The 54,893-nt window shown below is 64.7% G+C and carries 57 protein-coding genes, 1 tRNA gene and 1 pseudogene (2 of these 59 running past the window's edge); 25 read left to right on the top strand and 34 right to left on the bottom strand.

What is annotated here, in order from left to right:
• The 4 genes in view from ACA097_RS05875 to ACA097_RS05890 are tightly spaced (at most 28 nt apart) and all read left to right on the top strand, a layout consistent with a single transcriptional unit that may run on beyond the window.
• A protein-coding gene (locus ACA097_RS05875; protein WP_371369091.1) for an OprD family porin crosses the window boundary here: on the top strand, window positions 1-924 show its 3' portion. Its footprint begins 357 nt before the window's first position; 924 of the gene's 1,281 nt are visible here — the last part of the coding sequence; the start codon falls outside the window, past its left edge; its stop codon occupies window positions 922-924.
• Between the two features lie 28 nt (window positions 925-952).
• Window positions 953-1,933: a tripartite tricarboxylate transporter substrate binding protein gene (locus ACA097_RS05880; protein ID WP_043250201.1), complete on the top strand. Its 981-nt coding sequence runs from the start codon at window positions 953-955 to the stop codon at window positions 1,931-1,933.
• A 17-nt stretch (window positions 1,934-1,950) separates the two neighbouring features.
• On the top strand, window positions 1,951-2,418 hold the full coding sequence (locus tag ACA097_RS05885; RefSeq protein ID WP_371369093.1) for a tripartite tricarboxylate transporter TctB family protein: 468 nt from the start codon (window positions 1,951-1,953) through the stop codon (window positions 2,416-2,418).
• A gap of 10 nt (window positions 2,419-2,428) precedes the next feature.
• Window positions 2,429-3,946, top strand: a complete 1,518-nt coding sequence (locus ACA097_RS05890) for a tripartite tricarboxylate transporter permease (RefSeq protein WP_371369095.1) — start codon at window positions 2,429-2,431, stop codon at window positions 3,944-3,946.
• Window positions 3,947-4,102: 156 nt separating this feature from the next.
• Here the strand turns inward: ACA097_RS05890 and nadA are convergent, their stop codons facing one another.
• Window positions 4,103-5,161 (bottom strand): quinolinate synthase NadA, encoded by a 1,059-nt coding sequence (nadA, locus tag ACA097_RS05895; RefSeq protein WP_371369097.1) that lies wholly within the window; start codon window positions 5,159-5,161, stop codon window positions 4,103-4,105.
• A 266-nt stretch (window positions 5,162-5,427) separates the two neighbouring features.
• On the opposite strand from nadA, the gene ACA097_RS05900 reads away from it, so the two are divergent.
• Window positions 5,428-5,733 carry a hypothetical protein gene (locus ACA097_RS05900; RefSeq protein WP_043250191.1) on the top strand — a complete coding sequence of 102 codons (306 nt, stop codon included), beginning with the start codon at window positions 5,428-5,430 and terminating at the stop codon, window positions 5,731-5,733.
• A gap of 25 nt (window positions 5,734-5,758) precedes the next feature.
• On the opposite strand, the gene ACA097_RS05905 is transcribed toward ACA097_RS05900, so the two are convergent.
• The 16 genes from ACA097_RS05905 to ACA097_RS05980 all read right to left on the bottom strand — a co-directional run bounded on the left by ACA097_RS05905 (window position 5,759) and on the right by ACA097_RS05980 (window position 18,082).
• A tRNA-Lys gene (locus ACA097_RS05905) sits at window positions 5,759-5,834 on the bottom strand.
• Between the two features lie 59 nt (window positions 5,835-5,893).
• The gene (gene queC / locus ACA097_RS05910; RefSeq protein WP_371369099.1) at window positions 5,894-6,568 is read right to left on the bottom strand and encodes a 7-cyano-7-deazaguanine synthase QueC; all 675 of its coding nucleotides are present in this window, start codon (window positions 6,566-6,568) and stop codon (window positions 5,894-5,896) included.
• Between the two features lie 24 nt (window positions 6,569-6,592).
• Window positions 6,593-7,240: a 7-carboxy-7-deazaguanine synthase QueE gene (gene queE, locus ACA097_RS05915; protein WP_160286099.1), complete on the bottom strand. Its 648-nt coding sequence runs from the start codon at window positions 7,238-7,240 to the stop codon at window positions 6,593-6,595.
• Between the two features lie 199 nt (window positions 7,241-7,439).
• Window positions 7,440-8,279, bottom strand: a complete 840-nt coding sequence (gene ybgF / locus ACA097_RS05920; protein WP_371369101.1) for a tol-pal system protein YbgF — start codon at window positions 8,277-8,279, stop codon at window positions 7,440-7,442.
• Window positions 8,280-8,285: 6 nt separating this feature from the next.
• Entirely contained in the window at window positions 8,286-8,789 is a 504-nt protein-coding gene (gene pal, locus ACA097_RS05925) for a peptidoglycan-associated lipoprotein Pal (RefSeq protein WP_371369103.1), read from the bottom strand.
• A 52-nt stretch (window positions 8,790-8,841) separates the two neighbouring features.
• Window positions 8,842-10,143, bottom strand: a complete 1,302-nt coding sequence (tolB, locus tag ACA097_RS05930; protein WP_043250181.1) for a Tol-Pal system beta propeller repeat protein TolB — start codon at window positions 10,141-10,143, stop codon at window positions 8,842-8,844.
• Window positions 10,140-11,192: a cell envelope integrity protein TolA gene (gene tolA / locus ACA097_RS05935; RefSeq protein ID WP_167333388.1), complete on the bottom strand. Its 1,053-nt coding sequence runs from the start codon at window positions 11,190-11,192 to the stop codon at window positions 10,140-10,142. The genes tolB and tolA overlap by 4 nt, the downstream gene beginning before the upstream one ends.
• Complete coding sequence (tolR, locus tag ACA097_RS05940) at window positions 11,186-11,650, bottom strand: protein TolR (protein ID WP_043250177.1); 465 nt, start codon at window positions 11,648-11,650, stop codon at window positions 11,186-11,188. Before tolR ends, tolA begins: the two co-directional genes overlap by 7 nt.
• 20 nt (window positions 11,651-11,670) lie before the next feature.
• Window positions 11,671-12,366 (bottom strand): protein TolQ, encoded by a 696-nt coding sequence (gene tolQ, locus ACA097_RS05945; protein WP_043250175.1) that lies wholly within the window; start codon window positions 12,364-12,366, stop codon window positions 11,671-11,673.
• 1 nt (window position 12,367) lies between these two features.
• Entirely contained in the window at window positions 12,368-12,814 is a 447-nt protein-coding gene (gene ybgC, locus ACA097_RS05950; RefSeq protein WP_043250172.1) for a tol-pal system-associated acyl-CoA thioesterase, read from the bottom strand.
• 52 nt (window positions 12,815-12,866) lie between these two features.
• A complete protein-coding gene (ruvB, locus tag ACA097_RS05955) occupies window positions 12,867-13,928 on the bottom strand; it encodes a Holliday junction branch migration DNA helicase RuvB (protein ID WP_371369107.1) in 1,062 nt (353 codons plus the stop codon).
• 10 nt (window positions 13,929-13,938) lie between these two features.
• A complete protein-coding gene (gene ruvA, locus ACA097_RS05960) occupies window positions 13,939-14,544 on the bottom strand; it encodes a Holliday junction branch migration protein RuvA (protein ID WP_043250168.1) in 606 nt (201 codons plus the stop codon).
• Between the two features lie 26 nt (window positions 14,545-14,570).
• Window positions 14,571-15,095, bottom strand: coding sequence for a crossover junction endodeoxyribonuclease RuvC (gene ruvC / locus ACA097_RS05965; protein ID WP_043250166.1), 525 nt, complete (start codon window positions 15,093-15,095; stop codon window positions 14,571-14,573).
• Between the two features lie 84 nt (window positions 15,096-15,179).
• Complete coding sequence (locus ACA097_RS05970; protein WP_043250164.1) at window positions 15,180-15,926, bottom strand: YebC/PmpR family DNA-binding transcriptional regulator; 747 nt, start codon at window positions 15,924-15,926, stop codon at window positions 15,180-15,182.
• Between the two features lie 67 nt (window positions 15,927-15,993).
• Window positions 15,994-17,772, bottom strand: coding sequence for an aspartate--tRNA ligase (aspS, locus tag ACA097_RS05975; protein ID WP_156957999.1), 1,779 nt, complete (start codon window positions 17,770-17,772; stop codon window positions 15,994-15,996).
• A 43-nt stretch (window positions 17,773-17,815) separates the two neighbouring features.
• On the bottom strand, window positions 17,816-18,082 hold the full coding sequence (locus ACA097_RS05980) for an FmdB family zinc ribbon protein (RefSeq protein WP_160286096.1): 267 nt from the start codon (window positions 18,080-18,082) through the stop codon (window positions 17,816-17,818).
• Between the two features lie 477 nt (window positions 18,083-18,559).
• Between ACA097_RS05980 and ACA097_RS05985 the strand changes: the two are divergent.
• Both ACA097_RS05985 and ACA097_RS05990 read left to right on the top strand, forming a co-directional pair.
• Window positions 18,560-18,865 (top strand): annotated as a pseudogene (locus tag ACA097_RS05985) (cold shock domain-containing protein membrane protein); the annotation flags it as partial.
• Window positions 18,866-18,883: 18 nt separating this feature from the next.
• Window positions 18,884-19,150 carry a cold-shock protein gene (locus tag ACA097_RS05990; RefSeq protein ID WP_371370486.1) on the top strand — a complete coding sequence of 89 codons (267 nt, stop codon included), beginning with the start codon at window positions 18,884-18,886 and terminating at the stop codon, window positions 19,148-19,150.
• Between the two features lie 47 nt (window positions 19,151-19,197).
• Here the strand turns inward: ACA097_RS05990 and ACA097_RS05995 are convergent, their stop codons facing one another.
• The gene (locus ACA097_RS05995; protein WP_371369110.1) at window positions 19,198-19,404 is read right to left on the bottom strand and encodes a SlyX family protein; all 207 of its coding nucleotides are present in this window, start codon (window positions 19,402-19,404) and stop codon (window positions 19,198-19,200) included.
• Between the two features lie 3 nt (window positions 19,405-19,407).
• Complete coding sequence (locus ACA097_RS06000; RefSeq protein WP_043250156.1) at window positions 19,408-19,833, bottom strand: HIT domain-containing protein; 426 nt, start codon at window positions 19,831-19,833, stop codon at window positions 19,408-19,410.
• A gap of 718 nt (window positions 19,834-20,551) precedes the next feature.
• Here ACA097_RS06000 and ACA097_RS06005 point away from each other — a divergent pair.
• The 3 genes from ACA097_RS06005 to ACA097_RS06015 all read left to right on the top strand — a co-directional run bounded on the left by ACA097_RS06005 (window position 20,552) and on the right by ACA097_RS06015 (window position 24,795).
• On the top strand, window positions 20,552-21,895 hold the full coding sequence (locus ACA097_RS06005) for an OprD family porin (protein ID WP_371369112.1): 1,344 nt from the start codon (window positions 20,552-20,554) through the stop codon (window positions 21,893-21,895).
• Window positions 21,896-22,114: 219 nt separating this feature from the next.
• Window positions 22,115-23,830, top strand: a complete 1,716-nt coding sequence (locus ACA097_RS06010) for a proline--tRNA ligase (protein ID WP_043250153.1) — start codon at window positions 22,115-22,117, stop codon at window positions 23,828-23,830.
• Window positions 23,831-23,838: 8 nt separating this feature from the next.
• Window positions 23,839-24,795: a hypothetical protein gene (locus tag ACA097_RS06015; RefSeq protein WP_371369115.1), complete on the top strand. Its 957-nt coding sequence runs from the start codon at window positions 23,839-23,841 to the stop codon at window positions 24,793-24,795.
• 34 nt (window positions 24,796-24,829) lie between these two features.
• Here ACA097_RS06015 and ACA097_RS06020 read toward each other — a convergent pair whose 3' ends face one another.
• Window positions 24,830-25,105 carry an acylphosphatase gene (locus ACA097_RS06020; RefSeq protein WP_160286094.1) on the bottom strand — a complete coding sequence of 92 codons (276 nt, stop codon included), beginning with the start codon at window positions 25,103-25,105 and terminating at the stop codon, window positions 24,830-24,832.
• Window positions 25,105-25,575, bottom strand: a complete 471-nt coding sequence (locus ACA097_RS06025; RefSeq protein WP_043250146.1) for a TlpA disulfide reductase family protein — start codon at window positions 25,573-25,575, stop codon at window positions 25,105-25,107. The genes ACA097_RS06020 and ACA097_RS06025 overlap by 1 nt, the downstream gene beginning before the upstream one ends.
• 30 nt (window positions 25,576-25,605) lie before the next feature.
• Between ACA097_RS06025 and ACA097_RS06030 the strand changes: the two genes are divergently transcribed.
• Together ACA097_RS06030 and ACA097_RS06035 are read left to right on the top strand one after the other, a co-directional pair.
• Window positions 25,606-27,012 carry a PilZ domain-containing protein gene (locus ACA097_RS06030; RefSeq protein ID WP_160286093.1) on the top strand — a complete coding sequence of 469 codons (1,407 nt, stop codon included), beginning with the start codon at window positions 25,606-25,608 and terminating at the stop codon, window positions 27,010-27,012.
• Between the two features lie 158 nt (window positions 27,013-27,170).
• Entirely contained in the window at window positions 27,171-27,575 is a 405-nt protein-coding gene (locus tag ACA097_RS06035) for a hypothetical protein (protein WP_043250141.1), read from the top strand.
• Window positions 27,576-27,578: 3 nt separating this feature from the next.
• Here the strand turns inward: ACA097_RS06035 and ACA097_RS06040 are convergent, their stop codons facing one another.
• Together ACA097_RS06040 and ACA097_RS06045 are read right to left on the bottom strand one after the other, a co-directional pair.
• Entirely contained in the window at window positions 27,579-27,776 is a 198-nt protein-coding gene (locus tag ACA097_RS06040; protein WP_043250139.1) for a hypothetical protein, read from the bottom strand.
• 160 nt (window positions 27,777-27,936) lie between these two features.
• On the bottom strand, window positions 27,937-29,166 hold the full coding sequence (locus ACA097_RS06045) for a YihY family inner membrane protein (protein ID WP_043250137.1): 1,230 nt from the start codon (window positions 29,164-29,166) through the stop codon (window positions 27,937-27,939).
• 105 nt (window positions 29,167-29,271) lie between these two features.
• On the opposite strand from ACA097_RS06045, the gene arsC reads away from it, so the two are divergent.
• Genes arsC through ACA097_RS06060 form a run of 3 tightly spaced genes read left to right on the top strand, consistent with a single transcriptional unit; the run spans window position 29,272 to window position 30,638 of the window.
• The gene (gene arsC, locus ACA097_RS06050) at window positions 29,272-29,625 is read left to right on the top strand and encodes an arsenate reductase (glutaredoxin) (RefSeq protein ID WP_043250135.1); all 354 of its coding nucleotides are present in this window, start codon (window positions 29,272-29,274) and stop codon (window positions 29,623-29,625) included.
• Window positions 29,622-30,218 (top strand): NAD(P)H:quinone oxidoreductase, encoded by a 597-nt coding sequence (gene wrbA, locus ACA097_RS06055; protein ID WP_371369119.1) that lies wholly within the window; start codon window positions 29,622-29,624, stop codon window positions 30,216-30,218. The genes arsC and wrbA overlap by 4 nt, the downstream gene beginning before the upstream one ends.
• Entirely contained in the window at window positions 30,219-30,638 is a 420-nt protein-coding gene (locus ACA097_RS06060) for a DUF2069 domain-containing protein (protein ID WP_043250130.1), read from the top strand.
• Window positions 30,639-30,674: 36 nt separating this feature from the next.
• Here ACA097_RS06060 and hda read toward each other — a convergent pair whose 3' ends face one another.
• Together hda and ACA097_RS06070 are read right to left on the bottom strand one after the other, a co-directional pair.
• Window positions 30,675-31,382: a DnaA regulatory inactivator Hda gene (gene hda / locus ACA097_RS06065; protein ID WP_043250127.1), complete on the bottom strand. Its 708-nt coding sequence runs from the start codon at window positions 31,380-31,382 to the stop codon at window positions 30,675-30,677.
• 148 nt (window positions 31,383-31,530) lie between these two features.
• Entirely contained in the window at window positions 31,531-32,580 is a 1,050-nt protein-coding gene (locus ACA097_RS06070; RefSeq protein ID WP_371369122.1) for a DUF2066 domain-containing protein, read from the bottom strand.
• Between the two features lie 216 nt (window positions 32,581-32,796).
• On the opposite strand from ACA097_RS06070, the gene purM reads away from it, so the two are divergent.
• The 5 genes from purM (at window position 32,797) to ACA097_RS06095 (ending at window position 38,147) form a co-directional block, all read left to right on the top strand.
• Entirely contained in the window at window positions 32,797-33,858 is a 1,062-nt protein-coding gene (purM, locus tag ACA097_RS06075; protein WP_371369124.1) for a phosphoribosylformylglycinamidine cyclo-ligase, read from the top strand.
• The gene (purN, locus tag ACA097_RS06080) at window positions 33,858-34,508 is read left to right on the top strand and encodes a phosphoribosylglycinamide formyltransferase (protein ID WP_371369126.1); all 651 of its coding nucleotides are present in this window, start codon (window positions 33,858-33,860) and stop codon (window positions 34,506-34,508) included. The genes purM and purN overlap by 1 nt, the downstream gene beginning before the upstream one ends.
• 10 nt (window positions 34,509-34,518) lie before the next feature.
• Complete coding sequence (locus ACA097_RS06085; RefSeq protein WP_043250121.1) at window positions 34,519-35,235, top strand: DUF3108 domain-containing protein; 717 nt, start codon at window positions 34,519-34,521, stop codon at window positions 35,233-35,235.
• A 109-nt stretch (window positions 35,236-35,344) separates the two neighbouring features.
• Window positions 35,345-36,766, top strand: coding sequence for an IS1182 family transposase (locus ACA097_RS06090; RefSeq protein ID WP_371366310.1), 1,422 nt, complete (start codon window positions 35,345-35,347; stop codon window positions 36,764-36,766).
• A 158-nt stretch (window positions 36,767-36,924) separates the two neighbouring features.
• Window positions 36,925-38,147 (top strand): IS3 family transposase gene (locus ACA097_RS06095; protein ID WP_160285487.1). Its coding sequence is split into 2 segments (ribosomal slippage): window positions 36,925-37,276 and window positions 37,276-38,147, totalling 1,224 coding nucleotides; the frame shifts between segments, so codons are not numbered across the junction.
• 53 nt (window positions 38,148-38,200) lie between these two features.
• Here the strand turns inward: ACA097_RS06095 and ACA097_RS06100 are convergent.
• Window positions 38,201-38,740, bottom strand: coding sequence for a DUF2058 domain-containing protein (locus ACA097_RS06100; RefSeq protein ID WP_043250119.1), 540 nt, complete (start codon window positions 38,738-38,740; stop codon window positions 38,201-38,203).
• A 162-nt stretch (window positions 38,741-38,902) separates the two neighbouring features.
• On the opposite strand from ACA097_RS06100, the gene ACA097_RS06105 reads away from it, so the two are divergent.
• Window positions 38,903-39,835, top strand: a complete 933-nt coding sequence (locus ACA097_RS06105; RefSeq protein WP_371369129.1) for an aspartyl/asparaginyl beta-hydroxylase domain-containing protein — start codon at window positions 38,903-38,905, stop codon at window positions 39,833-39,835.
• A gap of 109 nt (window positions 39,836-39,944) precedes the next feature.
• Here ACA097_RS06105 and mazG read toward each other — a convergent pair whose 3' ends face one another.
• From mazG to ACA097_RS06135, 6 genes are all read right to left on the bottom strand, one after another.
• Complete coding sequence (mazG, locus tag ACA097_RS06110; RefSeq protein ID WP_043250113.1) at window positions 39,945-40,778, bottom strand: nucleoside triphosphate pyrophosphohydrolase; 834 nt, start codon at window positions 40,776-40,778, stop codon at window positions 39,945-39,947.
• The gene (gene relA, locus ACA097_RS06115) at window positions 40,771-43,029 is read right to left on the bottom strand and encodes a GTP diphosphokinase (RefSeq protein WP_043250111.1); all 2,259 of its coding nucleotides are present in this window, start codon (window positions 43,027-43,029) and stop codon (window positions 40,771-40,773) included. Before relA ends, mazG begins: the two co-directional genes overlap by 8 nt.
• Before the next feature lie 90 nt (window positions 43,030-43,119).
• Complete coding sequence (gene rlmD / locus ACA097_RS06120) at window positions 43,120-44,484, bottom strand: 23S rRNA (uracil(1939)-C(5))-methyltransferase RlmD (RefSeq protein WP_371369131.1); 1,365 nt, start codon at window positions 44,482-44,484, stop codon at window positions 43,120-43,122.
• A 2-nt stretch (window positions 44,485-44,486) separates the two neighbouring features.
• Window positions 44,487-45,386 (bottom strand): cysteine synthase CysM, encoded by a 900-nt coding sequence (gene cysM, locus ACA097_RS06125; RefSeq protein WP_043250106.1) that lies wholly within the window; start codon window positions 45,384-45,386, stop codon window positions 44,487-44,489.
• 219 nt (window positions 45,387-45,605) lie between these two features.
• A complete protein-coding gene (locus tag ACA097_RS06130) occupies window positions 45,606-46,958 on the bottom strand; it encodes a histidine kinase sensor domain-containing protein (protein ID WP_371369133.1) in 1,353 nt (450 codons plus the stop codon).
• 6 nt (window positions 46,959-46,964) lie between these two features.
• A complete protein-coding gene (locus tag ACA097_RS06135) occupies window positions 46,965-47,672 on the bottom strand; it encodes a response regulator transcription factor (RefSeq protein WP_043250102.1) in 708 nt (235 codons plus the stop codon).
• A gap of 145 nt (window positions 47,673-47,817) precedes the next feature.
• Between ACA097_RS06135 and ACA097_RS06140 the strand changes: the two genes are divergently transcribed.
• The 4 genes from ACA097_RS06140 (at window position 47,818) to ACA097_RS06155 (ending at window position 52,506) form a co-directional block, all read left to right on the top strand.
• Window positions 47,818-50,589 carry a response regulator gene (locus ACA097_RS06140; protein ID WP_371369136.1) on the top strand — a complete coding sequence of 924 codons (2,772 nt, stop codon included), beginning with the start codon at window positions 47,818-47,820 and terminating at the stop codon, window positions 50,587-50,589.
• Between the two features lie 8 nt (window positions 50,590-50,597).
• Entirely contained in the window at window positions 50,598-51,587 is a 990-nt protein-coding gene (locus ACA097_RS06145; RefSeq protein ID WP_371369138.1) for a 2-hydroxyacid dehydrogenase, read from the top strand.
• Between the two features lie 80 nt (window positions 51,588-51,667).
• Complete coding sequence (locus tag ACA097_RS06150; RefSeq protein ID WP_043250098.1) at window positions 51,668-52,108, top strand: hypothetical protein; 441 nt, start codon at window positions 51,668-51,670, stop codon at window positions 52,106-52,108.
• Window positions 52,105-52,506, top strand: a complete 402-nt coding sequence (locus ACA097_RS06155) for an META domain-containing protein (protein ID WP_160286081.1) — start codon at window positions 52,105-52,107, stop codon at window positions 52,504-52,506. Before ACA097_RS06150 ends, ACA097_RS06155 begins: the two co-directional genes overlap by 4 nt.
• Before the next feature lie 176 nt (window positions 52,507-52,682).
• Here ACA097_RS06155 and gcvT read toward each other — a convergent pair whose 3' ends face one another.
• Together gcvT and gcvP are read right to left on the bottom strand one after the other, a co-directional pair.
• Window positions 52,683-53,795, bottom strand: a complete 1,113-nt coding sequence (gene gcvT / locus ACA097_RS06160) for a glycine cleavage system aminomethyltransferase GcvT (protein ID WP_371369141.1) — start codon at window positions 53,793-53,795, stop codon at window positions 52,683-52,685.
• Window positions 53,796-53,887: 92 nt separating this feature from the next.
• Window positions 53,888-54,893, bottom strand: the end of a protein-coding gene (gene gcvP, locus ACA097_RS06165; RefSeq protein ID WP_371369143.1) for an aminomethyl-transferring glycine dehydrogenase. The gene runs 1,859 nt beyond the window's last position; only the last 1,006 of its 2,865 coding nucleotides appear in the window; its start codon lies beyond the right edge, outside the window; it ends in the stop codon at window positions 53,888-53,890.

Raw genomic sequence — 54,893 nt, forward strand, 5'->3', positions numbered from 1 at the left:
GCCGACGAGTACAGCAAGCTCGGGCTGACCGCGAAGTTCAAGGTGTCGAAAAGCGAGCTCAAGCTCGGCAGCCTGATCCCCGACCTGCCCACTCTGCAGCCCAACGACAGCCGGCTGTTCCCACAGACCTTCGAGGGCGGCCTGCTGGAGTCGCGCGACCTGCCCGGCCTGGACTTCACCGGCGGACGCCTGGAGAAGGCCAAGGACCGCGACTCCACAGACTTCCAGGACCTGGCGCTGAACAACAAGAACAAGCGCTTCCTCGGCACCGTGGCCGGCGAGCATTACGACCTCGCAGGCGGCGACTACAAGTTCAACGACAGCCTCACCGGCCGCTATCACTACGCCGAACTGGACGAGGTCTACCGCCAGCACTTCGTCGGCCTGCTGGCCAGCCACAAGCTCGGCGACGGCAAGTTCAGCGCCGACCTGCGCCTGGCCATCAGCGACGACGACGGCTCCGCCCGAGGCGGACGCATCGACAACCGCGCCTTCAACGGCATGCTCGGCTACGCCATAGGCGCGCAGAAGTTCAGCGCCGCCTGGCAGCAGATGGATGGCGACAGCGCCTTCCCCTACATCGATGGCAGCAACCCCTACCTGGTGAACTTCGTGCAGATCGGCGACTTCGCCGACGCCCACGAGCGCTCCTGGCAACTGCGCCACGACTTCGACTTCGCCGCCTTCGGCCTGCCCGGGCTGAGCCTGATGAACCGCTACGTGAAGGGCGACAACGCCGAGATCAACGGGCGCAGCGGCGAAGGCCGCGAATGGGAGCGCAACACCGACCTCAAGTACGTCGTGCAGAGCGGCCCGTTGAAGGACTTCGGCGTACGCGTACGCAATGCGACCTACCGCTCCAACTTCACCCGTGACGCCGATGAAACCCGCATCTACCTGACCTACTCCGTGGCGATCTGGTAAACCAACAACAAGAACGAGGCCTCCGAAAATGACCAAACTCCGCACCCTTCCCCTGCTGCTCGCCGCCGGCGCCCTGCTCGCCAGCAGTGTCGCCCTGGCCGAACCCAAGCGTCCGGAATGCATCGCCCCGGCGGCGCCCGGCGGCGGCTTCGACCTGACCTGCAAGCTGGCGCAGAGCGCCCTGCTCGAACAGAAGATGCTGGCCAGCCCCATGCGCGTGACCTACATGCCCGGCGGCGTCGGCGCCGTCGCCTACAACGCCGTGGTCGCCCAGCGCCCGGCCGACGGCAACGCCATCACCGCCTTTTCCAGCGGCTCGCTGCTGAACCTCGCCCAGGGCAAGTTCGGCCGCTACGACGAGAACGCGGTTAAGTGGCTCGCCGCCATCGGCACCAGCTATGGCGCCATCGCCGTGCGTGCCGACTCACCGTACAAGAACCTCGCCGACCTGGTCGCCGCGCTCAAGGCCGACCCGAGCAAGGTGGTGATCGGCTCCGGCGGCACTGTCGGCAGCCAGGACTGGATGCAGACCGCGCTGCTGGCCAAGGCCGCCGGCATCGATCCGAAGCAGCTGCGCTACGTCGCGCTGGAAGGCGGTGGCGAGATCGCCACGGCGCTGCTTGGCGGGCATATCCAGGTCGGCAGCACGGATATCTCCGACTCCATGCCGCACATCCGCGCCGGCAAGATGCGCATGCTCGCAGTGTTCTCCGAGGAACGCCTGAAGGACGAAGGCATGACCGACATCCCCACGGCCAAGGAGCAGGGCTTCGATATCGTCTGGCCGGTGGTGCGTGGTTTCTACGTCGGGCCGAAGGTCAGCGACGAGGACTACCAGTTCTGGAAGGCCTCCTTCGACAAGCTGCTGGCATCCGAGGACTTCGCCAAGCTGCGCGACCAGCGGGAGCTCTTCCCCTTCGCCATGACCGGCCCAGAACTGGATAGCTACGTGAAGCAGCAGGTCACGCACTACCGCCAACTGGCCCAGGAATTCGGCCTCATCCAGTAAGCCGCGAGGACTCGCCCATGCACGCTCATTCGCTGCCCCAGCGCCTGTTCGCCGGCGCCTGGCTGCTGGCCTGTCTCGGCCTGGCCATGGAGGCCTGGCACTACCAGGCCGCCTTCTCCTACGAACCGGTGGGCCCGCGCGCCTACCCCCTGCTCTGCCTGGGCCTGATGGTGATCGGCCTGGCCTGGCTGATCCTGCGCCCGGCTCCCGCGCGGGAGGACGACGAAGCGCCGCTGGAAGGCGCGCTGCTGCGCAAGGTGGTCGCCTGCGTCGCCCTGCTGCTGGTCTACGCCGGGCTCTTCGAACCCCTGGGCTTCATCCTCTCCAGCGCCCTGGTCGGCAGCTTCATCGCCCTGCTCTATGGCGGACGCCCGGCCCACAGCGTGATTACCTGCAGCCTGCTGGCCGTCGGCCTGTTCCTGCTCTTCGACCACGCCCTGGACGTGCCGCTGCCGCGCGGCGTGCTCGACGCCCTGCCCTTCTGAGGAATTCGCCATGGATACCCTGAACTACCTCGGCCAGGGCTTCGAAGTCGCCCTGACCCCATACAACCTGGCCACCGCCCTGGCCGGCACCCTGATCGGCACCGTGGTCGGCCTGCTCCCCGGCCTCGGCCCGATCAACGGCGTCGCCCTGCTGATCCCGGTGGCCTTCGCCCTCGGCCTGCCACCGGAGTCGGCGCTGATCCTGCTGGCTGCGGTCTACCTGGGCTGCGAATACGGCGGGCGAATCTCGTCGATCCTGCTGAACATCCCCGGCGAAGCCTCCACCGTGATGACCACGCTCGACGGCTACCCCATGGCGCGCCAAGGGCTGGCCGGCGTGGCGCTGTCGCTGTCGGCATGGAGCTCGTTCATCGGTGCCTTCATCGCCACCTGCGGCATGGTGCTGTTCGCCCCGCTCCTGGCGAACTGGGCGATCGCCTTCGGGCCTGCGGAGTACTTCGTGCTGATGGTCTTCGCCATAGTCGCGCTCGGCGGACTGGCCGGCGACCGGCCGCTGAAGACCCTGCTCGCAGCGCTGCTCGGGCTGTTCCTGTCGAGCGTCGGCATCGACGCCAACAGCGGCGTGTACCGCTTCACCTTCGACAGCATCCACGTCGCCGACGGTATCCAGTTCGTGGTGCTGGTGCTGGGCCTGTTCTCGGTCAGCGAGATCCTCCTGCTGCTGGAGAAGACCCACCACGGCCACAAGGCGGTTGAAGCCAGCGGGCGCATGCTGTTCAACCTCAAGGAAGCGACCTCGGTATTCGTCATCAACCTGCGCTGCGGCGTGCTCGGCTTCATCATGGGCGTGCTGCCCGGCGCCGGCGCGACCCTGGCCAGCGCCGTGGCCTACATGACCGAGAAGCGCCTGGCCGGTGACAAGGGCAAGTTCGGCCAGGGCGACCTGCGCGGCCTGGCCGCTCCGGAAACTGCTATCGGCGGCGCGGCCTGCGGCGCCCTGGTGCCGATGCTGACCCTCGGCGTGCCCGGCTCCGGCACCACCGCAGTGATGATCGGCGCGCTGAGCCTGTACAACATCACCCCCGGCCCGCTGCTGTTCCAGGAACAGCCGAACATCGTCTGGGGTCTGATCGCCTCGCTGTTCGTCGCCAACGTCATGCTGATCATCCTCAACGTGCCGATGGTCCGCGTGTTCACCCGCATCCTCTCGGTGCCGAACTGGGCGCTGGTGCCGGGCATCGCGATCATCACCGCCATCGGCGTTTATGCGGTGCATGCGACCACCTTCGATCTGTTCCTCATGGTCGCCATCGGCATCCTCGGCTACCTGCTGCGCAAGCTCGACTTCCCGCTCTCGCCGCTGCTGCTGGGCTTCATCCTCGGCGGCCTGATGGAGCAGAACCTGCGCCGCGCGCTGTCAATCTCCAACGGCGAGATGAGCATCCTCTGGTCCAGCCCCATCGCCATCGGCACCTGGGCCCTGGTGGCGCTGATGCTGGCCCTGCCGTTCTATCGCGCCTGGCGCAAGCGCATGGCTCGCAGCGCGGCCCAGCCGGCCAGCGCCTGAGTCCGCCACAACCACGCTCGCCACGCTCCGGCATGGCGACTTTCAGACCCGCCCCGCGCGGGTCTCTTTTTTTGCCCGGCGATCAGCGTCCTCGCTCCTACAGGAAATGAAAAAGCCCGGCATCGGCCGGGCTTCTTCGTACTCGCGCAGCAACGGTCAGGCGTTGCCGGTGACCTTCAGGCGCGCGGCCTGGGTGAAGTCGAGCATGCGCTTGAGCGGCTTGATCGCCTTGGGGATCAATGCCGGGTCGACGAAGATTTCGCCGCTGCCTTCCTTCAGGCAGGCCAGGGTGCGCTCCAGCGTGTTCATGGCCATCCACGGGCAGTGCGCGCAGCTGCGGCAGGCCGCGCCGTTGCCGGCGGTGGGGGCTTCGATGAACTCCTTGTCCGGGCACAGCTGCTGCATCTTGTAGAAGATGCCGCGGTCGGTGGCGACGATGAAGCGCTTGTTCGGCAGGGTCTGCGCAGCCTTGATCAGTTGGCTGGTGGAGCCCACGGCATCAGCCAGCTCGACCACCGCCTCGGGCGACTCCGGGTGGACCAGGATCGCGGCGTCCGGGTAGATCGCCTTGAGGTCTTCCAGCTGCTTGGCCTTGAACTCCTCGTGGACGATGCAAGCACCGTCCCAGAGAAGCATGTCGGCGCCGGTTTCGCGCTGGATGTAGCGGCCCAGGTGCTGGTCGGGCGCCCAGAGGATCGGCTCGCCGTTGTCCATCAGGTGCTCGACGATCTCCACCGCGCAGCTGGAGGTCACCACCCAGTCGGCACGCGCCTTAACCGCTGCCGAGGTGTTCGCGTAGACCACCACGGTGCGCTCGGGATGCTGGTCGCAGAAGGCCGAGAACTCTTCGATCGGGCAGCCCAGGTCGAGCGAGCAGGTGGCCTCGAGGGTCGGCATCAGCACGCGTTTCTCGGGGTTGAGGATCTTCGCCGTCTCGCCCATGAAGCGCACGCCGGCGACCACCACGGTCTGCGCCGAATGCTGGTTACCGAAGCGGGCCATCTCCAGCGAGTCGGAGACACAGCCGCCGGTTTCCTCGGCCAGCGCCTGGATCACCGGGTCACAATAGTAGTGCGCCACCAGGACGGCGTTCTGCGCCTTCAGCTCGGCGGCGATGGCCGCCTTCAGCTCGGCCTCTTCCTGGGCGCTGAGCACGCGGGGCTGCTTGGCGGCGAGATGGGCCTGGACCAGGAGGCGTTCGGATATCTGGGTCATGTTTGGACTGCACCTGCAGGGTACGACTACCTAGGAGGGCGATTTTACCTCGCCACGAAAGGAAGCGCGCGATCATGCGGGCAAAGCCGCCGGGTGGCAAGGCTCCGGCGGGCGCCGCCTTTGATCGATTCAACCGGTGAAGTGGTCGCTTTCCATCAATAGCGACCTGGTGCCTTCCCCCAGACAGGCTCCCAAGCAAGCCCCCGACCGAACAGCGGGGCAGCGGGGCAGCGGGGCAGCGGGGCAGCGCCTGGAGGAGACCAGCCATGCAATCCGTCGAACAGATCAAGCACAGCAGTTCCGTCGCCGATTGGGCCGAACAGCGCCTGGCGCGAGCCCACAACTTCCTTCAGCAGCCCGACATGAGCGCTGCCCAGGTTGCCGCCAGCGCCGGCCCTCGAACACTTCTCTCGCGTCAGGCTCGGCTGTGCACCGAGCAACGGCCTGAGCGCACCGGCAGCGGCCCGGGCTGTCGTGAACGAGGGGGCGGCATCCTGTGGATCACGCCGCGCACACTGGGCAGGCGGGCTCAACCAATGCCTTTTTCCGCGCGCAAAGAAAAAGCCCCGTGACCAGAGATCACGGAGCTTTGCGATTTGGTGGGTCGTGTAGGATTCGAACCTACGACCAATTGGTTAAAAGCCAACTGCTCTACCGACTGAGCTAACGACCCAACGCGAGGCGTATAATACTGATTTCTAACGTAAAAACAACACCCCTTCGAAAATAATTTCAGAAATACTTCGTTGGGTCCTGAACACCCGCCGCGGCAAAGCCTTCGGCGCGCAGGCGGCAGCTGTCGCATTTGCCGCAAGCACGACCCTCATCGTCAGCCTGATAGCAGCTCACCGTCAGTGCGTAATCCACGCCGCGCGCGAGGCCCGCCTGGATGATCTGCGCCTTGGACAGGTACTGCAGCGGCGCCTGGATGCGGAAACCGTCGCCCTCCACGCCTGCCTTGGTCGCCAGGTTGGCCATGCGCTCGAAGGCCTCGACGAACTCCGGGCGGCAATCCGGATAGCCCGAATAATCCACCGCGTTGACGCCGATGAAGATGTCCCGCGCCCCCAGCACTTCCGCCCAGCCCAGGGCCAGGGAGAGGAACACGGTGTTACGTGCCGGCACGTAGGTCACCGGAATGCCTTCGCTGGGCGCTTCGGGTACATCGATGCTGCTGTCGGTCAGTGCCGAGCCACCGATACCGTTGAGGTTGAGGCCGATGACCTTGTGCTCGACCACGCCCAGTTGCCGGGCGACGCGCTCGGCAGCCTGGAGTTCGGCGCGATGGCGCTGGCCGTAGTCGAAGCTCATGGTGTAGCAGCTGTAGCCCTCTGCCTTGGCCATGGCCACCACGGTGGCGGAGTCGAGCCCGCCGGAAAGCAGGATGACGGCTTTCTTCTGAGTCATGTGAATACCCTTAGCGTCGGCGCCTCAGCGGCCCGGTTCGTCGTTCCAGAGGACTTTGTGCAACTGCATCTGGAAGCGCACAGGCAAATTGTCGGCGACTATCCAGTCGGCCAGATCGCGCGGCGCCAACTGGTGATGACTCGGCGAGAACAGCACCTCGCCGGCGCGCTCGTCCAGGCGGTACTCGATCAGCTTGGATACCGCCCAATCGTAGTCCTCCCGCGAACAGAGGACGAACTTCACCTGGTCGTTGGCCGTCAGCAGGCCGATGTTCTCGTAGCGGTTGCGCGCGACTTCGTCGGAGCCGGGGGTCTTTAGATCGAGGACTCGGCTCACGCGCGGATCGACGGCGGAAATGTCCAGCGCCCCGCTCGTCTCCAGCGAAACCGAATAGCCGGCGTCGCACAGGCGCTGCAGCAGTGGAATGCAGTTCGGCTGGGCCAGTGGCTCGCCACCGGTGACACAGACGTAGCGCGGCCGGTAGCTGGCGACCGTTTCGAGGATGGCGTCGAGGGACTGGATCTCGCCGCCGCTGAAGGCATAGGCGGAGTCGCAGTACTGGCAGCGCAGGGGACAGCCGGTCAGGCGGACGAACACCGTCGGCAGGCCGACCGTGCGCGCTTCCCCCTGCAACGAGTAGAAGATCTCGGTGATTCGCAGGGTTTGTTGCATATCTGCCACGGGCGTGACGGCTGAACAGGCCATCCGCCTCCGTTGCGTTGAAGGAGGGAACGCGCCGAAGGCGGCGTTCGATACACCCGGAGCGAGCGGACATCAGCCGAGCTGAAACCGCGAGCGCCTTCCGAGGGGTGCCGATTCTAACGAAAAAACCCGCGACGAGCGCGGGTTTTCGGCGGGCGGCAGAAGGGCCTTACTTGAGGCTCTTCAGATCGCGCTGGGCCAACTGGGCGGCGGAGCTGCCCGGATACTGGGCAACCACCTGCTGGAGGATGCCGCGGGCCTTGTCGTTGTTGCCCAGACGACGCTCGACGTCGGCGAGCTTGTACAGCGAATCCGGCACTTTCGGGCTGCCCGGATAGGACTGGCTAACCTTGGCGAACGCCTGGCCGGCGCCCTGCAGATCGCCCTTGGCGAGGTTCACTTCGCCGAGCCAGTACTGGGCATTGCCGGCGTACTGGCTGCTCGGGTACTTGCGCAGGAAGGCGCCGAAGGCCTGGCTGGCCTTGTCGAAGTCCTTGGCCTTGATCAGGTCGAAAGCAGCGTCGTAGTAGAGCTTCTCTTTCGCCGGATCGCCCGCTTCGCCACCCGCGGCCTGTTGAGCCGGGGCCGCTTGCTGCTGTTGGGCTGCGGCGGCACCTGCCGCTGCGCCCGCACCGGCGGCAGCGCTGCCGTCGGTGGAAGGATTCTGTGCTGCCGGAGCGGAGGAAATGCGGCGGTCGAGGTCCTGATAACGCTCGAGGCTTTCCTGCTTCAGCTGCTGGATCTGGTTCTGCTGTTCTTCCAGGGTGCCACGCAGGCGGGACAGCTCGTCCTGCATCTGCTGCAGCTGCAGGAACAGCTGGGCTTGCCCGGAAACCGGAGCGGCCGCGGCCGCTCCGTTTCCAGCGTAAGCGCCATCAGCACCTGCGGTGCCATAACCCGCGGGCGGAGCGCTGGCGTAGCCGCCATCGTTACCATCCGATACCGGAACCGCGGCAGCCGCCATCAGCGGCAGGCCGCAGACCATCAAGGTCAGAAATCGCAGGCGCATAGGGTCTTACTTCTTCAGCTCAACGCGACGGTTCTGAGCCCAGGACTGTTCGTCGTGGCCGGTAGCAACCGGACGCTCTTTACCGTAGGAAACCAGTTCCAGTTGAGCCGGGGACACGCCCTGCAGAACCAGGTAGCGCTGAACGGCCTTGGCACGACGCTCACCCAGAGCCATGTTGTACTCGCGGGTACCGCGTTCGTCGGTGTGGCCTTCCAGGACAACGTGCTGGCCGCTGCCTTTCAGGTCTTTGGCGTGAACGTCCAGAGCGCGCATGGCTTCCGGCTTCAGGTCGGAGCTGTCGTACTCGAAGTAGAAGGTGGTGATTGCACGCAGAGCGGCTTCGTCGCTCAGGCTGCCGTCAACGGCACCGCTGTTGGCGCCGTAGCCAGCGTTCGGGTCAACGCCGTTGGCGCCTTGACCGGAGGCGTTGCTGCCCTTCGAGGAGCAACCAACAGCGACGGCCATGGCCAGAGCCAGAGCAGCAAATTTGCCGAATTTCAGCATTTCCATCATGTAACTCCTAATGAACCCCAGTGTAATAAGTATAAAAAGTTGACAGCCGTCAGTTCAGGTAAGGGGACCAGGATGGCTCGCGCACGTCGCCCTGAGCGGTGGGTAGCGGTAACCGAACACGTCCGTTGATGGAAACGAGCATCAACACGCCCCGGTCCTGCTGGCGGGTGGCGTATATTAGCATCGTGCCATTGGGCGCGACAGTGGGCGAATCGTCCAGCGTGGTGTTGGAAAGCACGCGCAGACTGCCGCGCTGAAGGTCCTGGGCCGCGATCTGGAAGTTGGTGAAACCGTCCTGACGGTGCACCATCACGAGGGTCTTCTCATCCGCCGAAAGTTTCGGGTTGGCGTTGTAGTTGCCAGTAAAGGTCACCCGGTCGGTCGCCCCGCTGTTCACGTTCATCTTGTAGATCTGCGGTTTTCCGCCACGATCCGAAGTGAAGTACAGGGTCGAACCGTCCTTGCCCCAGAAGGGTTCGGTGTCGATCGCCGCGTTGTTGGTCAGGCGGCGCAGTTGGCGCGACCCCAGGTCCATCACGTAGATCTCCGGATTGCCGTCGCGCGACAGCACCATGGCCAGGCGGTTGCCGTCCGGGGAGAACGCCGGCGCGCCGTTCAGGCCTTCGAAGTTGGTCAGTTGCTCGCGGCGACCGGTATCCACGTACTGCATGAAGATGCGCGGACGCTTCTGCTCGAAGGAGACGTAGGCGATGCGGCGGCCATCCGGCGAGAAGCGCGGCGAGAGGATCGGCTCGCGCGACTGCAGCAGGGTCACCGGGCGAGCACCGTCATAGTCGGAACGCTGCAGGGTGTAGCGGGTGTTGTCCGCGGAGAAGCGCTCGGCAGTGACGTACAGCAGGCGGGTGGAGAAGGCGCCCTTGATGCCGGTGAGCTTCTCGAAAGCCTGGTCGGCGATGAAGTGCGACATGTCGCGCAGCTGCTCGGTGCTGCCGCCAACGCTGCCGGTGAGGATCTGCTGCTGGGTGGCGACGTTGAACATCGCGTACTGCACCTGCAGGCGGCCACCGGCCGGGACGATGCTGCCGATCACCACGTACTGGGCGCCGAGGGCCTGCCAGTCACGGTAGATGACTTCGCTGGCCTGGGCCGGCTGGCTGATCATGTTCTGTCGCGGGATCGGCTCGAAGTAGCCGGAGTTGCGCAGGTCGTTGCCGATGATGTTGGCCATGTCGTCGGGCAGGACATTACCGCCCTGCCAGCCGAAGGGCACCACGGCAATCGGTACCGCGCGGTCGGAACCGCTGGTCACCAGAATGTTCTTCTCATCAGCCAGCGCGACACCTGCTACGCAGAGCAGGGCGACCAGCAATCCTCTGAAAATCTTGATCACAGCGTGAGGTCCTCAGGCGTGAAGGTCATCTTGAATGAACGGTAGGGATTGAAGTCCTTCGGACTCAGGCCCTGCATTTCGGTGATACGACCGACGTTCTTCACGGCATTCACCGCGGAACTGTCGAATGCCTTGTCGCCGCTGGAGCGGGCGACGCTCGCATTGGTGATGGTGCCATCGGGCAGCATGTTGATCTGCACGATAACACTCATGCCGTTACGGGCCGATGGCGGACGCGACCAGCCCTCGGATACCCGGGAGCGGATCAGGTCGTCGAAGTTGCCTGCCACTTCGTTGCCCTGTTCGTCGGCAAGCGCCTGCTGCCGCTGCGTGTCGTCGGACAGCAGTTCGGCCAGTGCCTGCGCCTTCTTGTCTTCCTGAGCCTTCTTCGCTGCCTGCTGGGCAGCAGCCTTCTTCTTCGCGGCGTCGGCGGCGGCCTTCTTCTCGGCCTCCTTCGCTGCAGCGAGCTTTTTGGCCTTTTCCTCGGCCTGCTTCTTGGCTTCTTCGGCAGCCTTCTTCTTCGCGTCCTCGGCGGCCTGTTTCTTGGCCTCCTCGGCGGCTTCCTTCTTAGCCTCTTCCTCCGCCTTCTTCTTGGCGATGTCGGCCTGCTGCTTCTCGGCAGCGGCCTTGGCTTCGGCAGCCTTTTTCGCGGCGTCGGCGGCTTTCTTCGCCTCGGCGGCCTTGGCCGCCTCTTCGGCTTTTTCCGCTTCCGCTGCCTTTCGAGCCTCGTCGGCTTTCTTTTGTTCCGCCGCTTTGGCGGCTACGGCTTCCTGCTCGACCTTCTTTTGCTCCAGCTGTTCGACTTCGTACTGCTTGGCAGAGGTCTTCTTCGCTTCCCCGGCGATCTTCTGGTTGGTCTGCTGGGTAGCCTGACTCTTCGATTTGAGCTGATAGAGAGTAGCCTGCACGATGGGACGCGCCGGCGGCAGCTCGGGCGTCATCGCCCAGCTGACGAACAGCATCGCGAAAATCAGGACGTGCAGCGCCACGGCCAGTACAGCTGGCCAGAAGTAGCTTTCCGATGGGGAGCGTTCGAGTTGCTTCAAGATCCGGGCGCCTCGGTAATCAGCCCGACATTGCCTACACCGGCCTTCTGCAGGCCGCCCATGACGGCCATGACCGCACCGTAGTCGACGGCTTTGTCGCCGCGTACGAAGACCTGCACTTTCTTACCCTGGCTGCTGTTCTCGGCCATGATGGCGGTCGCGGCCCTTACCAGTTCATCCAGGGAAACCGCGGACTTGCTGGTCTTGCCCTGATCCGGATCGACCTCCGAGCCCATGTTCCAGTAGTAGGTCTTGTCGGCCTTGATGGAAATGGTCAGCACCCGCGAATCGTTGTCCTGCGGGAGCACTTCGCTGGAAACCTTGGGCAGGTCGACCTTGACCCCCTGGTTCAGCATCGGCGCGGTCACCATGAAAATCACCAGGAGCACCAACATCACGTCGATGTAGGGCACCACGTTCATTTCCGCGACCGGCTTGCGTTTGTGACGAACTCTTGCCATTTCGGCTTACCTCCAGGTCGTCAATCGTCGCTGGTGTGCACTTTGCGGTGCAGGATGGCCTGGAACTCGTCGGCGAAGGTGTAGTAGCGGCCGATCAGCAGTTCCGCGCGAGCGGCGAAGCGGTTGTAGGCAATGACCGCCGGAATTGCGGCGAACAGACCGATAGCGGTTGCAATGAGCGCCTCGGCGATGCCAGGGGCAACGGTGGCCAGGGTGGCCTGCTGCACGGCAGCCAGGCCGCGGAACGAGTTCATGATGCCCCACACGGTGCCGAACAGGCCGACGTAAGGGCTGGTAGAGCCCACGGTGGCGAGGAACGGCAAGCTGGTTTCGAGCTTCTCTTCTTCACGGGAGATGGCCACGCGCATGGCACGGGCGACACCTTCCATCACCGCATCCGGGTCTACGCCGGACTGCTGGCGCAGGCGCGAGAATTCCTTGAAGCCGGCGCGGAAGATCTGCTCTACGCCCGAATCCGGGTCCGGGTTGCTGCCCGCCTGGCGATACAGCTTGGACAGGTCGATGCCCGACCAGAAGCGCTCTTCGAAGCCATCCAGGGCTTTCTTGGCCGAGCGCATCATGTTGCTGCGCTGGAAAATCATGATCCAAGAAGTGACCGAGGCGGCCACCAGGGTCAGCATGACCAGCTGCACCACCAGACTGGCGTTGCTGATCAGGCTCCACATGGAGGTATGGTCGACGACGTTCGGTTCCACGTTAATCTCCTGCTAATTGGGTATCCGGAGTGCCGGCAAATGCCGCACGCAACACTTCGGGGATGGCGCGCGGCTTGAGGGTATCGCCCCGCACGCACGCCACCAGGAAGCGGCCCTCACAGAGCAGGGCCCCATCCGTCGCTCGACGAACCTGTTGACGGAAGCGCAGGCTCGCCCGGTTCAACTCCTCGACTTCAGCGCTGACGATCAGCTCGTCGTCCAGGCGTGCCGGCGCGTGATAACGCGCCTCGGCGGAATGCACGACGAAAAGCAGGTTCTCCCCCGCCAGCTGCGATTGGGCAAAACCCAACGCGCGCAGCCGCTCGGTGCGAGCCCGCTCCATGAATTTGAGGTAGTTGACGTAGTAGACGATTCCGCCCGCATCGGTGTCCTCGTAATAAACCCGAAAACGATGCTCGAACGGCTGCCCCCCGTGTTGCGCGCGCATACTCTAGAACCAAGTCAGGGCTTTGCCAATCGGCAATCAGCCACAAATGCAATTAATTACCATCTTCAGGCGAGAAAAGATCCGGGATTGCCCCTTCGCCCATTCGTTTCGGCAACTTCAGGCCGAAATGCAGATACGCATGCCGGGTAACGACCCGTCCTCGCGGCGTGCGCATGATATAGCCTTGCTGGATCAAATAGGGCTCCAGCACGTCCTCGATCGTATGTTTTTCTTCACCGATCGCGGCGGCGATGTTGTCCAGCCCCACCGGCCCACCGTCGAACTTGTCGATCATGGTCAGCAGCAGGCGTCGGTCCTGATGGTCGAAACCACGCTCATCGACATCCAGCAGATTGAGCGCCTTGTCGGCGACCTCGCGACTGATCGCCCCGCTCCCCCGCACTTCGGCGAAATCACGTACCCGGCGCAGCAGGCGGTTTGCGATACGCGGCGTGCCACGGGCCCGACGAGCGACTTCGAAGGCGCCAGCCGGATCCATGTCCAGACCGAGGATGCCGGCCGAGCGAGCGACAATGGTCGCCAGGTCGTCGACACCGTAGAACTCCAGGCGCTGCACGATGCCGAAACGGTCGCGCAGCGGGTTGGTAAGCATGCCGGCTCGGGTAGTTGCACCGACCAGGGTGAAAGGCGGCAGATCGAGCTTGATCGAACGTGCCGCCGGTCCTTCGCCGATCATGATGTCCAGCTGGAAGTCTTCCATCGCCGGGTACAGTACTTCCTCGACGATGGGCGAAAGGCGGTGAATCTCGTCGACGAAGAGCACGTCACCGGGTTCCAGATTGGTCAACAGCGCGGCCAGGTCGCCCGGACGCTCCAGTACCGGGCCGGAGGTGCTCTTGATCGCCACGCCCATCTCCTGGGCGATGATGTTCGCCAGGGTGGTCTTGCCCAGGCCGGGCGGACCGAAGATCAGCGTATGATCGAGGGCCTCCTTGCGGCCTCTGGCGGCGCTGATGAACAGCTCCATCTGTTCGCGCACGACGGGCTGGCCGATATAGTCGGAAAGGCTCAGCGGGCGGATCGCGCGGTCGATCTGCTCTTCGCGCTCGCGCGTGCCGGCGGCGGCGGATATCAGGCGATCGGTTTCGATCATCGACGACTACCTAGACCATGCCCTTGAGCGAGCGGCGGATGAGTTCTTCGCTGGACAACCCTTTTTCCTCAATAGCAGCCACCGCGCGACTCGCCTCTTGCGGCTTGAAGCCCAGGGCAATCAGTGCGCTGACGGCATCGGCTTCGGCGCTTGAGACTGCCGCAACCAGCTTCGGTTCCGTGACCAGCGGAGCGATCGACGGGATGTTTTCCCAGGCCTTGAAACGGTCCTTCAGTTCGACCAGCAGGCGCTCGGCGGTCTTCTTGCCGACTCCCGGGATCTTCACCAGGGTGGAAGTATCCTGCGCTTGCACGCAGCGCACCAGTTCGTCGACTTCCAGACCCGACATCAGGGCCAGCGCCAGCTTGGGGCCCACGCCATTGAGGCGGATCAGCTCGCGGAACAGCTCGCGCTCGCGCTTCTCGGCGAAACCATAAAGCAGATGGGCGTCTTCGCGCACCACCAGATGGGTGTGCAGCGTCACGGGCTCGCCCAGCGACGGCAGACGGTAGAGCGTGGTCATCGGGACCTCCAGCTCATAGCCGACGCCGTTCACGTCGAGGATCAGGTGCGGCGGTTGTTTTTCCGCCAGGGTGCCACGCAAGCGTCCGATCAAGACTAAGCGTCCTTAATTAAGTGGAATCACAGGCGCAGACGCCCGCCTCGGCGGCGCGCCGTCGCCAGGCCATGGGGCACCAGGCTCTGCCGGGTGTGGGCATGACACAGGGCGATGGCCAGGGCATCCGAGGCGTCGATCTGCGGCTTCTGAGTCAACTTCAACAAATGCATGACCATCAGCATCACTTGCTGCTTGTCGGCCCCACCAGTGCCGGCGATAGCCTGTTTGACCTGGCTGGCGGTGTATTCGGCGATCTCCAGCCCCTCTTCCGCCGCCGCCACTATCGCGGCGCCGCGCGCCTGACCGAGCTTGAGAGCGGAATCCGCGTTGCGGGCCATGAATACCTGTTCGATGCCCATCATGGTCGGCTGGTACGTCTGGATTACCTCGCGCACACCACGGAAGACGATCTGCAGACGTTCGTGCAACGGACCGCTGCCAGTGCGGATGCAACCGGAGGCGACGTATTCGCAGCCGCGGCCGGTATCCCTCACCACGCCGAAGCCGGTGATTCGCGAGCCGGGGTCGATACCTAGGATCAGCGTCATATGCCGGAAGCTAAAAGCCGGAAGCGGGAGACGTGCATTGCGACCTCCCCCGCTTCCGGCTCATGGCCGATGTCGGTGGTGGCGTCAGCCAAGCTGCGCCATCACCTCGTCAGGGATATCCGCGTTGGAGTAGACGTTCTGCACGTCGTCCAGGTCCTCGAGCATGTCGATCAGCTTGAGCACCTTCTGCGCGGTTTCCAGGTCCAGGGTGGCGGTAGTCGACGGGATCATCGAGATCTCGGCTTCCTCGCCCTTGAAGCCGGCGCTATTCAGCGCTTCGTTGACCGAAATGAAGTCGGCGAAGCTGGTGAAGACATCGATCGAGCCGTCGTCGTTGGTCACCACGTCATCGGCACCGGCTTCCAGAGCCGCTTCCATCAACGCTTCTTCATTGACGCCGGGGGCGAAGCTGATCTGCCCCTTGCGGTCGAACATGTAGGCCACCGAGCCGTCGGTACCCAGGTTGCCGCCGCATTTGCTGAAGGCATGGCGCACTTCTGCCGCGGTGCGGTTGCGGTTGTCGGTCATGGCCTCGATGATGATTGCCACGCCGCTCGGCGCGTAACCTTCGTAGGTCAGTTCCTCCATGTTGTCCGCATCGTTCGAGCCCACGCCGCGAGCGATGGCGCGGTCGATGGTGTCGCGGGTCATGTTCGCGGTGAGCGCCTTATCCACAGCCAGGCGCAAACGCGGGTTGTCTGCCGGGTTACCGCCGCCCTGCTTGGCGGCCACCGTCAGCTCGCGAATCAGCTTGGTGAAGATCTTGCCCTTCTTGGCGTCCTGACGTTCCTTGCGGTGCTTGATGTTGGCCCATTTGGAATGACCAGCCATAACTCACTCCGTATCACTTGGTGCAGCGGGCGACACCGACATCGGTGCCGCCGCAGGTCGTTTCGGTTTACTCGGCGGCTTTCTGCTGCTCGCGCAGGCGGATGTGCAATTCGCGCAGCGCCTTGCCATCCACAGTGCCCGGAGCCTGGGTCATGACGTCGCCGGCGCTCTGGGTTTTCGGGAAGGCGATGACTTCGCGGATCGAAGCGGCGCCGGTCATCAGCATCACCAGACGGTCCAGGCCGAAGGCCAGGCCACCGTGCGGCGGTGCGCCGTATTTCAGGGCATCCAGGAGGAAGCCGAACTTCTCTTCCTGCTCCGCATCGTCAATACCCAGCACGCGGAACACCGCCTGCTGCATGGCCTTGTCGTGGATACGGATGGAACCGCCGCCCAGTTCGGTGCCGTTGAGCACCATGTCGTAGGCACGAGACAGCTTGCCGGCCGGATTGGCCTCCAGCTCTTCCGGGGTGCACTTGGGCGCGGTGAACGGGTGGTGCAGCGAGGTCAGGCTGCCATCATCGTTCTCTTCGAACATCGGGAAGTCCACGACCCACATCGGCGCCCACTCCTTGGTGAGCAGCTTGAGGTCATGACCAACCTTGATGCGCAGTGCGCCCAGGGCGTCGCAGACGACCTTGGCCTTGTCGGCACCGAAGAACACGATGTCGCCATCGACCGCACCGACGCGATCCAGGATCACGTTCAGGTTGGCCTCGGGGATGAACTTGACGATCGGCGACTGCAGGCCTTCGACGCCCTTGGCGCGCTCGTTGACCTTGATGTAAGCCAGGCCCTTGGCGCCGTAGATGCCGACGAACTTGGTGTAGTCGTCGATCTGGCTACGCGGCATGGAGGCGGCGCCCGGTACGCGCAGGGCGGCAACGCGGCCCTTCGGATCGTTGGCCGGACCGGAGAAGACCTTGAATTCCACTTCCTTCAGTTGGTCGGCGACATCCACCAGCTCCAGCGGGATACGCAGGTCTGGCTTGTCCGAACCGTAGCGGCGCATGGCCTCTTCGAACGGCATGTGCGGGAATTCGTCGAACTCGACGTTCAGCACTTCCTTGAACAGCTGGCGAACCATCTTCTCGGTGATGGCGATGATGTCGTCTTCGTCGAGGAAGCTGGTCTCGATGTCGATCTGGGTGAATTCCGGCTGGCGGTCGGCACGCAGGTCTTCGTCGCGGAAGCACTTGGCGATCTGGTAGTAGCGATCGAAGCCGGCAACCATCAGCAACTGCTTGAACAGCTGCGGCGACTGCGGCAGGGCGAAGAAGTGACCCGGGTAGGTGCGGCTCGGCACCAGGTAGTCACGCGCGCCTTCCGGAGTCGGACGACCGAGGATCGGGGTTTCGACGTCGAGGAAGCCGTTTTCGTCGAGGTAGCGGCGGATGCTGCTGGTGATGCGCGCGCGCAGCTTCAGCTTGGCGGCCATTTCCGGGCGACGCAGGTCGATGAAGCGGTAGCGCAGGCGGGTTTCCTCGCCCACGTCGGAGTATTCGTCCAGCGGGAACGGCGGGGTTTCGGCCTGGTTCAGCACTTCCAGCTCGTGACCCAGCACTTCAATGGCGCCGGAAGCCATGTTGGCATTGCGCGCGCCTTCAGGGCGCAGGCGCACCTTGCCGGTGATCTTCACCACGTACTCGCTGCGCACGCGGTCGGCCTTGGCAAAGGTCTCGACGCGATCCGGGTCGAACACCACCTGGGCCAGGCCCTCGCGATCACGCACGTCGAGGAAGATCACCCCGCCGTGGTCGCGGCGACGATGAACCCAACCGCAAAGAGTGACTACCTGGCCGTCCAGGCTCTCGTTCAACTGGCCGCAATAGTGGCTGCGCATCATGGTGTGTTTCGCTTCTCGCAAGTCTTGGATTCGGTGGAGCCGTTCATTCGCCGGCGGCACAGGCGCCGGAGCCGCATCCCGTGGCGGGACAGGCCGGGGCGTCGGCACTTGCCAGGTTCTTCCTGGCACCCGTCTTGAAATCGGTTTCGTACCAGCCGCCGCCGCCCAGGCGGAAACCCGGCGCGGACAACATCTTCTTCAATTCAGGTGCACTGCAGGCCGGACAATCGACCAGCGGTGCATCGCTGAATTTCTGGATCGCTTCCAGCTGATGGCTGCAGGAGCGGCACTGATATTCATAAATCGGCATCGGGATACCCTGGCTCGGACTCATTGGCCGCGGGCCCGCATCCCGCGGCAAAGGCGCGGATTATAGCCTGAAAAAACCGCACCTTGCAGCCGCCCCCGAACGCCGCAGGCCAGGCAAACGCAGACACTCTTCGTCACGGCACAGCGCCCTCCTATATAAGGAAGGATCACAGAACGTCCGGGAGAGATCGGAGGGTGTCGTGCAGGACATGAAGATCGTCGCGATCACAGCCTTCCTGCAGACAAACGGGGCCACCCATTGACCCGACACGCTCGAGTTCCACCCTGCAACAGCCCCCCGCACCACCCACCGGGCGCGCTAAGCGCTTGATTTGAGAAGGTTACCGGATTGCTGTTAAATACCCGCCGTGCGCCCTGCGCATAGGCCTGCGACTTACGATCGATCCATTTTCATCGTCCCGGATCGATTCGCCCGCCGGCTACATCTTAGTTACCTGCTCAAGGTGAACCCATAGCCATGCTAAAAATCGTCCATCTGTTGACGGGCGCCTTCGCCCTCTTGCTGTCCTTTGCACCTGCCTTGCGTTCCGATGCCATCCCCTTCCTGCAGAATGCCGACGCCGTGTATCTGACACTCCTCGGCCTGACGACCCTGCTACTGACGCCGACGTCGAGCAAGACACAACAGCTGCAGAGCCTGATCAGCGCACTGGTGGTACTGGCGGTGGTACTGCAGATCCTGATCCTGCTCGCACCGCTGCCGGCAATCGGCGACCAGCCGGCCGTCCTGCTGCCGCTGCTGATCCTCGCCGGCGCCGCAGTGCTGCAACTGACCGGCAAACTGCGCAAGCCATCCAACCAGTACGTACAACCCAGCCCGAGCGCGGAAAATCGTGAAACCGGCACCGTGAAGTGGTTCAACACCTCCAAGGGGTTCGGCTTCATTTCCCGCGACAGCGGCGAGGATATCTTCGTCCACTTCCGCGCCATTCGCGGCGAAGGCCACCGCATCCTGATCGAAGGCCAGCGCGTGGAGTTCTCGGTAGTGCAGCGCGACAAAGGCCTGCAGGCGGAAGATGTGATAGCCGCCCTCCCCGGCCGCCGTTGAAGGCACCATGAAAAAGCCCGCCGAATTGGCGGGCTTTTTCATGCCTGTCAGTAATGCGGCGGAGGCGCCTCGTCATCGGCCACCCCGACCTGCCCCTGCAGGTCTTCCAGACGCTTGAGCAGCGCCTGCATCTGCATCCGCAGGCGCTCTATGGTCCGCTCCTGCTCGTAAACCACGTCGCTCAAGGTCTGCATGGCGTCATCCTGGAAGGCCTGACGACTCTCCAGATCGGCAAGTCGCCGCTCGAGGTCCATGATTCACTCCTGCTCGAATCGGAAGTCGTCACCCAGGACCATGCGCAACTTGGCGCGCAGCACCTGGAGCTCATCCGCAGTGTATGGCCGCGGCGTCACCTTGCCCCAAACTGGCCCGGGCCAAGCAGCATCGTCGCGACGGCGAACAATGACGTGCATGTGCAACTGGCTGACGACATTGCCCAGATTGGCCACATTCATCTTGTCGGCTTTGAATGTGTCCTTGAGCACTTCGGCCAGCCCGGTTGCCTCGCGCCAGAGCATCTGCTGCTCTTCGGGGGCCAATTGGAAGATCTCGCTGACATCCTCGCGACGCGGCACCAGGATGAACCAGGGGAACTGGGCATCATTCATCAGCAGGAGGCGACTAAGAGCGAAATCGCCCAGCGCAATGGTGTCCTGCTGCAGACGGGAATCCAAGACGAACATAACGACCTCTCCTGCTCGACCAGTGTGAAAGACAGACCAACCCCACAGCGGGGCCGAAAGGCGCGCAGCATACAAGAGGCAGAAACCCTGCACACTGCTGGCACTCGCAAGCCGCTCCCGCAGCAGGCAACGCTGTCGCAGCATGCGCCAAAACAGGGCATTTTCCGACAACAGGCGCCGCGGCACTGGCTGCATCCTTTTGCGGCTGATCTGCCCGGAACGCGCAGCATTTCGAAGCGAAGCTGAGCATCAGCGCATCGCCGAAGCGAGACAGAGCGCAGCGAAAACCGCCGAAACATCTTGAAATCCGCGCGATTTCCGCTTACACCGTCCAACCATTGGAGTGACCGGCACGACGACGACGGACAGTCGCTTTGTGCACGGTTGTTGCTACAGGGACTGCGATCAGGCGAATCGCGAGGGATGAAAGATCATCTCTTGAGCAAAAGATAACCAAAAAGGAAGTTGCCTGAGTGGAATTTCAAAACGGACAACAGGCTGTCAAGTAGTGCCCTTACTGTTTTCTCAAGTTGAGACCTACTTGAATGCGACACTTTGCATGCAGGTTTGCGACAGCCCCATAAAGAATCCGTCAGAAGTTTCCTGCAACTATCGCCAAGAGAACACGCGTGCTATAAGTTAGCGCCGACAAAAAGAACGAGCCGTCACTGCGGCACTTGTGATGGCAGATAACTTCAAAACCAAAGGAGCAATCACGATGAAAGTGATGAAGTGGAGCGCACTGGCTCTGGCCGTGTCCGCCAGCACCATGCAACTGGCGTTTGCCAGCGCTCAGGACGAATCCAAAGGCTTCGTCGACGACAGCAGCCTCGAACTGCTGAACAAGAACTACTACTTCTACCGCGACTTCCGTAACAACGACTCGGATCGCCAGAATTATCGTAACGAGTGGGCCCACGGCATCAGCGCTCTTTACAAGTCCGGCTACACCCAGGGCACCGTCGGTTTCGGCGTTGACGCCCAAGGCATGCTGGGCCTGAAGCTGGACAGCTCGCCCGCTCACACTGGTACTGGCCTGCTGCCGATCGATAGCGAAGGCAAGCCGCAGGACGATTACTCCTATGCTGGCGGCGCTGTCAAAATGCGCGTATCCAGCACCGAGCTGAAATACGGCGACCTGATGCCGGCCAACCCGGTATTCGCCCCGGGCACCGCCCGCCTGTTCCCGTCCACCGCTACCGGCTTCCAGCTGCTGAGCAACGAGATCAAGGACCTGAACATCGAAGCAGGTCACTTCACCTCGATTCGTGACGGCAACATGGGCACCAATCGCGACGGCAACATCACCACCTCCTACACTGCCAACCTCGACATCGAAGCTAGCAGCGTTGACTACCTGGGTGGTTCTTACGCCATCAACGACAACCTGAGCGTCACCCTGTACGGTGCCCAGCTGAAAGACATCTGGAACCAGTACTACGCGAACGTGAACTACAAGATTCCGCTCGCCGACAAACAAGCTCTGGGCTTCGACTTCAACATCTACAACACCAAGGATGAAGGCGACGCACTGGCTGGTGACATCGACACCACCGCCTACTCGCTGGCCGCTGCCTACACCCTGAGCGCCCACACCTTCACCCTGGCCTACCAGAAGAACGACGGCGACACTCCGTTCGACTACATCTCGCAAGACGCCCAGAACTCCGGCGACTCGATCTTCCTGGCCAACTCGGTACAGTACTCCGACTTCAACGGCCCGAACGAGCAGTCCTGGCAAGCTCGCTACGACCTGAACATGGCCGAATTCGGCGTGCCGGGTCTGAGCTTCATGGCTCGCTACATCCGCGGCACCGACGTTGACGGGACCCACGTTTCCGCTAACAGCGCCTACCAAGGTATCGGCAGCAACGGCAGCGAGTGGGAACGCGACCTGGAAGCCAAGTACGTCGTTCAAGACGGCCCGGCTAAAGACCTGTCGTTCCGTCTGCGTCACGCTAGCTGGCGCGCCAATCACGACATGGACTTCTTCGGTTCCGCTGGCGCTACCGCCATCGACGAAGTTCGTCTGATCACCGAATACCCGCTGAACATCCTCTAAGATCGAAGCGAATTCGTAGTGATGAAGGAAACCCGGCCTCGGCCGGGTTTCTTTTTGCCCGGATATTGATCGCCCGCTCGAAGAACGAACTACTCGCAAGCCCCCAGACACCCCCGACCGCACCATTCTTCCCACAATCCGCCACGCCCTGTACGTCGCCTGACCCGCACCGTACAATGCCCAGCCTATCTATTTCTCGCTATCGAATAACGGCCAACCATGCGTACCAGTCAGTACCTGCTGTCCACCCTGAAAGAAACCCCTGCCGACGCCGTGGTCATCAGCCACCAGTTGCTGCTGCGCGCCGGGATGATCCGCAAGCTGGCTTCGGGTCTCTACACCTGGCTGCCGATGGGCCTGCGGGTGCTGCGCAAGGCCGAGGCCATCGTCCGCGAGGAAATGAACGCCGCCGGCGCCCTGGAAGTGCTGATGCCCGCCGTGCAGCCCGCCGAGCTGTGGCAGGAATCCGGCCGCTGGCAGCAGTACGGGCCCGAGCTGCTGCGTCTGAAGGACCGCCATGAACGCGAATTCTGCGTCGGCCCGACCCACGAAGAAGTCATCACCGATCTGGCGCGCAACGAGCTGAACAGCTACAAGCAGCTGCCGATCAACATGTACCAGATCCAGACCAAGTTCCGTGACGAGATCCGTCCGCGCTTCGGCCTGATGCGCGGCCGCGAGTTCATCATGAAGGACGCCTACTCCTTCCACCTGAACCAGGAATCGCTGCAGCAGACCTACGACGTCATGTACGACGCCTACTGCAAGGTCTTCACCCGCCTGGGCCTGGACTTCCGTCCGGTGCAGGCGGACAACGGCTCCATCGGTGGCAGCGGCTCCCACGAATTCCACGTGCTGGCCAACTCCGGTGAAGACGACATCGTCTTCAGCGATAGCTCCGACTACGCGGCCAACATCGAGAAGGCCGAAGCCCTGCCGCGCGAAACCGCCCGCGGTGCAGCAACCGAAGAGCTGCGCCTGGTCGATACCCCGGCCACCAAGACCATCGCGGACCTGGTGGAGAAGTTCGGCCTGCCTATCGAGAAGACCATCAAGACCCTGGTGGTGCATGCTGCCGAAGAAGGCAAGCTGATCGCCCTGATCGTCCGCGGCGACCACGAGCTGAACGAGATCAAGGCCGGCAACCACCCGCTGGTGGCCAGCCCGCTGCAAATGGCCAGCGAAGCAGAAATCAAGGCAGCCATCGGCGCAGCCCCGGGTTCCCTCGGCCCGCTGAACCTGGCACTGCCCTGCATCGTCGACCGTTCGGTAGCCCTGATGAGCGACTTCGCCGCTGGCGCCAACATCGACGACAAGCACTACTTCGGCGTGAACTGGGAACGTGACCTGCCGGTTCCGGAAGTCGCCGACCTGCGCAATGTCGTCGAAGGCGACCCTAGCCCGGACGGCAAAGGTACCCTGGTGATCCGCCGCGGTATCGAAGTCGGCCACATCTTCCAGCTCGGCACCAAGTACAGCGAAGCCATGAAGCTCAACGTACTGAGCGAGCAAGGCAAGCCGGTCACCCTGATCATGGGCTGCTACGGCATCGGTGTTTCCCGTGTGGTCGCAGCCGCGATCGAGCAGAACAACGACGAGCGCGGCATCCTCTGGCCGAGCGCCCTGGCACCCTTCCAGGTCGCCATCGTGCCGCTCAAGTACGAAACCGAGAGCGTACGCGCGGCTACCGACAAGCTGTACGCCGAACTCACCGCCGCCGGTTTCGAAGTGCTGCTGGATGACCGCGACAAGAAGACCAGCCCCGGCGTGAAGTTCGCCGACATGGAGCTGATCGGCATTCCGCACCGCATCGTGGTCAGCGATCGCGGCCTTGGCGAAGGCACCCTGGAGTACAAGGGCCGCCGTGACAGCGAGTCGCAGAACATCGCCCTCGACGATGTCATGAACTTCCTCAAGGCGAAGATCGGTAACTGAGCAGCACGATGTCCCCGCTAAGCACCACCCGCCTCAAGGTTGCCGCCCTGTGCGGCAGCCTTGTGCTCGGCGGCTGCGCCAACCAGATGTCGCAGCGCAGCGAGCACGAGGAACGCGTCGAGCGCAAACTGCTCGACCACAGCCTGCAGATCGAAGTCGGCGAGCCGGCCGTGATGCAGCTGCCGCAACGCCGTATCCGCGTGCTGGAGCAGAAGACCTTCGAAGTCACCGAGTTCGAGGTCACCCGCCGTTACGACCGTTACACGCCTTACCAGGCCTGGCGCGAGCTGTACGAAGTGCCGGCCGGCATGGTCACCTTCGTTGCCGGCGTCGGCGCCAACGTGGTCAACGTGTTTGCCCTCGGCAATCTGCCGGAAAGCGTCACCCACGGCTGGATCAGCTACGGCATCGACGGCATGAATCCGTTCATGAACGTGCAGTCCAACGGCCGCGCCGAGCAGAACCTGGCCGGCATCGTCGAGCAGCAGCGCAACAAGCGCACCGAATACTCCAGCCTGCCATGGGCTGAACGTCCGGTGCAGCTGAGCACTGGCAAGGACACCCAGGACCTGCTCACAGACCGCCACGGCGTACTGCGCCTGAACCTGCTCGAAGGCCCCTTCGACGATGAAGCGCTGAAGCGCGCAAGCCATCTGCAACTGAGCGTGACCGACCCGCAGGACAACACCCGCGGCGAAGCCAGCCTGGCCCTCAGCCCGACCCTGCGTAGCAAGCTCGGCGAAGCCCACGCGTTGATCTACAACGATCTCGAGGGCGAGGACGTGCAGCACTGGGTGCACCGGGTCAAGCGCCTTTCCGACCTGGGCATGGAAGAAGAAGCCAGCGAACTGGAGCAGAGCCTGATCGAGCTGACCCGAAACGATCCGGAACTGCAGAAGGAGTTCCTGCATCGCCTGCTGACCGATGCCGGACGTCTCGCAGCCGACCCGGGCAGCAGCAACTGAATCGCACCAGGCGCCTTGCGCGCCTGGCTATTCCTCAGCGACGGACGATGAAGCCGGTAATGCCCTGCGCCGGTACCTCCTGAACGTCCACGGCGCTCACCTCGGCATCCGCTGGCCCCTCGCACAGCCAGCGCTCCAACTCGCGCACGGCATCCTCCTCACCTTCCAGCAGCACCTCGACGCGACCGTCGGCGAGATTGCGCACCCAGCCATCGACGCCCAGGCGCTCGGCCTGTTGCTCGGTGCTCTGGCGGTAGTAGACGCCCTGCACACGGCCGCTGACGAAACCGTGCAAACAGACTCTGCCCATCAGTGTTCCTCCTGCTGCAATTGCGCCAGTCGCGCCTGTACACCGGCGGCGGTCTGCTCACCGAGCAGGCGTTCGCGCATCTTCCCCTTAGGGTCGACGATGAATGTGACGGGCAACGCCTCGCTATGCGGCAAATCGAAGCGCTTGGCCGGATCGTCGGCCAGCACGGTGTATTCGATACCCAGGTCATCGACCGCCTTGCTCAGCTCGGCATCGCGCAGCCCGTCGTAGTTCACGCCCAGCACGCGCAGCGGCTTGCCTTGCTGCTCTTTCACCAAACGGTTGAATTCGGGGACCTCCTTGCGGCAGGGTGGGCACCAATCCGCCCAGTAATTGATGACTAGCCACTGGCCATCTAGGCTGGATGCCGATACTTTCTGTCCATGCTGATCGACACCGTAGTCCGCTGAGCAACCGGCCAGGATCAGGCCGATGAACAGTCCACCCATAATACGGAGCCGCACTCCCATGCCTTCTTTCCTCGTGTATGCGGGGTGGTCATGATGCTGGATGCCCTGCGCCTGGAAGTCCCGGACATCCTCGAAGAGGTGCACGACGCCACGGACAATCTTGCGGCCGGACTGGCAGAAGCCCGCCTTCTCCCCCCGAACGAAGGCCTGCAGCACAGCCTGACTGTGCTCTTCCGCCTGAACCGCTGCGCGCTGACCTTACTGGAAAGGCAGCGCGCCCTGCAAAATCTTAGTGAAGAATACCGCCACTACGCCCGCCAGTTTCGCGACAGCAAGGCGCCGCCGTCGCTGTTCACGCATTTCTGCAGCGAGCTGGCGGCGGGCTTCAAGCGCCTGCTGCTGCAGATTCTCAATGGCCACAAGCCTTCGCGCCCGCACCTGGCCTGGTGCCTGTACATGGCCGAGCATTTCCTCGCCCAGGCGCTATTGCGGCACTACCAGCAGTACCAGCAGCCGCCCGGCTCGCTCTGGCGTGACAGCCATCTGCTGTACTGGATCGGCGAGTACCAGCAATGCCTGGACGAACCCATCGCCGCGGCCTTCGAGCCAGCGCCGGCAAGCACCCTGCGCGGGCTTTACCAGCAGTCGCTGCTGCTTGCCCTGAGCAATCCGTTCCACCTCGCCGAAGGCGATGCCGCGCGGCTCTTTGGTGCCCTGGCGCCTCTGGCGGGCCTGGCCCGGCTGCTGCCTTGGGATGAGGAAGAGCAGGACGGCTATGTCGTCGACCTCGGCGAAGACCAGCCCAGCCTGAGCTTCGAGCAGCAAAGCGACGCACCCGCCGAACAACTGCGACGCCTGGAGCTCGGCGCACTGCTACTCGCCTTGCACGATCCGGCTCCGCTGCGCAGCGCCAGCGATACCCAGCTGCTGGAGACCGTACGCCCGCACTGGCTGGGCCATCAGCAGCGCCGCCATCAACGCGCCGAGAAATCCGCCGACTGCCAACTGGTCATCGGTCTGCCGGCAATCCAGGAACACCTGCTGAGCAAAACTCCCGGAGCCAGCCAGGCCCTCCAACTGGACGCAAGCCCAGGAGGTGCTCGCGTCATCTGCCAGCACAGCCAGGCGCAACGCCTGCCGGTCGGGCAACTGCTGCTGATCCTCGCCGAACAGGGCGCGCCGACCCTGGCCATAGTGCGCTGGCGCCACCTCAACAGCGACGGCCTGCACCTCGGGCTGCGCTACCTGAAGGGCCTGCCGCGACCGGTCTGGCTGCGCCGCGCGCCTGACGCGCAGCGTCACCCGGCGGTCCTACAGAGCACCCCCGAGCCGGGCAATGGCTGGTACCACGGCATCTGGCTGCCGGTTGGGCAATTCGTCGAAGGCGAGAACCTGTGGCTGCAACTGGCTACCTTCGACAACCAGACCATCCTCGCCCTGCCCGCGGCCAATCTCGCCACGCCACTGGTCAGCCGCCACCCCTTGCGGATCGTCTGAACGCGTTATTTGGGACGAGCGTCACAGCAAAGATCGGCAAGGTTCACGGATTCCCCCTCCCTGCCCTTCCTATAATCGCCGACGCTCGCGAGCTACGACGCGGGCAACCGCCACGGACGACAAGCAGGCGTCCATACACCCGAAAACGGAACAGCCTCATGCAGCCCAGCGACCAGCTCGTCAGCAAGGTCCCCGCGCCCGTCGTGGCCAATGCCCGGACCGCGAATACCGTCAATGGTGGACGCGTGGCCGACTACAACGTCGCCGCCTGGCTGCTCGTACCGGGCATGGCCGAGCTGCCGGTGACGCTCATAGCGCGCTACCGGGACGGTGAGCAGGTTCGCGAAGTGGTGATCGATCACGGCAGCCTGAACGGCCACGGGCGCATCCTGCTCTCGGGCGTGGCGCGCTTGCCGTTCCGGCAAAGGATCGAGGATCTACAGATCAGATTGCGGGCAGCGCTGCAGTTGTCGCGCCTGACCGTCGAGGAATTGTTCGTCCAGGCCGTGGAGCAGATCCACGCAAGCGACCAGCGCCTGCCGGCCAACAGCCTGAGCCTGTGAGGTTCAGCCGAGGTGACGGCAGCCTTCGGCGATCAGCGACTCTTCCGCTTCCGGCTCCAAAGCCGGTTCCTGCACGACGTTGGGCAGCAGCGATTCAGGCCAGCTGCTGAACTGCAGACCCGTGATTCTATTCAACCGCTCCAGCGCACTCAGGGGGTCGCGTTGGTGCAGGTGTACGACTTTGTTCAGGTCTTTGTTCATGAAGGAATGGCCTTGGGGAACTTAGTTTGAACGTCAATGTCCTCTTGCCCCTGAACATAGCCAGAAGTGTGCCAACCTCCCGAGACTACTGAATTGACGGGGCGCGCCCTGTACCCATCTCAGTCCGACTGACTGTTTCGCCGCAAACTGCCCTTTTTCGTCACTCGGAATGTGACGGACTCAACCATTTCGCCAGGCTGTCGCCGAACAGCTGCTCGCGCTCTTTCTGATAACGCTCCAGGGCCTCGCGCAGGGCCGGGTACCAACTCTCGTCCAGCTCCGCCGGCAGCTTATCCAGGCACGGAAGCGGCCAGGGACAGCGATTCAGTAGCCGATGCAGGCTGTAACTTCCGAGGTCACGGCACAGCACCCAGGCATCGTCGCTGCCGCTGGAGCGACAGACGATCTGCTCGCGCTCCAGGAAATCCAGCAACTCCTCCCACTCATCCTCCGGCAACAGCCAGCCGGCCCGATGAACATTCGCCAATCGGGTGGATTCGCCGCGGCGCTGGCGCTCGTAGAACACGCGCAACAGCCCCAGAAGAACGAGCAGCCGCGGCAGCGCCTTGCGCCGCCAGACGCGCGGCGCCGAGAGATAGCAAACCAGTTCGGCGCCGAACAGCACGATCAGCCAGGAGAGGTAGATCCACAGCAGAAACAGCGGGACGGTAGCGAAGGCGCCGTAGATCAACTTGTAGCCCGGGAACAGGCCGACATACAGACCGAACAGCGACTTCGCAGCCTCCAGCAGGATCGCAGCGAACGCTCCGCCGACCAGCGCATGCCGGGGCGGCACGCGCGCGTTGGGCACTGCGCAATAGATAAGAGTGAAGGCCGCCACGCTGAACAGCAGCGGGGTGAACTTCAATATGGTCCCGGCGCCGGGCATCGGATGTGGGCCGGAAAGCAACGAAAGCGAGGTGATGTAAGTGGATACGGCGAAGCCGGTGCCCAGCAACAGAGGGCCCAGGCTGAGGATCGCCCAGTACAGGAGGAAGCGCGACACGCCACGGCGCGGTTTGCGCACCCGCCAGATGTCATTGAAAACGCGCTCGATGGTCACCAGCATGCTGAACGCGGTGACTGCCAGGAAGGCCACACCCAGCCACGTCAGGTGCCTAGCCTGTGCGGTGAAATTGCGCAGGTAGGCCTCAACGGCCTCGCCGGTGGACGGCACGAAGTTGCGGAAGATGAACAGCTGGATGCGCTCGCCCATGCCCTCGAACGCCGGGATGGCGGAGAGCATGGCAAAGGTCACGGTCATCATCGGCACCACCGCGAACAGCGTGGTGTAGGTCAGCGCGGCGGCGTGGCCGCTGGCCTTGTCGACCCGGAAGCGCTGGACCAGGTAGCGACAGAATTCGATCAGGCCGTCGAGGCGCTCTTGCATGAGGTGTCCTTGGAAATCGCGCCGCTCCTGCCGCACGCGGGTTCAGCCAACCCGGAGGGGCGGTTAGAATAGCCGCCACTTTAACGGCCCAGCGAGCCCATGGATATGAGCCAACTGACACTTTTCCACAACCCGCGCTGCTCCAAGTCCCGCGGTGCTCTCGAACTGCTGGAAGCGCGCGGGCTGTCGCCGCAGATCGTGCGCTACCTGGAAACCCCGCCCAGCGCAGCCGAACTGAAGGTTCTGCTCGGCAAGCTCGGCATGACCGCGCGCCAGCTGCTGCGCACCGGTGAGGACGAGTACAAGGCGCTGGGCCTGGACGATTCGCAACTGAGCGAAGCGCAGCTGATTCAGGCGATGGTCGAGCATCCGAAGCTGATCGAGCGCCCGATCCTGGTCGCAGGCGACAAGGCCGTGGTCGGCCGTCCGCCGGAGAAGGTCCTGGAGATCCTGCCTTGAGCACGCCCTACATCCTGGTGCTCTACTACAGCCGTCACGGCGCCACCGCCGAAATGGCGCGGCAGATCGCCCGCGGCGTGGAACAAGCCGGCCTCGAAGCGCGCTTGCGCACGGTTCCGGCGGTATCCACCGAATGCGAGGCCGTCGCCCCTGATCTTCCGGAAGAGGGCGCGCTCTACGTCAGCATCGATGACCTCAAGGACTGCGCCGGCCTGGCCATGGGCAGCCCGACGCGCTTCGGCAACATGGCGGCGCCGCTCAAGTACTTCCTCGATGGCACCAGCAGCCTGTGGCTGACCGGCGCCCTGGTGGGCAAGCCGGCGGCGGTCTTTACCTCCACTGCCAGCCTGCACGGCGGCCAGGAGACTACGCTTCTCTCCATGCTGCTGCCGTTGCTGCACCACGGCATGCTGGTCACCGGCATTCCGTACAGCGAACCGGCCCTGCTGGAAACCCGTGGCGGCGGCACCCCTTACGGTGCGAGCCACTTCGCCGGTGCCGATGGCAAACGCAGTCTCGATGAACACGAGATCATCCTGTGCCGCGCGCTGGGTAAGCGCCTGGCCGAAGTCGCGGCAAAGCTGGAGCGCTGAATGGCCCGCAAGAAGAAACCCCTGCCGTCGCTGGAACGCCTCAAACCACGCCTGGCCGCGAGCCGGGCGATCTGCCTGGGTAGTTTTCTCGGCCTGGTGCTGGTCATCCTGGTCTGGGGCCTGGTGTTCACGGACGACCACGGTGCGCCGGGCTGGGTGCCCAAGGCCTGGGTCGCTCTCAAGCTACTGCCGCTGGCGATAGTGCTGCCCGGAGTCCTGCTGGGCAGCGCGCGCGGCCACGCCTGGGCCTGCTATGTCGTCAACCTGTACTTCATCACCGGCGTGCTCAATACCTTCGAGCCGGGGCAGTACATTTATGGCTGGGCCGAAGTGCTGCTGAGCGTCAGCCTGTTCCTCTCGGCGCTGCTCTACACGCGCTGGCGCTTCCAGTACGAGCGCAAGCTGGCCGGGGAAGACTGAGAAAGGCGTTCGCCTGAAATCGAGGAACCCTGTGGCCTACCAGCCCAGGGTTTCCTTGAGGAAGGGAATGGTCAGCTTGCGCTGTGCCTGCAGCGAAGCCTTGTCCAGCTCGTCGAGCAGGTCGAAGAGGAATTCCATGCTGCGCGCGCCGCGGGTGAGGATGAAGCGCCCCACTTCGTCGGTCAGGTGCAGGCCACGGCGGGAGGCGCGCAATTGCAGCGCGCGCAGTTTCTCTTCATCGGTCAGCGGGTGCAGCTGGAAGATCAGCGAGAGTGTCAGCCGAGACTTCAGGTCAGGCAGCTTGACCGGCAGTTCGCGCGGCGGCATCGATGCCGCCAGGAGCAGGCGTCGCCCCGCATCGCGCAGGCGATTGAACAAGTGGAACAGCGCCTCTTCCCACTCCGGTCGGCCGGCCAGGGCTTCCAGGTCGTCGAGGCAGACCAGTTCCAGCTGTTCGAGGTCGTCGAAGATCGCCGGGCCGTAATCCACCAGCTCGGCCATCGGCAGGTACACAGAAGACTCGCCGTATTGCTCGAAGCGCAGGCAGGCCGCCTGCAGCAGGTGGCTTCGCCCCACCCCTTCGACACCCCAGAGGTAGATCAGGCTTTCGGCCCAGCCGGCTTCCGCATCGCACAGCCGTTCGACATACCCCAATGCGGCCGCATTCGTGCCGGGGTAGTAGTTGGCGAACGTGGCATCGTCGCGCAGGCGGATGCCCAGAGGGAGCTGCATTGGTTGTTTCATGCCGGGCGGGCTTTCTTCAAAATCGCTTACAGTGAAGCCGTACAGTCCAAAAGTTTAACCAAATCATCAGGATGACGCACCCATATGAAAGAGGGAGGCGCAGCAAGCTGCGCCTCCCTCTGATTTATGGGGCTTCGAAGCTGGTTTTTTACCAGCGGAAGCGCATGACGTTGCTGGGGGCGGCGGGCTGCGGCGGTACCGACTGGCCGCTGGCATCGACCGCCGGAGCGGCAGACGCAGCGGGCTCGGCCGGCGCTTCCTGCAGACGCGCGAGGGCCAACTGGGCGCGCAGTTGCTCCGGGCTGGCGTTGAGGCGGTATTCCAGGGTGTCGCCCTTGACCTGCACCAGTTTGGCGGCCATGGGTTCGAGCAGCTTCTGCAGTTGGGCATAGCGCTCCAGGTTGGCGCCCTGGACTTGCAGGTTCAGCGCCGTGGCGCTGCCCGGCGCGCCGACGAAGCGCGGCGCCAGGCGCTGGCTGATCGCAAGCATCACGGCGTCGGCCAAGGCATCGGGGTTATCGCCCTGCACTTGACCCTGTTCACGCGAGTCGCCGAGCCACAGGCGCCACTGTGCCTGCCATTTGCCACCGTCTTCCTTGGCGTCCACCGCCAGCAGGCCGTCGGCCGGATACTTGTCCGACGCGGCGCGCAGGGCATCGGGCTGGGCAGCGGTGATGTTCTGCACGGTGCCCACGCCTTGCTCGTTAAGGTCAGCCAACGGCAACAGCAGCGGCAAGCCGCGGCGTTGCGCAGCGCGATTCAGCGGCGCAGCGCTCTCCTGGTTGTCACCGACCAGGCTGCTGCCAGTTGCGCTTTCATTCAGCCACCAGGCCAGCAGGGTCGGCCGACTGGCGCCCCACACCGGCAGGCCGGCGCGACGAAGCGCGTTGTCAACCGAGTTCTGATCGAAATCCACCACCAGCGCCAGCGGCGGGCCGTTCTCGTAGCCGTACTGGCTGATCAGCTGCTGCGGGTCCTTGAAGTAGCCGGCCAGCGCCGGGCTCTGGGTCGCCTTCTGGTCGCCGGTCAGGCGCAGCACCAGCGTCTGCAGTGCGCGAGTCAGGCCAGCGCTACGCTCGTCCGGCTGCTGCGAGGCGACCGGCTCGTGCACCTGGTAGAGATTGTTCAGCCCGGCGGAGAAGGTCGGCAGGCTGAGCAACGACAGGCAGAGGAACAACAGGCGGGCGGTAAATCGCATGTGGGGCTCTCGACGAACGGAACGAATGGAGGGGAACGACACCTGACAAGCCCCTCCGGAAGACCTATACCTTAGCAGCCCTCCGGTCAGCGGCGACAGCGCGAGATGGCCGCATCCGGGCAAGCCTGATAAAATCCCGCGCCTCCCGCGAGGCCGCCACGCATCTTTTGCGCCGCGGCCTGCAGACGAATCACTCCTCTCTACAGGCCTGGATACATGAGCAGCAAGCAACCTTCGTTGAGCTACAAAGACGCCGGTGTGGACATCGACGCTGGCGAAGCCCTCGTCGAACGCATCAAAGGCGTCGCCAAGCGCACCGCGCGTCCTGAAGTCATGGGCGGCCTGGGCGGCTTCGGCGCGCTCTGCGAGATCCCGGCCGGCTACAAGCAGCCGGTACTGGTTTCCGGTACCGACGGCGTCGGCACCAAACTGCGCCTGGCGCTGAACCTGAACAAGCACGACAGCATCGGCCAGGACCTGGTCGCCATGTGCGTCAACGACCTGGTGGTCTGCGGTGCAGAGCCGCTGTTCTTCCTCGACTACTACGCCACCGGCAAGCTCAATGTCGACGTCGCCGCCACCGTGGTGACCGGCATCGGCGCCGGCTGCGAACTGGCAGGCTGCTCGCTGGTCGGCGGCGAAACCGCCGAAATGCCGGGCATGTACGAAGGCGAAGACTACGACCTGGCCGGCTTCTGCGTCGGCGTGGTCGAGAAGGCCGAGATCATCGACGGCTCGAAAGTGGTCGCCGGCGACGCCCTGATCGCCCTGCCCTCTTCCGGTCCGCACTCCAACGGCTACTCGCTGATCCGCAAGATCATCGAAGTCGCCGGTGCCGACATCGAAGCCACCCAGCTCGACGGCAAGCCGCTCGCCGACCTGCTGATGGCGCCGACCCGCATCTACGTCAAGCCGCTGCTCAAGCTGATCAAGGAGACCGGTGCGGTCAAGGCCATGGCGCACATCACCGGCGGCGGTCTGCTGGACAACATCCCGCGCGTCCTGCCGGACAACGCCCAGGCCGTGATCGACGTCGCCAGCTGGCAGCGTCCGGCGGTCTTCGACTGGCTGCAGGAGAAAGGCAACGTCGACGAGCACGAGATGCACCGCGTGCTGAACTGCGGCGTGGGCATGGTCATCTGCGTCGCTCAGGACCAGGTTGAAGCCACCCTGAACTCCCTGCGCGCTTCCGGCGAACAGCCCTGGGTCATCGGCCGTATCGACGCCTGCGCCGCAGACGCCGAGCGCGTGGCGCTGAACAACCTGAAAGGCCACTGATGTCCCGTCCTTGCAATGTCGTGGTGCTGATCTCCGGCTCCGGCAGCAACCTGCAAGCACTGATCGACAGCCTCGCCGCCGGCCACACGCCGGCGGTGATCCGCGCGGTGGTTTCCAACCGCGCGGATGCCTACGGCCTGCAACGCGCCGCCGACGCCGGCATCGCCACCGAAGTGCTAGACCACAAGGGCTTCGCCGACCGCGAAGCCTTTGATGCCGAACTGATCCGCCGCATCGATGCCCACGCCCCCGATCTGGTGGTGCTCGCGGGCTTCATGCGCATCCTCAGCCCCGGCTTCGTCCGCCACTACCACGGCCGCCTGATCAACATCCATCCCTCCCTGCTGCCCAAGTACAAGGGGCTGCACACCCACCAGCGCGCGCTGGAGGCCGGTGACACCGAGCATGGCTGCTCGGTGCACTTCGTCACCGAGGAACTTGATGGTGGCCCTCTGGTCGTACAAGCGGCAATCCCGGTACAGTCCGACGACACGCCGGAATCGCTGGCCGCGCGGGTCCACGTGCAGGAGCACCTGATCTACCCGCTGGCCATGCGCTGGTTCGCCGAAGGCCGTTTGCGCCTGGGCGAGCAAGGCGCCATGCTGGATGGCCAGGCGTTGCCGGCCACCGGCCACCCGTTCCGAACCTAGGAGATTCGTGATGCGTAGAGTCCTGCTGTTCCTGATGGCCCTGCTGACGCTGCCGGCGTACGCCGCCTCGTACCAGCTCAAGCCGTTCGAGGCCAGCTACACCGCGGACTGGAAACAGATGCCCCTGAGCGGCACTGCGTCCCGCAGCCTGAGCAAGACCGATGGCGGTGCGTGGAAGCTCGACTTCCAGGCCTCCATGCTGCTCGCCAGCCTGAAGGAGAACAGCACCTTCAAGGTCGAAGGCGACACCTTCCTGCCGCAGACCTATCACTGGTCGCGCGAAGGGCTGGGCAAGAACAAGTCCACCGACCTCGAGTTCAACTGGGCGCAAAAGCAGGTCCTGGGCAGCGATCGCGGCGATCAAGTGCACGTACCGCTGAATCGCGGCCAACTGGACAAGTCCACCTACCAGCTCGCCCTGCAGCACGACGTCGCCCTCGGCAAGAAGAGCATGAGCTACCAGGTGATCGAGGGTACCGACAGCGATACCTACGACTTCCGCGTGCTCGGCGAAGAGAAGGTCGCCACCCAGGCTGGCCAGATCGCCGCCATCAAGGTCGAGCGCGTACGCGATCCGACCAAGAGCAACCGCAAGACCATCCTCTGGTTCGCCAAGGACTGGGACTACCTGCTGGTGCGCCTGTATCAACAGGAAACCGACGGCAAGGAATACCAGATCATGCTGAAGGACGGCACGGTCGACGGTAAGCAGGTCAAAGGGTCATAAGACCGACCGCAATGAAAAAAGCCGGGCAATCCAGACTGTGTGAAAACCTAGCCGTCTGAGCACAAGCCAAAGACAATGCCCGTATCGATCGATACGGGCATTGTCGTTCATGGGCTATATCCGCGGTGAAGGGCGTGATCAGGGCAGCTTGTTTCCAGTGTCGCTGGATGAGTTGGTTCCCGAAGAACATCTGGTCCGCGTGATCGAGGCCTACGTGGCGCGGTTGGATTTGCAGCGGCTGGGCTTCAGCAAGGCGCAGGCGAGCCGGACGGGGCGCCCGGCCTATGATCCGGCCGACTTGCTCAAGCTGTACCTGTATGGCTACTTCCAGCGAATTCGCTCCTCGCGCCGACTGGAAGCCGAATGCCAGCGCAATGTCGAAGTGATGTGGCTGCTGGGTCGCCTGTCGCCGGACTTCAAGACCATTGCCGACTTCCGCAAGGACAATGGTTCGGCGTTTCAGGCGACCTGTCGTGCTTTCGTGCAGTTCTGCCGCCAGGTCGGGTTGCTCGGTGGTCAGTTGGTGGCCATCGATGGCAGCAAATTCCAGGCGGTGGCTTCACGGCGCAAGCACCTGAGCCTGGCGCGGCTCAAGCGTCAGCAAGCCAAGCTGGAGGCCGAGATAGCCCGCTATCTGAGCGACCTGGATGAAGCCGACCGCGCCGAAGCGGGCGATGGGGGCGACCGGTGTGCCGTGAAGACTGCGCTGGAGCAGTTGCAGGCTCAACACGCGGACAACCTGACCTGCCAGGTACTGATGCAGGCCCAGGGGCTCGAGCAGTTCGTGATCGGCGAGCCCGATGCCCAGTTGATGCGAACTCACCAGGGCGCGCGGGTCGCCTACAACGTGCAGAGTGCCGTCGATGACAAGCATTGCTTGGTGCTGCACCACGAGGTGACCCAGGATGGCAATGACACTCGCCAGTTGCAGCCGATGGCGGAAGCCGCTCAAGCCGTGCTGGAACAGGCGCAACTGACGGTCACGGCGGACGCCGGCTACTCCAATGGCGAGCAATTCCAGGCGTGCGAGGATGCAGGCATCAGCGCGTATGTGCCGCCGAATCGCGGCGTTAACAATCATGGCAACGGCACGGCGCTGTTCGATCGCAGCGCCTTTACCTACGACGTGGATCATGACCGCTATCAGTGCCCGGCAGGCCAGTGGCTCCCGCTCAAACAGGTACGAGGCACAGAGAGGCTTTATGCGATCGCCGGCGACTGCCGCGCTTGCCCTTTGAAGGCGCGTTGCACGAATAGCCAGCGTCGTCATCTCAGCCGTCATACCCATGAGTCAGCGTTCGAGCGCATGCAGCAACGCCTGAAGGCCCGGCCGGAGATGATGGCCAAGCGCCGGGCGATCGTCGAACACCCCTTCGGTAACCTGAAACAGTGGATATTCGGCAACGGCCGCTTCCTGCTGCGGCAGTTAGCGGGCGCCAGTACGGAAATGGCCCTGGCCGTGCAGGCCTACAACCTCAAACGCGCGATTCAGGTACTCGGCGCGCGTCGCCTGATCGAGTTGATGGGCTGATCCCTCCAAAAAAACAAACGCCCCGAACCAGTCGGGGCGTTTGTTTTGCCTTGCTCACAGCGTGTTTTCACACGGCCTGAATCGCCCGGCTTTTTCTTTGCCGTTGTCCCGTCCTGAATAAGGTTTACACCTTCGCCCTTATTTCAGGAGAGCCCCCGATGGCAGAAGGTGTTCGTCGCAGCCAGCGTGATTACACGCTGGCTTTTAAACTGGCGGTGGTCGACCAGGTCGAAAAAGGGGAAATGAGCTACAAGGAGGCTCAGGCCCGCTATGGCATCCAGGGCCGCTCGACGGTGCTGGTGTGGTTACGCAAGCATGGCCGGCAGGACTGGAACCAGGGCGCCTCCCTTCGAAAGGCTCGGAGCCCGGATATGAATACCCCGAAATTGCCGTTGACCCCGGAACAACGCATCAAGGAACTCGAGCAGCAGCTTGAGGTGATGAGCCAGAAGGCGCAGTTCTTCGAGGCCGTGGTGAATGTGCTGGAGAATGACTACGGCGTTTCGATCGTAAAAAAGCGTCCCGGCAAGTCCTCACGCAAAGGCAAGTCCAAGCGCTGAGTGTTAGCAGGGCTTGCCAGTTCATGGGCATCAGCCGCCAGGCGTACTACCAGCGCAACCGGGCGGCGGATCAGCGCAGCCAGCAGGATCGACAGATCGCCCAGTTCGTGCGGCAGGTGCGGATGCGTCAGCCGCGCCTGGGAGCACGCAAGCTGCATTATCTGTTGCAGCAGCAAGCGGAAGCCGCGTTGCGAGTTGGGCGCGATCGCCTGTTCCGGGTGCTGGCCGAGCACCGCCTGCTGGTTCGACCCAAGCGGGCGTACCACAAGACCACCCACAGTTTTCACCGGTTCCATCGCCATCCCAATCTGCTCAAGCCAGGGCCGCAACAGGTCTTGCCCGATGCGCCGGAGCGCGTCTGGGTTGCCGACATCACCTATCTGCCCAGCCAGAGCGGCCCGCTGTACCTGAGCCTGGTCACCGACGCCTATTCGCGCAAGATCGTCGGCCATCACGTCCACGACAGCCTGCACGCCGAGTCGGTGGCCCATGCCTACAGCCAGGCCCTGCGGCGCCGCACGACGCAGGAACCCCTGGTGCATCACTCCGACCGAGGAATTCAGTACTGCTCGGGGCTTTACCAACGCCTGCACGCGCAGCACGGAGCAATCTGCTCGATGACCGACGGCTACGACTGTTACCAGAATGCGCTGGCTGAGCGCGTCAACGGCATCCTGAAGAACGAGTTGCTGGAGCATCCTCCCGCCGACCTCGCGCAGGCGCGCCGCATGGTGCGTGAAGCCGTCGACATCTATAACCGCGAGCGCCCTCACCTGGCCCTGAAATACAAAACGCCCGATGCGGTGCATCGGGCGTTCTGAGGTCTGGAGCATGGCCTGAGAGGTGTAAACCTATTTCAGGACTAGACACGTACTCACCACATGAGGTCGTCAGGCACCACGTAATCCTTGTACGGATCGTCCTCATCCGGCTCCCCGCTCGGCTCGTTGAGCAGCACGATACGACGCTCGTCGCGCTCCTGGATGCGCAGTGCGGCATCGCGCGGAACGATCTCGTAGCGGCCGTCGTAGCTGACAATGGCCAGGCTGCCGCGGCTGAGCTTGTCGCGGATGAGGTTGTTCACCGTGATGCGCTTGACCTTCTTGGCGTCGACGAAGTTGTAGTAGTCGTCGCCTTCCAGCTTGGGCAGGCGGGTGCCTTCGATCAGTTGCTTGATCTGCGCAGCCTTGGCCTTCTTGTCGGCCTTTTCCTGCTGCTGACGATTGAGCTCCTGGTCGCGCGCCTGCTTCTCGGCTTGCGCCTGCAGGGCCGCCTGGCGCTGGCTATCGTCCTTCTCCACCTGGTTCTTGTGCTCCAGGCGCTGCTGTTTCTGCTTCTGCTTGCCGGCCTGCTTGGCCTGCTTCTCGTTGACCAGCCCGGCTTTCAGCAGCTGGTCACGCAATGACATGCTCATTCGCTAACGACTCTCTCCGGTGACACGCCTGTAGGCCATGTCATTCTGACACATCGGAAAATTCCGAGACGGTATGCACTGTGCGTATAATCCTCGGGCCTGTGCCGGCACAGCGCAAGTGCCCGGCCGATTATCAGCCACCCAGGGCGGACTCGCCATCCCATGCTCAAGATCATCGTTCTCGCGATCCTTGCTGTATTCGTTGCCGCCACGCTGTACGTGCATTTGCGCGGCCGCGTGCGCTTGCCGTTCCTGCGTCAGCTGGTCAACCATTCCGCGTGGTTCGCTCCGTACAACTCGCTGATGTACCTGAACTCCAGCGTGCCCTCCAAGCCGTATCTGGACCGCGAACGATTCCCCGAGCTGGACGCCCTGCGCGACAACTGGCAGACGATCCGCGACGAGGCCATGCAGCTGTTCGACGAGGGTTACATCCGCGACGCGCTGAACAACAACGAAGCCGGCTTTGGCTCCTTCTTCAAGAAGGGCTGGACCCGCTTCTACCTGACCTGGTACGACGGCCCCCTGCCCTCGGCACAGAAACTCTGCCCGCAGACCGTCGAGCTGGTCAGCCGCATCCCCAACGTGAAGGGCGCGATGTTCACCCGCCTGCCGCCGAACAGCCACCTGAACAAGCACCGCGACCCCTACGCCGGCTCGCTGCGCTACCACCTGGGCCTGGCCACGCCGAACTCCGACCACTGCCGCATCTTCGTCGACGGCCAGCCCTACGCCTGGCGCGATGGCGAGGACGTGATGTTCGACGAGACCTTCGTCCACTGGGTGAAGAACGAGACCGAAGAATCGCGCCTGATCCTGTTCTGCGACATTGAGCGACCGCTCAAATCCTCGCTGCTGACCCGCATCAACCGCCGCGTCAGCGCCTTCCTCGGCCGCGCCACGGCACCGCAGAACGTCGAGGGCGAGCGCGTTGGCGGCATCAACCAGGCCTATTCGGTGCTGATCCGCGTCGGCAATGTCGTCGGCAGCAGGGTGAAGGTCTTCAAGCGCCGCTATCCCAAGGCTTACCGCATCGCCCGCCCCATCCTCGCCGTGGGGCTGCTGGTGCTGTTGCTGCGCTGGATGTTCGGCTGATCCGCACTTTGTAGGAGCGGATTTCATCCGCGATCGCGGACAAGGTCCGCTCCTACACCCATGAAAAAGCCCCGCGGTTGCGGGGCTTTTTCATGGGTGCGAGCGCTGTCTAGCCGCAGCCCAGCGGATTCTTCTCTTCGCGCTTGGCCTCGCCCCAGATCGCGTCCAGCTCTTCCAGGCTGCAGTCCTCGGGCTTGCGGCCCTGGTCCCGCAGCGCCGTCTCGATATAGCGGAAGCGGCGCTCGAACTTGGCATTTGCTGCGCGCAGGGCGGTTTCCGGATCGACCTTCAGGTGACGCGCCAGGTTGACCGCCGCGAACAGCAGGTCGCCGACTTCATCCGCCTGGGCTTCGGCATCGCCGTCGGCCATGGCTTCGAGCACCTCGTCCAGCTCTTCGCGCAACTTGTCCACGACCGGCAACGCTTCAGGCCAGTCGAAGCCGACCTGGGCCGCGCGCTTCTGCAGTTTGGCCGCGCGACTCAGCGCCGGCAGCGCGGTGGGCACGTCGTCCAGCAGCGACAGCTGCACCGGCTCGGCGGCCTTGGCGGCGCGCTCTTCGGCCTTGAGCTCTTCCCAGCGCTGCTTGACCGCGGCCTCCTCCAGCTTCGCCGGGTCGGGCTCGCCGTAAAGGTCGCCGTCGGGGAAGACGTGGGGATGGCGGCGGACCAGCTTGGCGGTGATGCCGTGGACCACTTCATCGAAGGCGAAACGCTGCTCCTCGCGGGCCAGCTGGCTGTAATAGACCACCTGGAACAGCAGATCGCCGAGCTCCTCGCGCAGATGGCCGAAGTCGCCGCGCTCGATGGCATCGGCAACTTCGTAGGCCTCTTCGAGGGTGTAGGGGACTATGGTCGCGTAGCTCTGCTTGAGGTCCCACGGGCAACCGTGCTGCGGGTCGCGCAGCCGGGCCATGAGGTGCAGCAGGTCGTCGAGCTTATACATCCTTGCCGCCCGCGCGGTCGCGCCGCGCTTCGATGATGTTCGGCAGCTGCGAGATCCGCGCCAGCAGGCGGCCCAGGGAGTCCAGGCCCGGAATCTCGATGGTCAGGCGCATGACCGCGGTGTTGTCTTCCTTGTCCGAGCGGGTGTTCACCGCCAGCACGTTGATGCGCTCGTTGAGCAGCACCTGGGAGACGTCGCGCAGCAGGCCGGAACGGTCGTAGGCGCGGATGACGATGTCCACCGGGTAGGTCTGTACCGGCACCGGCCCCCAGCTGACCTGGATCATCCGTTCGGGTTCACGGCTACCCAGTTGCAGCACGGTGGCGCAGTCCTGGCGGTGGATGGTGACGCCACGGCCGAGGGTGATGTAGCCGACGATGGGATCGCCCGGCAGCGGCTGGCAGCAGCCGGCCATCTGCGTCAGCAGGTTGCCCACGCCCTGGATCTGGATGTCGCCGCGCTTGCCGTGGCCAATGCGACTCGGCTTGCGCGGGATGAGTTCGAGCTGCTCGTTGCCGCGCTCCGGTTCCACCAGCGCCTGTGCATAACCGACCACATGGGCCAGCCGCAGGTCGCCGGCGCCGAGGGCAGCGAAGAGGTCCTCGCCGGTCTTGTAGTTGGCCTTCTCGGCCAGCTTCTCGAAGTCCACCGGCGGCAGCGCCAGGCGCCCGAGTTCGCGCTCGAGCATGGTTTTGCCGGCGGCGACGTTCTGGTCGCGCGCCTGCAGCTTGAACCAGTGGACGATCTTCGCCCGCGCCCGCGAGGTGGTGACGTAGCCGAGGTTCTGGTTCAGCCAGTCGCGGCTCGGGCCGCTGTGCTTGCCGGTGATGATCTCGACCTGCTCGCCGGTCTGCAGGCTGTAGTTCAGCGGGACGATGCGCCCGTTGATCTTCGCGCCACGGCAGTTGTGCCCGACCTCGGTGTGCACGCGGTAGGCGAAGTCCAGCGGCGTGGAGCCCTTGGGCAGGTCGATGGCGTGGCCGTCGGGGGTGAACACGTAGACGCGGTCAGGCTCGATATCCACGCGCAGCTGTTCGGCCAGGCCGCCGATGTCGCCCAGTTCCTCGTGCCACTCGAGGACCTGACGCAGCCAGGAGATCTTCTCTTCGTAGTGGTTGGAGCCGGATTTGACGTCGGTGCCCTTGTAGCGCCAGTGCGCGCAGACGCCCAGCTCGGCCTCTTCGTGCATCGAGTGGGTGCGGATCTGCACTTCCAGCACCTTGCCCTCGGGGCCGATCACCGCGGTGTGCAGCGAGCGATAGCCGTTTTCCTTGGGGTTGGCGATGTAGTCGTCGAATTCCTTGGGAATGTGCCGCCAGAGGGTGTGCACGATGCCCAGCGCGGTGTAGCAGTCGCGCATCTCCGGGACCAGCACGCGCACGGCGCGGACGTCGTAGATCTGGCTGAAGTCCAGGCCCTTGCGCTGCATCTTCCGCCAGATCGAATAGATGTGCTTGGCGCGGCCGGACAGGTCGGCCTTGATGCCGGTGGCGGCCAGTGCGTCCTTGAGCTGCTGCATCACGGTGGCGATGTACTGCTCGCGGTCCAGCCGGCGCTCGTGCAGCAGCTTGGCGATCTGTTTGTATTGGTCGGGTTCGAGGTAGCGGAAGGAAAGGTCTTCCAGCTCCCACTTGATGTGGCCGATGCCCAGGCGATGGGCAAGCGGTGCATAGATGTCGAAGACCTCACGGGCGACGCGCATGCGCTTCTCTTCGTCGGCGTTCTTCACCGCACGAATGGCACAGGTGCGTTCGGCCAGCTTGATCAGCGCGACGCGTACGTCGTCGACCATGGCCACCAGCATCTTGCGCAGGTTTTCGATCTGCGCCTGGGTGCCGAGCACCAGCGACTGCCGCGGGTTCAAGCTGGTGCTGATCGCCGCCATGCGCAGCACGCCTTCGATCAGCTTGGCCACCACCGAACCGAAGCGCTGCTGCACTTCTTCCAGCTTGATCTTGCCCTCGCGCACGCCACGGTAGATGACCGCGGCGACCAGGGACTCCTGGTCGAGCTTGAGGTCAGCCAGGATCTCGGCGATTTCCAGGCCCGTCTGGAAGCTGGAGGTGCCCTCCGCCCACGCGGTGTCGACCTGGCTGGCCGCCTTGTTCTCGGCCGCCCGGGCGAACTCGCAGGCTTCCAGCAGGACCTTTCGATCCAGCACCGGGACCAGGGTCTGGACGTGGTCCAGCCAAGCCTCGAGGTTGATACTGCCGTCCGTGTTGACCGGCTGGTGCGCTCTCACCTGTACCATCTTCTCTACCCTTCCCCACGGAGCGCCAGGGCGCCCCGCTCTACTGCGCCGGCCTTCTTAGCGCGGGCCGGTCGGATTGCGCGGGCTTTCCTAGCCCGCCTCGAACAGAGCCATCGCCTCCACATGCGCCGTCTGCGGGAACATGTCGAGGATTCCGGCACGCTTCAGGCGATAGCCCTGACGGGCCAGTTCGCCGGCGTCGCGCGCCAGGGTCGCCGGGTTGCAGGATACGTACAGTATCCGCCGGGCGCCCAGGTCGCGCATCCCGCGCACTGCCTCGAACGCGCCATCGCGCGGCGGGTCGAGCAGTACGGCGGGGAATCCTTGTTTGGCGTTCCCGGTGTACCAGGACGCCTCGTTCAGCGGCTTCGCCAGGTCCGCCTGGTGGAACGCGGCATTGTCCAGGCCGTTGGCCCGGGCGTTGGCCGTGGCCCGCGCAACCATGCTGTCGACGCCTTCCACACCCACCACTTCGGCGGCACGCCGCGCCAGCGGCAGGGCGAAATTGCCCAGGCCACAGAACAGGTCTAGCACCCGTTCCGTCGGTGCGGGGGCCAGCCAGTCCAGTGCCTGCTCGACCATTGCCAGGTTGACCGGCTCGTTGACCTGGACGAAATCGCCGGGGCGATAGGCCAGGGTCAGACCCCAGGACTCCAGACGATAGCCAAGCTGCCCGGCACCGTCTGCCGGCGACGGTTCTCCGTCGCCCTGCAGCCAGAGCTGCACATCCCGTGCCGAACAGAACGCCTGCAGGCGTTCGAGGTCGCCGGCCGGCAGTGGTTCGGTATGCCGCAGCAGCAAAGCACTGGCAGTGCCGTGGAAGAGTTCGACGTGGCCGATCGCCTGCGGCTTGGCGAAGCCCTGCAGCAGTTCGGGCAGCTCGCGGGCCAGGACCTGCAACGGAGGCACCAGCACCAGGCAGTCGTCGAAGGCGACGATCGCTTGGCTCGCGGCAGCACGGAAACCTACCTCCAGGCGCTTGGCCTTGAGGTCCCAGCGCACGGCAATGCGGGCGCGGCGGCGGTAGCCGAATTCCGGACCGACCAGCGGCGCCGCCCACTCGTCGGGGACGATATCGCCGAAGCGTTGCAGTTGCTCGGCCAGGGTGCGTTGCTTGAGCGCCAGCTGATCGGCATGCGGCAGGTGCTGCAAGGTACAGCCGCCACACTGGCCAGCGACCGGACAGGGCGCTTGTCGACGCATTTCGGCGGCGTTCAGCACACGCTCGGTGCGTGCGTCGACGACCTGGCTGCGCGCCGCCAGGACGCGCGCTTCCACAGCTTCGCCCGGCAGCGCGCCGGCGACGAACCAGGTGCGCCCTTCAAGATGGGCGATGCCCCGGCCGTCATGGGCCAGGCGTTCAATCTGCAGACGTTGCTTCTTGCCCACCGGCACGCCACTGGAGCGCGCACCGCCGCTGGGCTGGAAACGAAGTCCGCCTCTCTGCTTGGCCATGGTCAGTCGGCGTCGAAGATGCCGGAGGACAGATAACGGTCGCCGCGGTCGCAGATGATCGCCACCATCACGGCGTTTTCCAGCTCGCGCGACAGGCGCAGCATGGCTGCCACCGCACCGCCGGAGGACACGCCGCAGAAGATGCCTTCTTCGCGGGCCAGGCGGCGCATGACGTCTTCGGCCTCGCTCTGGTGCATGTCCACCACGCGGTCCACGCGGGTCGAGTCATAGATCTTCGGCAGGTATTCCTGCGGCCAGCGGCGGATGCCGGGGATGGCCGAGCCTTCCATCGGCTGCAGGCCGACGATCTGTACCTCGGGCTTCTGCTCCTTGAGGTAGCGCGACACGCCCATGATGGTGCCGGTGGTGCCCATGGAGCTGACGAAATGGGTGATCTCGCCGCCGGTCTGGCGCCAGATTTCCGGGCCGGTGCCGCGGTAGTGGGCTTCGGGGTTGTCGCCGTTGGCGAACTGGTCGAGGACCTTGCCCTTGCCTTCGCGCTGCATCTGGTCGGCGAGGTCGCGGGCGCCTTCCATGCCCTGCTCCTTGGTCACCAGGATCAGTTCGGCACCGTAGGCGGTCATGGCGGCCTTGCGCTCGGCGGTGGAGTTGTCCGGCATGATCAGGATCATCCGGTAGCCCTTGATCGCCGCGGCCATGGCCAGGGCGATGCCGGTGTTGCCGGAGGTCGCTTCGATCAGGGTGTCGCCGGGCTGGATGTCACCGCGCAGTTCAGCACGGGTAATCATCGACAGCGCCGGGCGGTCTTTCACGGAGCCGGCGGGGTTGTTGCCCTCAAGCTTCACCAGCAGGGTGTTGGTGGTCTCTCCGGGCAGGCGCTGCAGGCGCACCAGCGGCGTATTGCCGACGCAGTCGGCGATGGTGGGGTACTGCACGGTCATGGAATCGCTCGTCATCCGCAAGGCAGGCTGAATAACGAGCCATGATACCGGTAAACCGGCCGCAGCCATATCACGGAGGCGTTTCCGGACGGCTGAATGGCCTGCACGCGGCCTGTCACGCGCACCACACAGCCAGGCCCTGACGCAGAAAAGCCCTGCAGATCCATCTGTAAGAATTCATCTCGGCGCCGAACGAAAGGCCCGTCAGCGTCAGGCCGCTTACTGCGCCTTGCGCAAGCGCAGGTGCATATGCAGACCGGGATCGCCGCGCTCGGCCCAAAGCTCGCCGCCCTGCAGACGGATAGCGCTGCGCGCGATGCTCAGGCCAAGGCCGAAACCTTCGCCGGAGCGCGCAGCGGACAGGCGGGTGAACGGCCGGAAGATGCGTTCGAGGGCCTCCTCGGGAACGCCCGGCCCCTGGTCGGCCAGGCACAGATGCCAGTGCTCTCCCTCATGCCACCCGAGCAAACGGATGCTGCCCTCTTCAGGCGAATGGCGGATGGCGTTGCGCAGCAAGTTTTCCAGCGCCTGGGCCAGGCCATTGAGATGACCGTGCACGCGGCAGTCTTCCGGCAGCTCGCACTGGAAGCGCGCCGCGTCCCAGCCGGACTCGAAGCAGGCGTCTTCCACCAATAGCTCCCACAACGGCAGCACGGCGATGTCCTCCATCACCAGGCGCGGCCGCTCGGTATCCATCCAGGCCAGGTCGAGGGTGGTTTCCACCAGGCGCTGCATGACTTCGACATCACGCTCCAGCCGCTGACGCAGCGCCTCCTCCGAGAGGTCGCACTCGGCGGCCACGCGCAGCCGGCTGAGCGGCGTGCGCAGTTCGTGGGACAGGTCGCGCAGCAACTGGCGCTGGAACGCCACGTGACCGCTCAGCCGCCGCGCCATGTGATCGAAAGCCCGTCCCAGCTCACCCAACTCGTCGCGGCGCTCGCTGACGCCGCGTCCGGCGCGGCTGTCCAGCTCATCGGCGCAGAGTGCATTCGCCTGCTCGCGCAGACGCGCCAGCGGGTGGATCAGTTGCCGATAGAGCAGCACGCACAGCAGCAGCGCCAGGGCGGCGGGCACCAGGCCGTGAGTCAGCAGGCGGCGCGACAGCGGATAGCCAGCCGGTTGGAAACGCGCCGGCAGTTGCAGCACCAGGCGCCCATCGACCGGGCGATCAGGGAAAGGCACACCTATATAGGGCAACCCTCGACTGCGCGGGCTGACCGGCCAATCCAGGCCGCGCTGGAAGGTCAGGCGACTCGCCTCTTCCAGGCTCAAGGGCTGCGTGCCCAGGCTCTGCAGACGTCCGTCGACCGCCACCATCCAGGTTTCCTCGCTGGCGCGCATGCGCGCCAGCCAGCTATCCACACCCTCGGCACCATCGCTGCGCCAGGCACGCTCCAGTTCGGCGGAATAGCCAACGAGTACCTGCCGTGCCTCCTCGCTGAGGTTATAGGCGTTGCGCTCGACCTGCCGCCCCAGGGTCCAGGACAGCCAGATCAGCGCCAGGCACAGCAGCACCACCGGCACGGCCAGGCGCCAGAACAGGGAGTGCCGCCCGGGCAGGATCGGACGCATCAGCGGCTAGTCCACCGACGCCAGCACGTAGCCCTTGCCCCAGACCGCGCGCAGCTGGTGCCGGTCGTAGCCGAGCGCCAGCAGTTTGCGCCGCAGGTGGCTGACGTGCATGTCCAGGCTGCGGTCGTGGGCGGTGTAGCCACGGTGCAGCACGTGCTGATAGAGGAAGGGCTTGCTCAACGTCTCGTCGACGCTGCCGAGGAACAACTCGAGCAGCCGGTACTCGCTGGCCGTGAGACTGGCGCTGCGCCCCAGCAAACGCACCTCGCATGGCTCCTCGCAGAGTTCCAGCTCGGCGACCGCCAGAGGCTGGCGCTGGCTGCCGCGCTCCAGGGCGACGCGCCGCAGGATGGCGTCGATGCGTACGTTCAGCTCGGCCAGGCTGAAGGGCTTGGGCAGGTAGTCGTCGGCGCCCTGCGAGAACCCGGCAATGCGGTCCTGTTCGGCGCCCAGGGCCGACATCAGGATCACCGGCACGCTCTGCTCGCTGCGCAACCGCCGCAGCGCGTCGAGGCCGCTGCAGCCGGGCAGCATGACGTCCAGCAGGATCAGGTCGAAGGGTTCGAGCAGGGCCTGCTCCAGCCCCTGCTGGCCATCGGCGCACCAATCGACGGCGAATCCACGCTGGCGCAGGTGGCTCTGCAGATGGGCGCCGAGCACCGGATCATCCTCGATGGCGAGAAGGCGCGGCGGTGGGGAGGGATTCGGATTCATGCCAAATAAGACGTATTTGCGAACGCCAAGTATTCACGACAATCCCGGCGCGAGGCAAATCGGCTCACCCGGCGGAGCGCCGTGATCGAGATTCCCACCGATCAACCCGCTACACTGCCCCGATATTCAGCTAGGGAGGACGCGCGTGTTCAAGGATCTCGGCATCAAGGGGCGGGTGCTGATGCTCACCCTGTTGCCCACCAGTCTTCTCACACTGGTGCTCGGCGGCTACTTCACCTGGGTTCAGCTGTCGGACATGCGCGCCCAGCTGATCGAACGCGGCCAACTGATCGCGGAGCAACTCGCGCCGCTCTCTGCCCCGGCACTGGTGCACAACGATGCCGCGCTGCTGCAGCGTATTGCCAACGACGCGCTCGATCAGCCCGATGTGCGCGCCGTGACCTTCCTCACCCCCGACCGCGCGCGCCTGGCCCACGCCGGGCCGAGCATCCTCACCCCGGCGCCGAGTGGCGACGGCAGCCACCTGAGCATGACCAGCAGCCTGGACACCACGCACTTCCTGCTGCCGGTGCTCGGCCGCCATCGCAGCCTTTCCGGCGCGCCGGAAGAAGACGCCGACCGTCTGCTCGGCTGGGTCGAGCTGGAGCTGTCGCACCACGGCACCCTGCTGCGCGGCTATCGCAGCCTGTTCACCAGCCTGCTGCTGGTGCTCACCGGCCTGGTGGTCACCGCCCTCCTCGCCCTGCGCATGAGCCGGGCCATCAGCGCGCCGCTGCGGGAGATCGCCCAGGGCGTCGCGCAGCTCAAGGAAGGTCGCCTGGAAACGCGCCTGCCGGCCCTGGGCAGCCACGAGCTCGACGAACTCGCCGCGGGCATCAACCGCATGGCCGAAGCGCTGCAGAGCGCCCAGGAAGAGATGCAGCACAACATCGACCAGGCCACCGAGGACGTCCGCCAGAACCTGGAAACCATCGAGATCCAGAACATCGAGCTGGACCTGGCGCGCAAGGAGGCCCTGGAGGCCAGCCGCATCAAGTCCGAGTTCCTGGCGAACATGAGCCACGAGATCCGCACCCCGCTCAACGGCATCATCGGCTTCACCAACCTGCTGCAGAAAAGCGAGCTGACCTCGCGCCAGCAGGACTACCTGGGCACCATCCAGAAGTCCGCCGAAAGCCTGCTGGGGATCATTAGCGAGATCCTCGACTTCTCGAAGATCGAGGCCGGCAAGCTGATCCTCGAGCACATCCCGTTCAACCTGCGCGAACTGATCCAGGACACCCTGACCATCCTCGCCCCGGCCGCCCACGAGAAGCAGTTGGAGCTGGTCAGCCTGATCTACCGCGACACCCCGCTGAACCTGATCGGCGATCCGCTGCGCCTGAAGCAGGTGCTGACCAACCTGGTGAGCAACGCGATCAAGTTCACCCACGAAGGCAGCATCGCCGTGCGCGCCATGCTCGAGGACGAGAACGAGGACAGCGTGCAGCTGCGCATCAGCGTGCGCGACACCGGCATCGGCCTGACCAACGCCGACCTGCGCGCCCTCTTCCAGGCTTTCAGCCAGGCCGATAACTCGCTGTCGCGGCAGACCGGCGGCACCGGCCTGGGCCTGGTGATTTCCAAGCGACTGGTCGAGCAGATGGGCGGCGAGATCGGCGTCGACAGCAGTTCCGGCGACGGCTCGGAATTCTGGATCAGCCTGACCCTGCCCAAGGCCCGCAGCGACAGCGACGACCTCCTCCCTGCGCCCCACAGCGGCCACCGCGTGGCGCTCTGCGAACCCCACGAGCTGACCCGCGCGGCCCTGCACCACCAACTGGAGGACTGCGGCCTGGAAGTCTGCGAGTTCGACGACCTGCAGGCGCTGCAAGCGGCCCTCGCACAGCCCGAGGCCAACCAGCGGCCAATCCAGCTGGCGGTGCTCAGTGTCAGCCTGCAGGCCAACCCACCGGAAGCGCTGCGCCAGACCATCCGCGAGTTCGAGCAGCAAGGCTGCAAGAGCCTGCTGCTCTGCCCGACCATCGAACAGTCGCAGTACAACGCCGTGCTGCCGGATGGACAGGTGCAGAGCAAACCGGCCTGCACGCGCAAGCTGCACACGGCGCTGAGCGAACTGCTGCATCTGCGACCGGCACGCAAGGACAAACCCACGCAGCCGAACGAACGCCAGACGCCGCGCCTGCTCTGCGTCGACGACAACCCAGCCAACCTCTTGCTGGTGCAGACCCTGCTCGGCGACCTGGGCGCCCAGGTGGTCGCCGTCGACAGCGGCCTGGCGGCGGTGGAAGCCGTGCAGCGCGAACGCTTCGACATGGTCTTCATGGACGTGCAGATGCCCGGCATGGACGGCCGCCAGGCCACCGAGGCGATCCGCCGCTGGGAGCACCAGCGCGAGGTCGAGCCGGTGCCGATCGTGGCGCTCACCGCGCACGCGCTGGCCAACGAGAAGCGCGCCCTGCTGCAGGGCGGCATGGACGACTACCTGACCAAGCCCATCGACGAGCGCCAGCTGGCCCAGGTGGTGCTCAAGTGGACCGGCATCGCCCTGAACGAGCGCGGCGCATCCGGCGGTGGCGATCAATCGACGGTGAACGGGCTGAGCGTGCTCGACGCCGACGAAGGCCTGCGCCTGGCCGCCGGCAAGGCCGACCTCGCCGCCGACATGCTGGCGATGCTGCTCGCATCGCTCGGCGCCGACCGCCAGGCGATCCGCCTGGCACGCGAGCGCAATGACCGCGTCACCCTGATCGAGCGCGTCCACCGCCTGCACGGCGCCACCCGCTATTGCGGCGTGCCGCAGCTGCGCGCCGCCTGCCAGCGTGCCGAGACCCTGCTCAAGCAGAACGATCCACAGGGCCAGCAGGCGCTGGATGAGCTCGACCAGGCGATCGGCGAACTGGCTCGCGCCACCGAGAGCCACACCGGGCAGCGCCTGCCCCACGACTCCGATTGAGGTCGGCTATGCGCATCATCCTGTTCAGCAGCCAGAACTACGATCGCGACAGCTTCCTCGCCGCCAACCACGAGCGCGGCCTGGAGCTGCACTTCCAGCCCACCCAGCTGCGCGAGGATACGGTCGCCCTGGCCATGGGCTTCGAGGTGGTCTGCCCATTCGTCAACGACGTGCTCGACCGCCCGGTGCTCGAACACCTGGCCTCCGGCGGCACGCGGCTGATCGCCTTGCGCTCGGCCGGCTACAACCACGTGGACCTGGCCGCTGCCCGCAGCCTGGGGCTGACCGTGGTGCGGGTACCGGCGTACTCGCCGCATGCGGTCGCCGAACACGCCGTGGGCCTGGTCCTGGCGCTCTGCCGGCACCTGCACCGCGCCTACAACCGCACCCGCGAGGGCGACTTCTCGCTGCACGGGCTGACTGGTTTCGATCTGCACGGCAAGACCGTCGGGGTGATCGGCAGCGGCCAGATCGGCCAGGTATTCGCCCGGATCATGGGCGGCTTCGGCTGCCGCCTGCTGGCCTACGATCCCTATCCGAACCCGGCCATCGAGGCCATGGGCGGAAAGTTCGTCAAGCTCGAGCAACTGCTTGCCGAAGCGGACATCGTCAGCCTGCACTGCCCGCTCAACGACGCCACGCGACACCTGATCAACGAGCAGAGCCTGCAGGACATGAAGCGCGGCGCGATGCTGATCAACACCGGGCGCGGCGCGCTGGTCGATACGCCGGCGCTGATCGAAGCGCTCAAGAGCGGCCAGCTCGGCTACCTCGGCCTGGACGTCTACGAGGAGGAAGCAGAAATCTTCTTCGCCGACCGCTCCGACCTGCCGCTGCAGGACGACGTGCTGGCGCGCCTGCTGACCTTCCCCAACGTCATCATCACCGCGCACCAGGCGTTCCTCACCCGCGAGGCGCTGGCGGCCATCGCCTCGACCACGCTGGACAACGTCATCGCCTGGAGCAAAGGTAACTGCATCAACCAGGTCGACCCCTGATACCGGGGGTCGCCGAAGTCGCCCCGAATCCCCGCGCCGATCCCGATATCCCGTACCATACGGGCCTCAAGGGAGGACCCATGGCTCAACACGATTTCCGCTACAACCTGCTCAACCCGCAACACACGCTCAACGAGTGCCGGGCACTCGGCCCGGGCCTCTACCAGGTCACCGGCAACGGTGGTTCGATCCAGAACGGCGACTCCCTGCTGGTCACCCTCAAGGGCAGCCGCGACCTCAGCATGACCCTGACCGTCGAGAAGGTCCGCCACCTGATCAACCCGCCCGGCCAATGGACCGCCGTAGCCAAGGGCCCGGTGTTCAACCAGCTGTCGATCCTCAACTGGCAGGTGAAATGCGACGGCTGCGGCAGCATGCTCGACTTCGAATTCGCCGTCGACGACTCGCTCGGCAAGGCCGCCCAGGCCCCCGCCGCCACCGCGCGCATTGCCGAGCTGGGTTGGACGGTGACCGGCGACCGCCACCTCTGCCCCTCTTGCCAGAACAAGGTGCAGCCATGAAGGCATTGCTCGCGCTGGGAATCGGCGGCCTGCTGCTCGCCGGCTGCGCCGCGCATCCGACGCAACCGGAAAGCGACCAGGAATACCGCGTCGAATGGGTCGGTCCGCGCCCGCTGGTCGGCCATAGCCACGTCAGCATGACCTTCGATGGCGAGGGCCGCGCCTTCGGCAACGCCGGTTGCAACCACTGGTTCGCCACCTACCGTATGGAAGGCGACAAGCTGACCTTCGGCCAGCCCGGCAGCACCATGCGCGCGTGCGCGCCGGCGGTGATGGAGCAGGAACAGCGCTTCCTCAAGCTGCTCGGCAGCGTGCAGCGCTGGGACATCACCGAGAAAGGCGAACTGCGCCTGTGGCCGGAAACCGGCCGCGCCATCCGCATGTGGCCGGTGGACTGAGCCGCTTTTCACGGCAATGACGGGAAATGGTAGGAGCGGACCTTGTCCGCGATTCGCGGCCATGGGCCGCTCCTACAGGGAAACATCTACGCGGGCCTTCGCGGATGAGATCCGCTCCTACAGGGCGATGCGCAGAGGTGCAGGGCGTATAACCGCGAACGGTTATACGCCGCACGTCAGCCGCGGTAGTAACGCTGCGGTACGAAAGGCGTACGCGCCACCTTCATCGGCACGCGCTTGCCGCGCACCATCGCGAACACTTCGCTCTCCAGCGCCGCATGCGAGCTGGCCACGTAGCCCATGGCAACCGGCGCGCCCAGGCTGGGACCGAAGCCGCCACTGCTGACCTTGCCGATCACCACGCCATCGGCGTCGACGATCTCTGCACCTTCACGCACCGGCACGCGCTCCTGCGGCAGCAGGCCGACGCGCTTGCCGGCCACGCCTTCACGCTGTTGGGCGAAGATGCGCTCGGCGCCGGGGAAGCCACCGGCGCGCTCGCCATCGGCGCGGCGCGCCTTGGAGATGGCCCAGACCAGGCTGGCCTGGACCGGCGTGGTCTCGGTGTCCATGTCGTGACCATAGAGGCACAGACCGGCTTCCAGGCGCAGCGAGTCGCGGGCGCCAAGGCCGATCGGCTGCACTTCCGGCTCAGCCAGCAGCGCGCGGGCCAGGGCCTCGGCATGATCCGCAGGCACCGAGATCTCGTAGCCGTCTTCGCCGGTGTAGCCCGAGCGGCTGACGTTGCAGGTCACGCCGAGCAGCTCGACGCTGGTCACCTGCATGAACGTCAGCGCCTTCACCGCCGGCGCCAGGCGCCCCAGCACCTCGGCAGCGGCCGGGCCTTGCAGGGCGAGCAGCGCGTGGCTGTCGAACAGCGACTCGATCTCGCAAGCGTCACCCAGGTGCGCACGCAGGTGGGCGAGGTCCTGGTCCTTGCAGGCGGCATTGACCACCAGGAACAGATGGTCGCCGGCGTTGGCCACCATCAGGTCGTCGAGGATGCCGCCCTCTTCGTTGGTGAACATCGCATAGCGCTGCTGGCCGACCGGCAGGTCGAGGATATCCACAGGCACCAGGCGCTCCAGGGCGGCCGCCGCGCCGTCACCACGCAGGCGCAGCTGGCCCATGTGCGAGACGTCGAACAGGCCGGCCTGGGCGCGGGTGTGCAGGTGTTCCTTGAGCACGCCCAGCGGGTATTGCACCGGCATCTCGTAGCCGGCGAAGGGAACCATCTTCGCACCCAGTTCCAGGTGCAGGTCGTACAGGGGCGTCTTGGCGAGGCTCATGGCAACTCCTTGGCGAAAAAAAGGCCGCGTCGGCGCATCCGGCACCCATCGCGGCCACGGCGCCCGCTTGCGCGGGCGCTGGGACTGAAGGTTTACGCGTCCTGGTAGTCTGCGATCGACGGGCAGGAGCAGGCCAGGTTGCGGTCGCCATAGACGTTGTCCACGCGACCTACCGGCGGCCAGTACTTGCCATCGATCAGACTAGCCAGCGGGAATACCGCCTGCTCGCGGCTGTACGGGTGCGACCACTCGCCAACCAGCTCCGCCGCGGTGTGCGGGGCGTTCTTCAGCGGGTTGTCATCGGCGTGCAGCTCGCCGCGCTCCACCGCGCGAATCTCTTCGCGAATGCAGATCATGGCGTCGCAGAAGCGATCCAGCTCTTCCTTCGACTCGCTCTCGGTCGGCTCCACCATCAGGGTGCCGGCCACCGGGAAGGACATGGTCGGGGCGTGGAAGCCGAAGTCGATCAGGCGCTTGGCCACGTCGTCGACGTTGATGCCGCTGGTTTCCTTGAGCGGACGCAGGTCGAGGATGCACTCGTGGGCGACCAGGCCGTTCTCGCCGGTGTAGAGCACCGGGTAGTGCTCTTCCAGGCGACGGGCGATGTAGTTGGCGCCGAGGATCGCCATCTGCGAGGCGCGCTTGAGGCCGGCGCCACCCATCATGCGGATGTACATCCAGGTGATCGGCAGGATGCTGGCGCTGCCGAACGGCGCGGCGCTTACGGCGCCTTCCTTGCGCTCCAGCTGCTCGCCGTGGCCCGGCAGGAAGGGCGCCAAGTGCGCTTTCACGCCGATCGGGCCGACGCCCGGGCCGCCACCGCCGTGCGGGATGCAGAAGGTCTTGTGCAGGTTCAGGTGGGAGACGTCGCCACCGAACTTGCCCGGCGCGCAGAGGCCGACCATGGCGTTCATGTTGGCGCCGTCGATGTACACCTGGCCGCCGTTGTCGTGGACGATGGCGCAGATCTCGCGGACCGCTTCCTCGAACACGCCGTGGGTCGACGGGTAGGTGATCATGATCGCGGCCAGCTGATCGCGGTGCTCCTCGGCCTTGGCCTTGAGGTCGGCCAGGTCGACGTTGCCGCGCGCATCGCAG

Source organism: Pseudomonas sp. QL9, from assembly GCF_041409665.1.
Taxonomy (GTDB): Bacteria; Pseudomonadota; Gammaproteobacteria; order Pseudomonadales; family Pseudomonadaceae; genus Pseudomonas; species Pseudomonas knackmussii.

Excerpts from the sequence above, each read along its gene's own strand:
- ACA097_RS05880 (WP_043250201.1), top strand. The coding sequence starts at position 953 with ATGACCAAACTCCGCACCCTTCCCCTGCTGCTCGCCGCCGGCGCCCTG.
- ACA097_RS05885 (WP_371369093.1), top strand. The coding sequence starts at position 1,951 with ATGCACGCTCATTCGCTGCCCCAGCGCCTGTTCGCCGGCGCCTGGCTG.
- ACA097_RS05890 (WP_371369095.1), top strand. The coding sequence starts at position 2,429 with ATGGATACCCTGAACTACCTCGGCCAGGGCTTCGAAGTCGCCCTGACC.
- nadA (WP_371369097.1), bottom strand. The coding sequence starts at position 5,161 with ATGACCCAGATATCCGAACGCCTCCTGGTCCAGGCCCATCTCGCCGCC.
- ACA097_RS05900 (WP_043250191.1), top strand. The coding sequence starts at position 5,428 with ATGCAATCCGTCGAACAGATCAAGCACAGCAGTTCCGTCGCCGATTGG.
- queC (WP_371369099.1), bottom strand. The coding sequence starts at position 6,568 with ATGACTCAGAAGAAAGCCGTCATCCTGCTTTCCGGCGGGCTCGACTCC.
- queE (WP_160286099.1), bottom strand. The coding sequence starts at position 7,240 with ATGCAACAAACCCTGCGAATCACCGAGATCTTCTACTCGTTGCAGGGG.
- ybgF (WP_371369101.1), bottom strand. The coding sequence starts at position 8,279 with ATGCGCCTGCGATTTCTGACCTTGATGGTCTGCGGCCTGCCGCTGATG.
- pal (WP_371369103.1), bottom strand. The coding sequence starts at position 8,789 with ATGGAAATGCTGAAATTCGGCAAATTTGCTGCTCTGGCTCTGGCCATG.
- tolR (WP_043250177.1), bottom strand. The coding sequence starts at position 11,650 with ATGGCAAGAGTTCGTCACAAACGCAAGCCGGTCGCGGAAATGAACGTG.
- ybgC (WP_043250172.1), bottom strand. The coding sequence starts at position 12,814 with ATGCGCGCGCAACACGGGGGGCAGCCGTTCGAGCATCGTTTTCGGGTT.
- ruvB (WP_371369107.1), bottom strand. The coding sequence starts at position 13,928 with ATGATCGAAACCGATCGCCTGATATCCGCCGCCGCCGGCACGCGCGAG.
- ruvC (WP_043250166.1), bottom strand. The coding sequence starts at position 15,095 with ATGACGCTGATCCTAGGTATCGACCCCGGCTCGCGAATCACCGGCTTC.
- ACA097_RS05970 (WP_043250164.1), bottom strand. The coding sequence starts at position 15,926 with ATGGCTGGTCATTCCAAATGGGCCAACATCAAGCACCGCAAGGAACGT.
- aspS (WP_156957999.1), bottom strand. The coding sequence starts at position 17,772 with ATGATGCGCAGCCACTATTGCGGCCAGTTGAACGAGAGCCTGGACGGC.
- ACA097_RS05980 (WP_160286096.1), bottom strand. The coding sequence starts at position 18,082 with ATGCCGATTTATGAATATCAGTGCCGCTCCTGCAGCCATCAGCTGGAA.
- ACA097_RS05995 (WP_371369110.1), bottom strand. The coding sequence starts at position 19,404 with ATGGACCTCGAGCGGCGACTTGCCGATCTGGAGAGTCGTCAGGCCTTC.
- ACA097_RS06000 (WP_043250156.1), bottom strand. The coding sequence starts at position 19,833 with ATGTTCGTCTTGGATTCCCGTCTGCAGCAGGACACCATTGCGCTGGGC.
- ACA097_RS06005 (WP_371369112.1), top strand. The coding sequence starts at position 20,552 with ATGAAAGTGATGAAGTGGAGCGCACTGGCTCTGGCCGTGTCCGCCAGC.
- ACA097_RS06010 (WP_043250153.1), top strand. The coding sequence starts at position 22,115 with ATGCGTACCAGTCAGTACCTGCTGTCCACCCTGAAAGAAACCCCTGCC.
- ACA097_RS06015 (WP_371369115.1), top strand. The coding sequence starts at position 23,839 with ATGTCCCCGCTAAGCACCACCCGCCTCAAGGTTGCCGCCCTGTGCGGC.
- ACA097_RS06020 (WP_160286094.1), bottom strand. The coding sequence starts at position 25,105 with ATGGGCAGAGTCTGTTTGCACGGTTTCGTCAGCGGCCGTGTGCAGGGC.
- ACA097_RS06025 (WP_043250146.1), bottom strand. The coding sequence starts at position 25,575 with ATGGGAGTGCGGCTCCGTATTATGGGTGGACTGTTCATCGGCCTGATC.
- ACA097_RS06030 (WP_160286093.1), top strand. The coding sequence starts at position 25,606 with ATGATGCTGGATGCCCTGCGCCTGGAAGTCCCGGACATCCTCGAAGAG.
- ACA097_RS06035 (WP_043250141.1), top strand. The coding sequence starts at position 27,171 with ATGCAGCCCAGCGACCAGCTCGTCAGCAAGGTCCCCGCGCCCGTCGTG.
- ACA097_RS06040 (WP_043250139.1), bottom strand. The coding sequence starts at position 27,776 with ATGAACAAAGACCTGAACAAAGTCGTACACCTGCACCAACGCGACCCC.
- ACA097_RS06045 (WP_043250137.1), bottom strand. The coding sequence starts at position 29,166 with ATGCAAGAGCGCCTCGACGGCCTGATCGAATTCTGTCGCTACCTGGTC.
- arsC (WP_043250135.1), top strand. The coding sequence starts at position 29,272 with ATGAGCCAACTGACACTTTTCCACAACCCGCGCTGCTCCAAGTCCCGC.
- ACA097_RS06060 (WP_043250130.1), top strand. The coding sequence starts at position 30,219 with ATGGCCCGCAAGAAGAAACCCCTGCCGTCGCTGGAACGCCTCAAACCA.
- hda (WP_043250127.1), bottom strand. The coding sequence starts at position 31,382 with ATGAAACAACCAATGCAGCTCCCTCTGGGCATCCGCCTGCGCGACGAT.
- ACA097_RS06070 (WP_371369122.1), bottom strand. The coding sequence starts at position 32,580 with ATGCGATTTACCGCCCGCCTGTTGTTCCTCTGCCTGTCGTTGCTCAGC.
- purM (WP_371369124.1), top strand. The coding sequence starts at position 32,797 with ATGAGCAGCAAGCAACCTTCGTTGAGCTACAAAGACGCCGGTGTGGAC.
- purN (WP_371369126.1), top strand. The coding sequence starts at position 33,858 with ATGTCCCGTCCTTGCAATGTCGTGGTGCTGATCTCCGGCTCCGGCAGC.
- ACA097_RS06085 (WP_043250121.1), top strand. The coding sequence starts at position 34,519 with ATGCGTAGAGTCCTGCTGTTCCTGATGGCCCTGCTGACGCTGCCGGCG.
- ACA097_RS06090 (WP_371366310.1), top strand. The coding sequence starts at position 35,345 with ATGGGCTATATCCGCGGTGAAGGGCGTGATCAGGGCAGCTTGTTTCCA.
- ACA097_RS06100 (WP_043250119.1), bottom strand. The coding sequence starts at position 38,740 with ATGAGCATGTCATTGCGTGACCAGCTGCTGAAAGCCGGGCTGGTCAAC.
- ACA097_RS06105 (WP_371369129.1), top strand. The coding sequence starts at position 38,903 with ATGCTCAAGATCATCGTTCTCGCGATCCTTGCTGTATTCGTTGCCGCC.
- mazG (WP_043250113.1), bottom strand. The coding sequence starts at position 40,778 with ATGTATAAGCTCGACGACCTGCTGCACCTCATGGCCCGGCTGCGCGAC.
- relA (WP_043250111.1), bottom strand. The coding sequence starts at position 43,029 with ATGGTACAGGTGAGAGCGCACCAGCCGGTCAACACGGACGGCAGTATC.
- rlmD (WP_371369131.1), bottom strand. The coding sequence starts at position 44,484 with ATGGCCAAGCAGAGAGGCGGACTTCGTTTCCAGCCCAGCGGCGGTGCG.
- cysM (WP_043250106.1), bottom strand. The coding sequence starts at position 45,386 with ATGACCGTGCAGTACCCCACCATCGCCGACTGCGTCGGCAATACGCCG.
- ACA097_RS06130 (WP_371369133.1), bottom strand. The coding sequence starts at position 46,958 with ATGCGTCCGATCCTGCCCGGGCGGCACTCCCTGTTCTGGCGCCTGGCC.
- ACA097_RS06135 (WP_043250102.1), bottom strand. The coding sequence starts at position 47,672 with ATGAATCCGAATCCCTCCCCACCGCCGCGCCTTCTCGCCATCGAGGAT.
- ACA097_RS06145 (WP_371369138.1), top strand. The coding sequence starts at position 50,598 with ATGCGCATCATCCTGTTCAGCAGCCAGAACTACGATCGCGACAGCTTC.
- ACA097_RS06150 (WP_043250098.1), top strand. The coding sequence starts at position 51,668 with ATGGCTCAACACGATTTCCGCTACAACCTGCTCAACCCGCAACACACG.
- ACA097_RS06155 (WP_160286081.1), top strand. The coding sequence starts at position 52,105 with ATGAAGGCATTGCTCGCGCTGGGAATCGGCGGCCTGCTGCTCGCCGGC.
- gcvT (WP_371369141.1), bottom strand. The coding sequence starts at position 53,795 with ATGAGCCTCGCCAAGACGCCCCTGTACGACCTGCACCTGGAACTGGGT.